The sequence below is a fragment of the Butyrivibrio sp. XB500-5 genome (assembly GCF_003625505.1).
In the GTDB taxonomy this organism is placed as follows: domain Bacteria; phylum Bacillota; class Clostridia; order Lachnospirales; family Lachnospiraceae; genus Butyrivibrio.
On record NZ_RAIS01000005.1, the window covers coordinates 1 to 57,671 of the forward strand.

General features: G+C 45.9%; 44 protein-coding genes, 2 tRNA genes, 2 rRNA genes and 1 riboswitch (1 of these 49 running past the window's edge). Of the genes, 1 reads left to right on the top strand and 47 read right to left on the bottom strand.

Annotated elements, in window-relative coordinates:
* From rrf to D6856_RS09655, 12 genes are all read right to left on the bottom strand, one after another.
* A 5S ribosomal RNA gene (rrf, locus tag D6856_RS15555) occupies positions 1 to 81 on the bottom strand; the annotation flags it as partial.
* Between the two features lie 67 nt (positions 82 to 148).
* Positions 149 to 1,693 (bottom strand): 16S ribosomal RNA (locus tag D6856_RS09605).
* A 160-nt stretch (positions 1,694 to 1,853) separates the two neighbouring features.
* Positions 1,854 to 1,942: transfer RNA gene (locus D6856_RS09610), tRNA-Ser, on the bottom strand.
* Between the two features lie 54 nt (positions 1,943 to 1,996).
* Positions 1,997 to 2,082 (bottom strand) — tRNA-Ser (locus D6856_RS09615).
* 144 nt (positions 2,083 to 2,226) lie between these two features.
* A complete protein-coding gene (ispD, locus tag D6856_RS09620; RefSeq protein ID WP_120686695.1) occupies positions 2,227 to 2,937 on the bottom strand; it encodes a 2-C-methyl-D-erythritol 4-phosphate cytidylyltransferase in 711 nt (236 codons plus the stop codon).
* Between the two features lie 4 nt (positions 2,938 to 2,941).
* Positions 2,942 to 4,042 carry a tRNA (adenosine(37)-N6)-threonylcarbamoyltransferase complex transferase subunit TsaD gene (tsaD, locus tag D6856_RS09625; RefSeq protein WP_120686923.1) on the bottom strand — a complete coding sequence of 367 codons (1,101 nt, stop codon included), beginning with the start codon at positions 4,040 to 4,042 and terminating at the stop codon, positions 2,942 to 2,944.
* Positions 4,043 to 4,138: 96 nt separating this feature from the next.
* Positions 4,139 to 5,029: a ChbG/HpnK family deacetylase gene (locus D6856_RS09630; protein WP_120686696.1), complete on the bottom strand. Its 891-nt coding sequence runs from the start codon at positions 5,027 to 5,029 to the stop codon at positions 4,139 to 4,141.
* A gap of 12 nt (positions 5,030 to 5,041) precedes the next feature.
* Complete coding sequence (locus D6856_RS09635) at positions 5,042 to 5,632, bottom strand: DUF6715 family protein (protein ID WP_092247933.1); 591 nt, start codon at positions 5,630 to 5,632, stop codon at positions 5,042 to 5,044.
* A 19-nt stretch (positions 5,633 to 5,651) separates the two neighbouring features.
* The gene (locus D6856_RS09640) at positions 5,652 to 6,572 is read right to left on the bottom strand and encodes a ribonuclease Z (RefSeq protein WP_120686697.1); all 921 of its coding nucleotides are present in this window, start codon (positions 6,570 to 6,572) and stop codon (positions 5,652 to 5,654) included.
* Positions 6,573 to 6,575: 3 nt separating this feature from the next.
* Entirely contained in the window at positions 6,576 to 7,796 is a 1,221-nt protein-coding gene (gene tsaB, locus D6856_RS09645) for a tRNA (adenosine(37)-N6)-threonylcarbamoyltransferase complex dimerization subunit type 1 TsaB (protein WP_120686698.1), read from the bottom strand.
* Positions 7,797 to 7,799: 3 nt separating this feature from the next.
* A complete protein-coding gene (tsaE, locus tag D6856_RS09650; RefSeq protein ID WP_120686699.1) occupies positions 7,800 to 8,237 on the bottom strand; it encodes a tRNA (adenosine(37)-N6)-threonylcarbamoyltransferase complex ATPase subunit type 1 TsaE in 438 nt (145 codons plus the stop codon).
* Between the two features lie 86 nt (positions 8,238 to 8,323).
* A complete protein-coding gene (locus D6856_RS09655) occupies positions 8,324 to 9,082 on the bottom strand; it encodes an ECF transporter S component (protein WP_243114068.1) in 759 nt (252 codons plus the stop codon).
* An 86-nt stretch (positions 9,083 to 9,168) separates the two neighbouring features.
* Positions 9,169 to 9,286: riboswitch (FMN riboswitch) on the bottom strand.
* A gap of 170 nt (positions 9,287 to 9,456) precedes the next feature.
* On the opposite strand from D6856_RS09655, the gene D6856_RS09660 reads away from it, so the two are divergent.
* Complete coding sequence (locus D6856_RS09660) at positions 9,457 to 10,542, top strand: HD-GYP domain-containing protein (protein WP_120686700.1); 1,086 nt, start codon at positions 9,457 to 9,459, stop codon at positions 10,540 to 10,542.
* Between the two features lie 71 nt (positions 10,543 to 10,613).
* Here the strand turns inward: D6856_RS09660 and D6856_RS09665 are convergent, their stop codons facing one another.
* The 35 genes from D6856_RS09665 to D6856_RS09835 all read right to left on the bottom strand — a co-directional run.
* Positions 10,614 to 11,906 carry a UDP-N-acetylglucosamine 1-carboxyvinyltransferase gene (locus D6856_RS09665; RefSeq protein ID WP_092247923.1) on the bottom strand — a complete coding sequence of 431 codons (1,293 nt, stop codon included), beginning with the start codon at positions 11,904 to 11,906 and terminating at the stop codon, positions 10,614 to 10,616.
* Between the two features lie 139 nt (positions 11,907 to 12,045).
* A complete protein-coding gene (locus tag D6856_RS09670; protein WP_092247920.1) occupies positions 12,046 to 13,635 on the bottom strand; it encodes a peptidoglycan DD-metalloendopeptidase family protein in 1,590 nt (529 codons plus the stop codon).
* A 28-nt stretch (positions 13,636 to 13,663) separates the two neighbouring features.
* Positions 13,664 to 14,140, bottom strand: a complete 477-nt coding sequence (locus D6856_RS09675) for a hypothetical protein (protein ID WP_092247917.1) — start codon at positions 14,138 to 14,140, stop codon at positions 13,664 to 13,666.
* Between the two features lie 318 nt (positions 14,141 to 14,458).
* Positions 14,459 to 15,121, bottom strand: a complete 663-nt coding sequence (locus D6856_RS09680; protein ID WP_092247914.1) for a GTP pyrophosphokinase — start codon at positions 15,119 to 15,121, stop codon at positions 14,459 to 14,461.
* A gap of 15 nt (positions 15,122 to 15,136) precedes the next feature.
* Positions 15,137 to 16,066, bottom strand: a complete 930-nt coding sequence (locus tag D6856_RS09685; protein ID WP_120686701.1) for a glycosyltransferase family 2 protein — start codon at positions 16,064 to 16,066, stop codon at positions 15,137 to 15,139.
* Between the two features lie 88 nt (positions 16,067 to 16,154).
* Positions 16,155 to 17,453, bottom strand: coding sequence for an LCP family protein (locus D6856_RS09690; RefSeq protein ID WP_120686702.1), 1,299 nt, complete (start codon positions 17,451 to 17,453; stop codon positions 16,155 to 16,157).
* A gap of 146 nt (positions 17,454 to 17,599) precedes the next feature.
* The gene (locus D6856_RS09695) at positions 17,600 to 19,000 is read right to left on the bottom strand and encodes an undecaprenyl-phosphate glucose phosphotransferase (RefSeq protein WP_120686703.1); all 1,401 of its coding nucleotides are present in this window, start codon (positions 18,998 to 19,000) and stop codon (positions 17,600 to 17,602) included.
* Entirely contained in the window at positions 18,997 to 19,974 is a 978-nt protein-coding gene (locus D6856_RS09700) for a glycosyltransferase family 2 protein (protein ID WP_120686704.1), read from the bottom strand. Before D6856_RS09700 ends, D6856_RS09695 begins: the two co-directional genes overlap by 4 nt.
* 49 nt (positions 19,975 to 20,023) lie before the next feature.
* Positions 20,024 to 21,433: a glycosyltransferase gene (locus D6856_RS09705; RefSeq protein ID WP_158588895.1), complete on the bottom strand. Its 1,410-nt coding sequence runs from the start codon at positions 21,431 to 21,433 to the stop codon at positions 20,024 to 20,026.
* A 67-nt stretch (positions 21,434 to 21,500) separates the two neighbouring features.
* Positions 21,501 to 23,240, bottom strand: coding sequence for a phospho-sugar mutase (locus D6856_RS09710; RefSeq protein WP_120686706.1), 1,740 nt, complete (start codon positions 23,238 to 23,240; stop codon positions 21,501 to 21,503).
* 121 nt (positions 23,241 to 23,361) lie between these two features.
* Positions 23,362 to 25,425 (bottom strand): glycosyltransferase family 2 protein, encoded by a 2,064-nt coding sequence (locus tag D6856_RS09715; protein WP_120686707.1) that lies wholly within the window; start codon positions 25,423 to 25,425, stop codon positions 23,362 to 23,364.
* Positions 25,426 to 25,437: 12 nt separating this feature from the next.
* Positions 25,438 to 27,549, bottom strand: coding sequence for a glycosyltransferase (locus D6856_RS09720; RefSeq protein WP_120686708.1), 2,112 nt, complete (start codon positions 27,547 to 27,549; stop codon positions 25,438 to 25,440).
* Positions 27,550 to 27,559: 10 nt separating this feature from the next.
* Positions 27,560 to 29,746 carry a class I SAM-dependent methyltransferase gene (locus D6856_RS09725; RefSeq protein WP_120686709.1) on the bottom strand — a complete coding sequence of 729 codons (2,187 nt, stop codon included), beginning with the start codon at positions 29,744 to 29,746 and terminating at the stop codon, positions 27,560 to 27,562.
* The gene (locus tag D6856_RS09730) at positions 29,730 to 31,115 is read right to left on the bottom strand and encodes an ABC transporter ATP-binding protein (protein WP_120686710.1); all 1,386 of its coding nucleotides are present in this window, start codon (positions 31,113 to 31,115) and stop codon (positions 29,730 to 29,732) included. The genes D6856_RS09725 and D6856_RS09730 overlap by 17 nt, the downstream gene beginning before the upstream one ends.
* 20 nt (positions 31,116 to 31,135) lie before the next feature.
* Positions 31,136 to 32,155, bottom strand: coding sequence for an ABC transporter permease (locus tag D6856_RS09735; protein WP_243114069.1), 1,020 nt, complete (start codon positions 32,153 to 32,155; stop codon positions 31,136 to 31,138).
* A complete protein-coding gene (gene rfbC / locus D6856_RS09740; RefSeq protein ID WP_120686712.1) occupies positions 32,152 to 32,697 on the bottom strand; it encodes a dTDP-4-dehydrorhamnose 3,5-epimerase in 546 nt (181 codons plus the stop codon). Before rfbC ends, D6856_RS09735 begins: the two co-directional genes overlap by 4 nt.
* 89 nt (positions 32,698 to 32,786) lie before the next feature.
* A complete protein-coding gene (locus tag D6856_RS09745) occupies positions 32,787 to 33,260 on the bottom strand; it encodes a hypothetical protein (RefSeq protein WP_120686713.1) in 474 nt (157 codons plus the stop codon).
* A 148-nt stretch (positions 33,261 to 33,408) separates the two neighbouring features.
* Positions 33,409 to 34,278: a glucose-1-phosphate thymidylyltransferase RfbA gene (gene rfbA, locus D6856_RS09750; RefSeq protein ID WP_120686714.1), complete on the bottom strand. Its 870-nt coding sequence runs from the start codon at positions 34,276 to 34,278 to the stop codon at positions 33,409 to 33,411.
* Positions 34,279 to 34,337: 59 nt separating this feature from the next.
* Positions 34,338 to 35,423 (bottom strand): dTDP-glucose 4,6-dehydratase, encoded by a 1,086-nt coding sequence (rfbB, locus tag D6856_RS09755; protein ID WP_120658503.1) that lies wholly within the window; start codon positions 35,421 to 35,423, stop codon positions 34,338 to 34,340.
* Between the two features lie 81 nt (positions 35,424 to 35,504).
* Positions 35,505 to 37,010 (bottom strand): hypothetical protein, encoded by a 1,506-nt coding sequence (locus D6856_RS09760; protein WP_120686715.1) that lies wholly within the window; start codon positions 37,008 to 37,010, stop codon positions 35,505 to 35,507.
* Between the two features lie 116 nt (positions 37,011 to 37,126).
* Complete coding sequence (locus tag D6856_RS09765) at positions 37,127 to 41,008, bottom strand: glycoside hydrolase family 25 protein (RefSeq protein WP_120686716.1); 3,882 nt, start codon at positions 41,006 to 41,008, stop codon at positions 37,127 to 37,129.
* A 1,023-nt stretch (positions 41,009 to 42,031) separates the two neighbouring features.
* A complete protein-coding gene (locus D6856_RS09770; protein WP_120686717.1) occupies positions 42,032 to 43,696 on the bottom strand; it encodes a hypothetical protein in 1,665 nt (554 codons plus the stop codon).
* Positions 43,697 to 43,699: 3 nt separating this feature from the next.
* Positions 43,700 to 44,053, bottom strand: a complete 354-nt coding sequence (locus tag D6856_RS09775) for a multidrug ABC transporter (RefSeq protein ID WP_120686718.1) — start codon at positions 44,051 to 44,053, stop codon at positions 43,700 to 43,702.
* Positions 44,043 to 44,414: a transporter gene (locus tag D6856_RS09780; RefSeq protein WP_120686719.1), complete on the bottom strand. Its 372-nt coding sequence runs from the start codon at positions 44,412 to 44,414 to the stop codon at positions 44,043 to 44,045. Before D6856_RS09780 ends, D6856_RS09775 begins: the two co-directional genes overlap by 11 nt.
* A 62-nt stretch (positions 44,415 to 44,476) precedes the next feature.
* Positions 44,477 to 45,676 (bottom strand): hypothetical protein, encoded by a 1,200-nt coding sequence (locus D6856_RS09785; RefSeq protein WP_120686720.1) that lies wholly within the window; start codon positions 45,674 to 45,676, stop codon positions 44,477 to 44,479.
* A 2-nt stretch (positions 45,677 to 45,678) separates the two neighbouring features.
* Positions 45,679 to 47,202 carry a DUF6056 family protein gene (locus tag D6856_RS09790; RefSeq protein WP_147367824.1) on the bottom strand — a complete coding sequence of 508 codons (1,524 nt, stop codon included), beginning with the start codon at positions 47,200 to 47,202 and terminating at the stop codon, positions 45,679 to 45,681.
* Between the two features lie 406 nt (positions 47,203 to 47,608).
* Complete coding sequence (locus tag D6856_RS09795; RefSeq protein ID WP_120686722.1) at positions 47,609 to 48,679, bottom strand: hypothetical protein; 1,071 nt, start codon at positions 48,677 to 48,679, stop codon at positions 47,609 to 47,611.
* 86 nt (positions 48,680 to 48,765) lie between these two features.
* Entirely contained in the window at positions 48,766 to 50,208 is a 1,443-nt protein-coding gene (locus tag D6856_RS09800; protein WP_207667276.1) for an MBOAT family O-acyltransferase, read from the bottom strand.
* Between the two features lie 37 nt (positions 50,209 to 50,245).
* The gene (locus D6856_RS09805; protein ID WP_092247845.1) at positions 50,246 to 50,959 is read right to left on the bottom strand and encodes an IspD/TarI family cytidylyltransferase; all 714 of its coding nucleotides are present in this window, start codon (positions 50,957 to 50,959) and stop codon (positions 50,246 to 50,248) included.
* Between the two features lie 46 nt (positions 50,960 to 51,005).
* Complete coding sequence (locus D6856_RS09810; protein WP_158588897.1) at positions 51,006 to 51,932, bottom strand: LicD family protein; 927 nt, start codon at positions 51,930 to 51,932, stop codon at positions 51,006 to 51,008.
* Positions 51,933 to 52,060: 128 nt separating this feature from the next.
* Positions 52,061 to 52,891 carry a hypothetical protein gene (locus D6856_RS09815; protein WP_120686725.1) on the bottom strand — a complete coding sequence of 277 codons (831 nt, stop codon included), beginning with the start codon at positions 52,889 to 52,891 and terminating at the stop codon, positions 52,061 to 52,063.
* A gap of 67 nt (positions 52,892 to 52,958) precedes the next feature.
* On the bottom strand, positions 52,959 to 54,155 hold the full coding sequence (locus D6856_RS09820) for a DUF6077 domain-containing protein (RefSeq protein ID WP_120686726.1): 1,197 nt from the start codon (positions 54,153 to 54,155) through the stop codon (positions 52,959 to 52,961).
* Between the two features lie 3 nt (positions 54,156 to 54,158).
* Positions 54,159 to 54,779 (bottom strand): uridine kinase, encoded by a 621-nt coding sequence (gene udk, locus D6856_RS09825; RefSeq protein WP_120686727.1) that lies wholly within the window; start codon positions 54,777 to 54,779, stop codon positions 54,159 to 54,161.
* Entirely contained in the window at positions 54,769 to 56,262 is a 1,494-nt protein-coding gene (locus D6856_RS09830) for a hypothetical protein (protein WP_120686728.1), read from the bottom strand. The genes udk and D6856_RS09830 overlap by 11 nt, the downstream gene beginning before the upstream one ends.
* A 7-nt stretch (positions 56,263 to 56,269) precedes the next feature.
* Positions 56,270 to 57,671 carry the 3' portion of an MBOAT family O-acyltransferase gene (locus tag D6856_RS09835; RefSeq protein WP_120686729.1) on the bottom strand. The gene runs 59 nt beyond the window's last position, so only the last 1,402 of its 1,461 coding nucleotides appear in the window; the start codon falls outside the window, past its right edge; the stop codon is at positions 56,270 to 56,272.

Genomic DNA, 57,671 nt, shown 5'->3' on the forward strand with positions numbered 1-57,671 from the left:
ATAGTACTTTCGGCCGCTATGGTCTTAACCGTCGTGTTCGGGATGGGTACGGGTGTTTCCCCATAGCGCATCGCCACCGGAAAGGTTCTGTTGTCTCTTTGACAACTAGACAGCAATGCAACTCCCTACTTCATTCCTATTTCCTTAGAAAGGAGGTGATCCAGCCGCAGGTTCTCCTACGGCTACCTTGTTACGACTTCACCCCAGTTATCCGACCTGCCTTCGACGGCTCTCTCCTTACGGTTGAGTCACCGGCTTCGGGCATTTCCGACTCCCATGGTGTGACGGGCGGTGTGTACAAGACCCGGGAACGTATTCACCGCAGCATGCTGATCTGCGATTACTAGCGATTCCAGCTTCGTGCAGGCGGGTTGCAGCCTACAGTCCGAACTGGGTCGTTATTTTTGAGATTTGCTCAGGATCGCTCCGTCGCTTCCCTTTGTTACGACATTGTAGCACGTGTGTGGCCCAGATCATAAGGGGCATGATGATTTGACGTCATCCCCACCTTCCTCCAGGTTATCCCTGGCAGTCTCCATAGAGTTCCCATCTTACTGCTGGCTACTATGGACAAGGGTTGCGCTCGTTGCGGGACTTAACCCAACATCTCACGACACGAGCTGACGACAACCATGCACCACCTGTCTCAGATGCTCCGAAGAGCTACAGGCATTACCCTGTATTCATCTGGATCTCAAGATCTGGTAAGGTTCTTCGCGTTGCTTCGAATTAAACCACATGCTCCACCGCTTGTGCGGGTCCCCGTCAATTCCTTTGAGTTTCATTCTTGCGAACGTACTCCCCAGGTGGAATACTTATTGCGTTAGCGACGGCACTGAATGTCTATGACACCCAACACCTAGTATTCATCGTTTACCGCGTGGACTACCAGGGTATCTAATCCTGTTTGCTCCCCACGCCTTCGAGCCTCAACGTCAGTTGCTGTCCAGTAAGCCGCCTTCGCCACCGATGTTCCTCCTAATATCTACGCATTTCACCGCTACACTAGGAATTCCGCTTACCTCTCCAGTACTCTAGCTAAACAGTTTCCAAAGCAAGCCCACGGTTGAGCCGTGGGGTTTCACTTCAGACTTGCTAAGCCGTCTGCGCTCCCTTTACACCCAGTAAATCCGGATAACGCTTGCCCCCTACGTATTACCGCGGCTGCTGGCACGTAGTTAGCCGGGGCTTCTTAGTCAGGTACCGTCATCTCTCTTACGAGTCTTTCTTCCCTGCTGATAGAGCTTTACATACCGAAATACTTCTTCACTCACGCGGCGTCGCTGCATCAGAGTTTCCTCCATTGTGCAATATCCCCCACTGCTGCCTCCCGTAGGAGTTTGGGCCGTGTCTCAGTCCCAATGTGGCCGTCCGCCCTCTCAGGCCGGCTACAGATCGTCGCTTTGGTAGGCCGTTACCCTGCCAACTGGCTAATCTGACGCGGGCCCATCTCATACCACCGGAGTTTTTCACACTGCATCATGCGATGCTGTGCGCTTATGCGGTATTATCAGTCGTTTCCAACTGCTATCCCCCAGTATGAGGCAGGTTGCCCACGCGTTACTCACCCGTCCGCCACTAAGAATTTACAAGATTTGACCGAAGTCTCGTCAGCGTAAATTCTCCGTTCGACTTGCATGTGTTAGGCACGCCGCCAGCGTTCATCCTGAGCCAGGATCGAACTCTCACGTTAAAATAAAAGTTGATCCGGTCAAAACTAAGCTTGGCTTTTGTTCTGTCCGTTAATTTACTAATTTGTTCTGAATTATTCTCTTGGAATTTTTCAGGGTTGCATTACTGTTTATTTGTCAAGGTACTTGTTAATTATGATCCTTACTGATTGCGTAAGGCAACGCAGAAGGAGGGATTTGAACCCTCGCGCCGCTATTAACGACCTGCACCCTTTCCAGGGGTGTCTCTTCAACCACTTGAGTACTTCTGCAAAATAGTTGATTACAACATAAGTATGTTATTAACAGCGTGTTCATAATTAAAGCGGAGCGAAAGGGATTCGAACCCTTGTGGCGTTGCCGCCAAACGGTTTTCAAGACCGCCTCGTTATGACCGCTTCGATATCGCTCCGAGTTAACTTATATCTTACCTCAGATGAGATAACGCTCTGTGCAAGTTGCTGTCGCATCTCGCGCAGCGCAAGAATTATATTAACAAAGCTTAGTACGCATGTCAAGCATGTTTTCAAACTTTTTTGAACTTTTTTTAAGGCTGTTAACTTTGTTCCCGTAATATCGTTTCCGCAACCGCAATATCCTCGGGCGTTGTGATCTTGATATTGTTGTACGAACCCTCTACCAGCCTTATCTTTTGGTCAGAATAATACTCGCAGACCATGGCATCGTCGGTTATGTTTATTCCCTTTGCCATGAGCTCTCCTTCTTCCCTGTCGAGACGTCTGTACAGCTCGAGTATCGTCTTATATGAAAAGACCTGAGGTGTCTGCACCATCCAAACCTTGTCCCTGTTGGGCGTTGACTCCGCAAAGCCTTTGTCGTCAGCGATCTTGATGGTATCTTTTGCGGGCATACCCACTACGCACGCGCCGAATTCCTTCACCGCATGAAGCGCCCTCATTATGATATCGTTGTCGATAAAAGGTCTTGCACCGTCGTGGATAAAAGCATAATCACAGTCGACATCCGCCGCTTCAAGTCCGAGACGCACGCTGTGATATCTGTAGAGTCCGCCCTCGACAACGGCTTTCACCTTGTCAAAGCCGTACTTTTCCACGATCTCTTTTTTCACATAATCAACATCGCCCCTTGAAACAACGAGCACGATGTCATCTATGATACTCTCTTCAAAAGCCTTTAACGAATAGAAGATGAGCGGCTTTCCGCCTATATCAAGGTATTGTTTTTTTACATCTGTTTTCATCCTGCTGCCGCTGCCGGCCGCAAGAACTATAGCTACAGTCTTCATATGATCACCTTCCCGCGTGATAACGCCTCTCCCTGTCTCCCAACGGAAGATTCGGAACAGCGTTGAGATCCAGCCCGAAGCGCTTTCCCTTTTTGTATTCGTAGTAAGCCGCAGCGCCTATCATCGCCGCATTGTCCGTGCAAAGAACGGGCGAAGGCTTGTAAAAGCTTATATTATTAGCCTTACACTCTTTTTCCATAAGCTCGCGAAGCGCCGTATTTGACGCAACACCTCCGGCAATGGCCAGAGAGTTTATCTTGTACTCCTTGCAGGCTCTGATGGCGTGACCTACCAGCACCTCGACAACAGCCTTCTGGAAAGAAGCCGCCACATCGTTTGCATCAAGCTCCTGCCCCTGCATCTTAGCCTGGTTTATATAATTAAGCACCGCCGACTTAAGTCCGCTAAAAGAAAAATCGTATTCCGCATCGGCTATCTTAGCCTGAGGGAAAGTGAACGCATCGGGGTTACCCTTCTTGGCCGCCGCATCAATCTTGGGGCCGCCGGGATATCCGAGTCCTATCGCCCTCGCAACCTTGTCAAAAGCTTCTCCCGCCGCATCGTCTCTGGTCTGTCCGACGATCTCATACTCGCCGTAGTCCTTAACGACCACAAGGTGAGAATGTCCGCCCGATACGACAAGGCACATGAACGGAGGCTTCAGCTCTTTATTCTCGATAAAATTGGCGCTGATATGACCTTCAATGTGATGCACGCCGATAAGAGGCTTTCCCGTGGCAAAAGAGATTGCTTTAGCCTCAGAAACGCCGACTAAAAGCGCACCTACGAGCCCGGGCCCGTAAGTTACGGCAACTGCATCTATATCATCCAAAGTAAGCTCCGCCTCAGAAAGCGCTGCGCGAATGCAGCCGTTCATCTTCTCAACATGCTTTCTGGACGCAATCTCAGGCACCACGCCGCCATACACCGTGTGAAGCGCAATCTGGGAAGAAATGATGTTAGACAAAACTTCCCTTCCGTTTCGCACGACCGCCGCCGCAGTCTCATCACATGAACTCTCGATGGCAAGGATCGTCACATCCTCATCGCCTACCGAATCGTTCACCTTAATATCTTCTTTTTTATCTTTATCTTTGATCGACATGAAGATGACGCCGTCATCCTCAACGTTCTTGTTTATTTCCATATCTATCCTTCATTCAAATACCAAAACGCCAAGCCTGATTCGCTAAAGCATCTCTCAGCGCTTCAAATTGCTTCCGAGCTTCTTAAGAGCCTTCGCCTCTTTTTCCCTATTGGCGGAAGTAAGGAACTCGTAGTCGTCCTTGCTCGTAAGGCACTTTATATCCTCGGGTACGGACACGTCTCCCGGATGGAATAAAAGCTCCACCTCACTCTCGCCCTTATCCGCAAGCACATCTCCAAGATAAGGAAGGCAAGCCATCACATTTTCATAGAACATGTGGCCCGAAAGCATAACTCCCATAAAGAGCTTACTCTTAACTCCCATACGCCTTAACTCTTCGCCGTATTTTCTCTCATTTCTCGCGCTCAGAACGTTTAAAATAAGAGACTTGACTACATTTATGGGCTTAATGTCTTTTACCTTGCCAAAGGCCTTTAAATAGACGCCAAGCACTTCCTTGGGGAATCTTATATAAGAAACCTTATAGTCTTCGGCGCCAAGCACATCCATAAGAGCGTCAAACACAACGGGGATCATGTGATAATGAACATGCCCGTCGATTCTGAACTCTCCGTTATTCATATATGGCTCACAAGCCTTAAGCTGTGCTTTTATCTCGGTCGCAAGCTGCTTTTTGTAAAAGAGCCTGATCACCGGAATATAACTTATTATAAGAAGCTTCAAAAATCCGATGTCAAAATTGCCGGCAGCATTGGTGAGTCTGCTCGCATTGCTGCCCGTGATCGGCTTTCCCTCCACGAAGTTCAGGTGCGCCGTGATAAGAAGCTTATCCTTAATGTCTTTTATCTCATCCATACAAGCGGATAAATAAGGGCTGTTAGGCATGATGCTGATGCCGTTAAGCGCGCCTGTATGATAGCAATCTATGATATGGCGACTCTGCTCGGGAAAAAGCCCGTAGTCGTCAGCATGATATTCTGTCATAAAATTCTCCCGTCAATTATCGTCTTCATCATTTGGTGCGAGATCCCATCCCATGATCTTCCAGTTTCCCGCATCGTCCTGTCTCATGACATAGCGATATTTTAAGATTGAAGTTCCCGAAGTGCCTTTTCTTAATGAATACATAAGATCGACATGGCACATCTTTCTGCCGTCTACCGTAGTCTCATCGATATCCTTGGTAAGCACGACATAATTTGAGATCGAGTAGTCTTCTTTTTTCCTCTCCTGAACCTCATTCCTCATGGACTGAGTGAAGTTGGCCTGATTGGCAAGAAGCTCATCGTCCATAAGCCCCGAAAGAACAGTGATCATCTTAAGCTCCTGATCTGCGGAATAAGTCTCTCTGTAGAGAATCTGCATGGTCTTGGCATAGAGCTCAACTACCTTCTTGGGATTGGCAGGATAGTTCTTATCAAGATTGGTCGTTGTTATCTCATCCACCGATGAAAGCGCATAACTCTCGTCATACTTAGGCTCTTTTTCCTTGTTCCTTGTTAAAAGAAGATACATTCCAAGAACGATAAGAGCTGCAAAAAAGATCAATACCACCGACTTGATAACTGCTGATTTTGTACCGTTCATCTCATTTCCCCCTCTAGCCTTAATCTTCAAATCTAAGTGTCACGCTGCGGCCGTCCTTAGCGGCAACCGTCTTATCAAATATCTTTTTGGTCTCAGGTAAAAACTCCTTAGGATTAACAAGCGACGGACTGTAGTGCGTAAGCCACAGCTCTTTTACGCCCGCTTTCCTTGCAAGATCCGCAGCCTCGTAAAATGTCATGTGCTTGTGCTCACGCGCCTTCGCGATCTTGTCCTTCTCGCCGTACATTCCCTCACATATGAAAAGATCTGAATCCTTGGCGTTATTAACTATGCTGTCCGTAGGTCTTGTATCTGTCGTATAAGTAAGTTTGATGCCCTTTCTCTCTTCGCCGAGCACCATGTCGGGCGTATAGATCGTGCCGTCATCAAGCGTTACCGTATCGCCCTTTTGAAGCGCGTTCCAATACTTCCTATCTATTCCGGCCTCAGTTGCGGCCTCAACATTGAACTTACCCTGTCTTCTAAGGCTCATAGTATAGCCGTAGCAAATAACGTTGTGGTTAACCTTAAACGCTTTTATCGTAAATTCTGGATTTCCTTCAAGTTCAAAAGAAACTTCGTCTCCCGTAAGTTCTTTGAATTTAATCTCAAACGGAAGCTCAGGAGCAATGACTCTGAGCGAATTTACAACCCTTTCAAGTCCCTTGGGTCCAACCATCAAAAGCGGCTCCGTTCTCTCGGCGTTTCCCATTGTTAAAAGAAGTCCCGGCAGGCCGCTGATGTGATCTGCGTGGTAATGAGTAAAGCAGATAACATCTATGGGTTTGGAGCTGATACCCTTCTTCTTCATCGCGATCTGGGTAGCCTCTCCGCTATCTATCAATATTCCTCGTCCGTTGTACTTAACAAAAAGCGAAGTAAGTAAACGGTTTGGAAGCGGCATCATTCCGCCGGTTCCAAGCAAACAAACATCTATCATAAATCAGTTCCTTTTCCAATATATTACAGCGTCTTCTTTTGGCTCGTCGTAGAATCCGGGTCTCACGCCCTCGCTGACGAATCCAAGCTTCTCATAAAGTCTTATGGCAGCGGCATTTCCTGCTCTTACTTCAAGAGTATAATTCTCGATGCCGATCCCTCTTCCTCTTTCAAGAAGCTGTTTGACCATCTTATAGCCGACGCCCTCTCTTCTGCAGTCGCCCGAAACGGACACATTGGTAACTTCACCGTCGCCCGACACATTTCGAACTCCGCACAGTCCCACAACTCTGCCGGCTTTCTTTGCAACAAGATATATCGTGTCATCAAGAGAAAGCGCTTCAAGAAGCTGCTTCTCCGACCAAGCCTCTTTTCCGAGGCACAGAGCTTCAAGCGCTGCGGCATCGGAAACATCTTCCGCCGTCATCTCGCTCACTCTTATGATACCCGGATTTTTGGGTGCTTTAGCGATCTTATCCGTAGGTACTGCGTTTGTACCTTTTTCACTCGCTTCTCTTTCAGCCTGCGAAAGTCTCAGATATTCCGGCGCAAAATCATCGCCGTCTATCATCCTGCCTTCCTGCGCGTACTGAACGGCAAGTGCTGCAAGAGCAGCGGCATTCTGCCTGTTCTGGTGAAAAGGAGCCAGCGAATACGGAACCTTTATAAGCTTATCCAGCTTGTCTCTGTAGACCGGAACCCCGTCTCCCAAAAGGACAACGGGCTTACCGATCGCGTTTATCTTCTCCGCAATATCTTCAACTGATGTCGCCATCTGCTCGTTAATAACCTGCATCTCAAAGGTCTGCTCCCGGCTTTCGCCCTCACCCTTGCAAGGCACAAAAGTATAAAGGCCGGTATACACCTGGCCCCTTCTGGCATCCATCATAGGACATATTATCTTTTCAACTCCGTAGAGATTATATGCTATGCCGTCAACGGTAGGTATCGGGATGATAGGCTTATCGAGCGCAAGTGCAAGTCCCTTGGCGGTTGCACTTCCTATGCGCAGTCCCGTAAAAGAGCCGGGGCCCATCGCTACAGCTATGGCATCGATGCTCTTAAGATCAAGATGTACCTTTTCCCTGATGTCATCAAGCATCGGCATAAGTATCTCTGAATGTGTAGTTTTATATTGTATCGAAAACTGTGAAAGCAATATGTCGCCGTCCGAAACTGCGACAGCACCCACAAGTCCCGATGTATCAATTGCAAGTATCTTCATTTTTCACCTGGAAGTCATTGTTATAAGGCGATAGTCGAAGCCTTTTTCAAGGTTCTTCTCTATCACGATCTCGGTGTAGTGCTCGGGAAGTATCTCTTCTATGAGATTAGCCCACTCTATGAAGCAGACTCCGTCTCCGTAAAAATAATCCTCATAGCCGATCTCATCCATCTCGCTGACGTCACCTATTCTGTATACATCAAAATGGTAAAAAGGAATTCTGCCCTCGTCGTACACCTGTAATATTGTAAAAGTAGGGCTGCTAACAGGTCCCTGTATCCCAAGTCCCGCCGCAACACCTTGCGTAAGAACCGTCTTGCCAACGCCAAGATCGCCTATCAAAGTATAGACCATTCCGGGAGTTGCATTCTCTCCGATTCTTTTACCTATATCAAAGGTTTCCTGCGCACTGAACGTCTCGTGCCTAGTAACTATCTCCATAATGTCCTCTCGCTTATCATAATACACCACTTTTAATATACCATTGTTAGTGGTGTATGGCAAAAACATGTAAAAAAAGAAGCCGCTTAGGCTTCTTTTTTGTTATTATTCTGTGCCGGCTTATTGAAACCGTGTTTAAGTATCGGGCTGAGTTTCTTGTATACCAAGAAAGTAACTATACTATCAACAACACCTTTTAACAGGTTAAAAGGAGCAACTGCGAAAAGACAGAACGTAAGCAGATTGTTGATGGCGGGATTGATCTCCGCACCCATTCCTATAAATGTATCAATACCGCTTCCCCACATAGCTGCAAATGTAGGAAGAAGGAAATATGCATTAAGCAAAGAACCGGTAACTGTTATACAAAGCGCACCGCAAAGACAACCAAGAAACGCTGTCTTACGTGTCTTTTTAAATCTGTAGATGATCGTTGCGGGAAGAACAAAAGCAGCACCGACAACAAAGTTTGCTATCTCTCCGACAAAAGCTGTATTGGTTCCCTGGAAGATCAAGTTCATAAGAACCTTGATGAATTCAATCATGACTGCCGCAAGAGGTCCTGCCGCAAATCCGCCGATAAGTGCGGGGATATCGCTAAAATCAAACTCATAGAACGAAGGTGCAAACGGAAGCGGGAATTCAAAAAGCATAAGTCCGAAAGCTATAGCCGAGAAAACACCTACGATCGCAAGCTTCCTTACATCAAGGACTCTTGTGTTATCGCCCTGTTTTATCTTTGCGATCTTTTCAAAAAGATAAGCAATGACAAAAGTCAAAAGAATAATGACCATAAGCGCACCAAAACGCGCGAAGTCGGTCATGATGTTGGTTATAAGTTTCATACATTCTCCTTTTTTCGGGGAAGGAAAAAGAAAAATCCCCAAAGCCAAAAAGACTTGGGGACAATAATCGAGCATAGCAAACATCTTGCATTCTTCTCTCATCCAGACTGTACTGTCGGTTTTGGAATCTCACCAAATCAGCCGCCTAAGCGGGTCGCGGACTTTACCGCCGGTTGGGAATCTCACCCTGCCCCGAAGAATTATTTTTTCTAGAGTTATGTTAGTCCCAATAGCCAAAAGTGTCAATCAAATTTTTCTTAATTTCGCAAGCTTTTTTGACAGTCGAAAAACCGCTAATTGTTTGACAAACACTATGTGCAAAACTATAATTTACTTATCACTATTTTGTAGAAACGTGCCGCTATGAGGATTATATGAAGAGAATTCTTACCAGGCAGCTCGCACCCGGAATGGTGCTGGCAAATGATGTTCATACTTTTGACTCCACTACTACACTTTTGGAAAAAGGAACCGTTCTTGACGAGAAAGAAATTGCAAGACTTGCGTTTCATTCCGTTATCGATGTTCTTGTTGAAGATGACCTTGTTGAAATTTCATCCGAAGACTCTACTCCAAACGCGGGGCTTTCTTATTCTGAGCGCATTAAACAATCCCCTGAATTTATTGAATTTAAACACGACTTTGAAGAGTGTGCCGCTAATTTTGAGCACACGATAAAAGATATTTTGGCCAACAACGAAGACCTCAACATAAGCGATATGACTGCTCCGATCTATGGTCTTCTTGAAAAAGAGCGCACGGCATCGGGCGTATTCGATATGCTCCACAACCTAAGGACCTACGATGACGCAACTTTTACTCACAGCATAAACGTTGCGCTTATCTCAAACATACTTGCACAGTGGCTAAGATGGAGCGATACAGAAATTGAGGTTGCCACTCAGGCAGGTCTTTTCCACGATATCGGAAAGATATTGATCCCGGAAGCGATCATAACAAAGCCCGCCAAGCTCACGCAGGATGAATACACTATAGTAAAGACTCATCCGATACAGGGCTATCAAAGCATAAAAGATCTGGATATCAGCGCTCATGTAAAGAACGCCTGCCTCATGCATCACGAAAGATGCGACGGCTCCGGATATCCTTATCATCTTCAGGGACCACAGATCGATAAGTTCGCAAAGCTCGTTGCCATCGCAGATGTCTATGATGCAATGACAAGCGCAAGATACTACCGCGGACCGCTGTGTCCGTTCATCGCTATATCAATGTTTGAAGACGAAGGCTTCCAGAAATATGATGCGGAAATGATACTTGCCTTCCTGACAAACATAGTAAATACTTATATCCTCAACACGGTAAAACTCAACACCGGCGAAGTCGGTGAGATCATCTTCATCAACAAGATGAAGCTCTCACGCCCGACGATCAAGGTGGGCGATGACTACATCGACCTTTCCAAATGCCCGGGAGTGTATATAAAAGAAATTATCTAAATACTTTCAAATTCAAAACCCCGACAGGAAATCCTGCCGGGGTATCTTTACGCCATTTTATTCTGACCTTATTAGGCATTTTTTAATTTAAACTTCTGTGTATCATACTCGCTGTCGACCTTCTCGATCTGAGCACCGAGTTCGCGGAGCTTAAGATCAAAGTCTTCATAGCCTCGCTCGATGTAATGAATATTCTCAACCGTTGAGATACCCTCAGCTGTAAGAGCCGCGATAACAAGTGCAGCACCTGCTCTAAGGTCGGGAGCCGAAATAGCTGCTCCTGTGTACTTATCCACGCCTTCTATGATAGCCGTGCTACCCTCAACCTTGATGCTTGCTCCCATACGTGTGAGTTCATCAACGTATTTAAATCTGTTCTCAAAAATGCTCTCGGTAACAATACTGATACCACTTGCAAGTCCGAGCGCAACCGCAATCTGTGGCTGCATATCCGTAGGAAATCCCGGATAAGGAAGCGTCTTAACATGAGTATTGTTAAGTCTCTTGGTCGCCACAACTCTGACCGCATCGTCAGACTCATGAATCTGGCATCCCATCTCAACAAGCTTGGCACTTATAGATTCCAAGTGCTTGGGAATTACGTTCTTTATAGTAATATCACCCTTTGTTGCAGCCGCAGCAAGCATAAATGTACCTGCCTCGATCTGATCGGGAATGATCGCATATTCCGTGCTGTGAAGCTTCTCAACACCCTTGATCCTGATAACATCAGTACCTGCGCCCTTGATATCGGCACCCATACTGTTGAGGAAGTTAGCCACATCAACTACGTGAGGCTCCTTAGCCGCATTCTCAAGGATGGTCTTACCCTCTGCCATACAAGCCGCCATCATGATATTGATAGTAGCTCCGACACTTACAACGTCGAGATAAATATGGCTTCCGACAAGCTTATCGGCATGAACATCAATTATTCCGTATTCGATATTAACCTCTGCACCAAGCGCTTTAAAGCCCTTGATATGCTGGTCCATAGGGCGAAGACCGATACTGCATCCTCCGGGAGGAACAACTCCGGCCTTTCTGCATTTACCAAGAAGCGCTCCAAGGAAATAATAAGAAGCTCTGATCTTCTTGATATATTCGTTATCGAAGGTATATCCCTTGATCTGTGAAGCATTGATCTTAACGGAATGTGCTCCGGTCCTATCAACAATGGCACCGGCGCTCTCTATGGCCTGAAGCATGACATTGGTATCAGCTTCATCAGGCATATTTTCTATAGTAACGGTCTCATCTGTCATAAGTGAAGCAGCGATGATAGGTAATGCAGCATTCTTAGCTCCGCCTATCTCCACCTCACCAACGAGAGAATTACCGCCTTTTATCACATATTTTTCCATATGCAGCCTCTCTGCTTGGTCTAAGTATTGTATGAGAAAAAACATACTCAACCAAAATATATTAATAGCACATTACCATACCCCTGTCAAAAAAGTCGGTATGAACAGCCATAAGACCGCCCATACCGATCAAATACCTTTAATTAAGAAGATTAAGCGGATTTACCTGTGATCCGCCGACCAAGATCTCAAAGTGAAGATGAGGTCCGGTCGATACACCGGTATTACCGGAAAGAGCTATCTTTTGTCCCTGATCGACACTCTGTCCTACCTTAACGAGTACCTTGGACAGATGGCCGTATCTGGTCTCTTTTCCGTCAGGGTGTCTGATATATACGCAGTATCCGTATCCGCTTCCCCATCCGGCTCTTGTAACCGTACCTGATGAAGATGCCATGACTGCTGTTCCGACAGGTGTTGCCCAGTCGACTCCCTTGTGGAAAGAGCTTGCTCCCTTGGTAGGTCTGTTTCTCTTACCGAATCCGGAAGTAAGTCGTCCGCCGGAAATAGGCTTAATATATGTAGGAGGCACAATTGTTCCTCTCTCAACGATCTTGGGAACTGCCTTATATGTAATCTCTTCTTTTTCTATCTCGGTACCCGTAACGTCGCTGTTAGTATAGCTTCTCTTAGCCACAACCTTACGGTGTCCTGCAGAAGGTTCCTGAAGGACCTTGGTCTCTGTCGTATACCAGGAATCGTTGTCGACATACTGAACTTCTGCCTCGTAGTCTTCCTCGTAGTACTCCTCGATAGTATAGTTGACGGAAAGCAAAGGCATAGGAACATTAACCTTAAGCTCATCGCCGTCTCGGATCATAGTATTCTCATCATTGAGAGTCTCGTTCATCTTAACGAGATCATCAACCGACAGATTAAACTTCTCCGCAATTGTTCCAAGGACATCACCTCTTTGAACCTCGTAGATCGTCGGTGTCTCTTTATCCCTGGTAACTTCTTCTATCGCTGTATTCAGATCGCTGATCTCTTCATCGGGAAGATAACTCTCAACGATCTCAACCTTGTCTCCAAAATCAATGTCAATAAGACCGAGCTTGTAATCAGAGAAATCCTTATCATACGCAAGAGGCGCAGCCTTGTTGAATTCCTCGGTAACAAAGGACGAAAAACCGGCCTCGGGCATTTGGTTCTCGGCACTTTCTTCTTCCTTCTGCGCTTCCTCTTTGTTGACAACCTGCGGAGTAAGGACATTAACTTCTCTGGTGGGATCCAAGATAAGCTTGACGTCAAACTTCTGCTCCTCGTCGTATTTGGTAATAGACGAATCAAGGAGCTGCATAACCTCTTCTATGCTTGAAAGATTGATCGCAAATTGATTGATTTTTATAGAATAAGCCCTGTTAAGGGTAGACTTCTTGTTCTTCTTAAGAATGTCCACCATCTTGTGAGCCATTGAATCCGTGGAATCCACTCCGCCCCAGGTGACGTTCTTGCCCTCGATAGTCATGTCGGAGTCTGAAAGAGTAAGCTCCTCTGTTCCGACCGCGAACAGTCTTCTCGCCTTTCTGTAAGCGGCATACGCATCACCTTTGGAGCCTGCGTGTCCTACAACAACGTCATTAAGCTTGACGGTAAAGTAGTTGTTGCCACCCTTGCGATAAGTCACCATGCTGGGCATGAACAATATCCACAGCACTATTACAAAAAGAGCACTGTGCAAAAACCATATTTTAATCTTATTGTGAAAAACTGTATTTCCAAACTTCATAACAGTAAAAAAATCTTTCCTAATTTAGTCAAATAATCCCCAGGAGTCTCAAAACATTAATAATGAGATCCGCTGCTGAAATAATAAGAGTGATAATAACAACGGGCATAAGACCGCCGTTCTTATTCTCCGAAATGGCGGTAACCGTTTCAACTCTTCTCTCTATTTCCTTAAGTTCTTCCATCGTCTTGTTGCCTGATTTCTCAACCACGGCCTGAACATTACGATAGGTCTGGACACCTATATCATGAATCTTCTGATCATTCTGCGAAATCTTGTCCTTGATATCTTCGAAATCCTCGGAATAATCCCTGTTCTGCTTCATATACTCATCAAGCTGCTGTCTGTAATCCTTGTCATTATTCCTGATCTCTTCAAGCTGACGTCTGTACTGCTCGGCTTCCTGCTTAATACGCGCTGCCTCTGCAGTCTCTGCCTGTGAATTGGCTCTGATAAGGTCCTGAGCACTGATCTTTTCTGCGATTTTGTCCATTATGCTATCCATGACTTTTCCTCCAAACACAAAGCACATCTCCCCTCATTAGCGTACAATATAGCTTAACATTTATTGTGCAATTTAGACAAGATGATATTAGAAAAAAGAGCTTCATTATGCACTTTTACCTTTTATTCATACCGCGTTCATACTTTGTTCACATTCTCCATGTATATTATTCTTACAGCCGATGAACAAGCGGCAAACCTAAAAACAAAAGATAGATTTTTTCATAATAGGGTAGGTGCGGAAACGTGTCTACCCACTCCTCATGTTATGGGGATTTTTTTATGCCCCATTTCGAGTCTTGACTCAAAAGAGTCCGTCTCACATTTCCTTTCTTCCCTCAGATATCGCCTGAATTTCATCATTAAGCGACAACATACGTGCATCGAGATCCGCTACCATTCTTGCGCACTCGTATAGCTCTGAATTGATGTGGGCCGGAGCCTTGGATTCGAACTTATACTGAATCTTGTGCTCGAGTGAAGCCCAGAAATCCATCGCTACGGTTCTGATCTGTATCTCAACTTTGACGTTGACTATCCTGTCCGAAAGATAAACAGGAATGGAAACTATCATATGATAGCTTCTGTATCCGCTCGCCTTGGGATTCATAATATAATCCTTGATGGTAAGCACCTGGATATCCTTCTGATTGCTGATCATCTCGGCAATCCTGTATATATCGGAAGTAAATGAACAGATAATACGAATACCCGCGATATCATTGACATAACGCACCATATTGGCTATGGTCGACTCATATCCGTTCCTTCTGAGTTTTTTAACTATGCTCTCAGGCTCTTTCAGCCTGAACTTAATGTGCTCTATGGGATTATATCTGTGAACCTCCTGAAACTCCTCATTGAGGATCTCAATCTTGGTCCTTATCTGCTTGAGCGCAGAATTATAGAGAAGATTAACTTCTTCCCAGGAGTTTATATCATCAGATATATTAATATTGCTTCCCGCAAGATCCAATTCCATCTTTTTCTCCAAGTACTACTTCCAGTACTCTTTATTCATTGAAAAACCAATTACCAGTTTCCGGGGAAGCTTCTTATAATTTCTTCCCAGTTTGTATCCAAGCCATCTGAAACCGCACATGATCACATAATCGGGTATAAGATACGGCTTACCGATGTTCTTGAAATGATCAATGGTCTGTCTGACCATTTTTTTACCCTCAGTCTCCGACTTGATCGCACCGAAGATCTCCGGATGATCCGTCTGAGAAACTCCGAGATCAAAGTTCCTGTGGAACTGCTGCATGTACGTATAGTTGTGAGAATGAATGACACCCGCCTCAGGAACATACATGATCGCATATCCCATCTGACAAGCCGTTCCGGCATACACCATATCCTCGTTAAAAATAGTCTTATGGGTAAATCCGCCTATCTTGTCATAGACTTCTCTTTTGTACATGGCACATACATTGGAACAAAAATATGTCTTGATCCCAAGCTTCCCAATATCCTTCTGAGTCTTCTTCATAGGCTCGTTCGGATAATTGAACTTCCTCGAATATCTCTCGGCAAGATTGCAATCCGACTTGGGATACTGTCTTGCATAAGCCGCAGCCGAATCACTGTCAAAAGACTTAACGAGACTCGATATAAGAACCTTGTCCCTTGGAAATGCATCCTGAGTCATCATGAGAAAGAACTCTGCATTTGAAAGAGAAACTCCGAGATTTCTCGTCTCGCCGTGATCAAACTCTTTTTTGGATACATGCCTCACTATGATGTTGTCAAATTTCGCAGTAATATCAACACCCGATTTTTCTTTTAACTCGTTCCAGTACTTCTCTTCCGTATTCACAATGATGATGTGCTCGGGAGAATGTGACTGCTTCTCGAGATCCTCGATCAGGGTAAAAAGAGATATATCAGGTTTGTAAGTAGGTATAATTACATCAACTGTTTGCATCGCTAACCTCGAACGCAAATGATATTGGATAAAAAAGGGGCGTGCTCATACAGAACCCGCCCCTCAATAACCATGAGTTTAATTATTCTCAGTTCACGTACGCACTTGTATCTGACTTAATCTTATCACTGTATTTCTGAACATCAGAAGATATCTCATAAGCAGAGTCTTCAAACAAGAACTCGTGGAGCCACTTAACGTTGCTGTCAAGGTCCTTGGGAACTACGCAGCTACCCTTCTTACCGATAGTACCTGTAGTACGCATGCTTTCCTCAGGGAATCCGTTGTTGTCTACAACATTGTACTTGGTAATATTCTTAAGAAGTGCAATGATATCAACAAGATCAAGTGAAGTATATGTCTCATTGAACGCCTTATTTGCTATTTCCTCAAGCTTGTCGGGGCTCATACCCTTAGCTTTCTCAAGGCAAGCCATAAGCACTGTTCTCTGTCTCTCGGCACGCTTAAAGTCATCACCCTTTGTATATCTGATACGGCAATAAGCTGTTGCCTGAAGACCGTTAAGTGTCTGCATACCTGCTGATTCTACGGGCTTGTAATCCATCTTGAGCTCTGTAGCCATTGATGCCTGATAGTTATTAAGGTGAGTGATCTCATCCTCTGTAATCTCAATCTCGACACCGCCGAGAGCATCAACTACATCAGTAAGTCCTCTGAATCCGATTGTAATAAAGTCCTTGATATCAAGGTCAAGGTTCATATTAAGCATTGAGATAGCCTGCATGGGGCCACCCTCTGCATATGCCGCATTACACTTGGTATATGAATCGTTACTTAGATTAAGATAAGTATCACGGTAAACAGAGCAAAGCTTGATATCGCCTGTCTCATTGTTGATTGAAGCGATAATGATCGTATCCGATCTAGTCTTCTTGGTAAGCTGTCCTTCACGTGAATCAACACCAAAGAGTGCGATATTGGTATAACCCTTCATCTGCTTATTGGTTGCAACATTCTCACTGATTGACTTGGAGATTGCTTCCTCATCGAGGTTAACCTTACCAACCTTGGTAGCACCCATCTTTACAAAGAAGCTGTAAGCAAAAACAACCAATAAAGCTGCTACAAGTACTTCAACTACAAGTAAGACAAGAGCCTTGTTGTTCTTCTTTTTACCTGAACCGTTTCTTGAGCCGCCTCTGTGAGCGCCTCCTCTTGATGCAGAACCGCCTGCTCTTGATGCACTTCTACGAGATGAAGCGTAATCATCACGCTCATCGTATGATCTTCTTCTAACGGGCCTATCCTCGTAATCATCATATCTGTCTGACGATCTTCTTACAGGTCTGTCATCTCTATATCTGTCATCTCTTCGAGTGGGTCTTCTGCCATCTCTGCCATAAAATTCATCGTCTCGATTTGACATTTTATTTTCTCCTATTCCCAACTTTCCTAATATTTGCGCCAAAAAGTGCAGCGCACACCCCATACATTTTGCCACAAAACCAAAAATAATACAAGTGCTGTAACAGAATTGGCTCCGAGGTCGCCCCCGAAGCCTTTGTTATTCCATCAATACGCATTCTTATTACCGTGCAAAAACGTACCTATTATTATCTTTATGTCGAAAGCCATCGACCAGTTTTCTATGTAATAAATATCGTAATCAATTCTCTTCCTGATAGAAGTATCTCCTCGGTATCCGTTGATCTGTGCCCAGCCCGTAAGTCCCGGACGAACCTGGTGTTTTACCATGTAGCGAGGAATCTGCTCCTTGAATTTCTCGACAAACTGCGGTCTCTCGGGTCTTGGTCCAACGAGGGACATCTGACCGAATAATATATTAAAGAGCTGAGGAAGCTCATCGATATTCGTTCTTCTGAGGAACCTTCCGACATTGGTAACTCTCGGATCACCCTTGGTCGTCCAGCCCTTCTTTTCCTCTTTTTCCGACTGAACCTCCATAGTCCTGAACTTATACATCATAAAGAGCTTTCCGCCAAGTCCGACTCTCTCCTGCTTGAAGATGACGGGCCCCTTGCTCGTAAGCCTGATCGCGATAGCCGCTGCGACCATAGGGATCGCAAATATGATTATCGCAACGATAGAACCTATGATATCGACAATTCTTTTACATAGTTTATTAAACGAATTGGTGAGCGGAACATATCTGATATTTACAACCGGAAGTCCCTGCACATCCTCTGTAAACGGGTTACTGGGGAAAAGAGATGAATAATCCGGGATAAACTTGGTATGAACGCCCGATTTCTCACACTGTGCGACGAGCTCTTCCAGTCTGTCGTAGTCATTCAGAGGAAGCGTTATCGTGATCTCATCGTAGCTGTGCTTTTCAAGATAATGCTCAAGCTGCTCTATCCCGCCGATAACTTCCACGCCGTGATAGCTCGTTCCAATGGGTACAAAATCATCGAGAATTCCCGAGATAACATAGCCCCACTGAGGATTATCCAAAATCCTGCTGATATAACCTTCCGCAGCCCTTGAATAGCCAACAAGAAGGATGTGCTTAAGATTATAGCCCTGCTTTCTGATAAATCTAAGGAATTTGCGCAGCATCATGTGCGCAAATGCAGTAGAAGTCGTATTGAGCACGAAGAAGATAGCCATCATTCCTCTGGAGAAGTGAACCTGCTTGAAGAAGAACAATACAAGCCAGAATGCGATCATTCCGAGGATATTGGCCTTACCGATATCCTTGAATTCATCCCACAGCCTCTTAGCTCTCTTCGAGGTGTACAGCTGAACCGTGTAGTACAGGAAGATATAACCGGGCACCAAAAAATACAGCGCCATAAAATATGTGCGCATCGACAAAATACCGGTCCTCGGTCTGTCGCCCCACAAAAGTACAAATCTTATAAAATATGCGGCAATGTAGGAAGCCGCCACCAAAAGGGCGTCGACTATAACATGCGCTCTGTTAAGATGAACCTGATTATCCTTTATCATGCACCAGTTGCTCCAAACCGCCTTGCGATATTGATCCACAGCTCAAGCTGCATCTTCACGCACCCCCGCAGTTCTTTCTTCCCGAAACTAACTTTCTTCTCTGTATTTTTAAATATCTTGGAAACGCCCTTACGTAATCCCTTAAGATGCGCTCTTCCAAGCCCTCTCTTCGTATAAAAAGCATGCTTGATCAAAATGCCTATGATAATAAGCGGCAGATTGATAAGTATCTGCAAAAACGGCATGTTCTTATACATTAAGTATAAGTTATTCGCGGCTGTAAGTTCAACCTTAAAAGAATTGTACCTCGAACCGCTGCTGCCGCTACCTTCATGATATACAATCGCACCGGGCTCGCAGATATTCTCATATCCCTTGAGCCTAGCCCTGTAGCCGATATCAACATCCTCAAGATAGCAAAAATGCGCTTCGTCAAAAAGCCCGACCTTATCTTCCGCAAAAAGCGATCTTCTGTATAAAGCCGCCCCTGCGCAAGCACTTGTCAAAAGAGCTTTCTTCTTAAATTTACTCTCATCCTTATCGCGCCCCGGTGAAAACGCCCATCCGAGCGCACAGTAATAATCACCGCTGTCATCGATAAGCTCCGGATGCTTCATCTGAAGCATCTTGGCCTGAACCGCAAAAGCTCTCTTATTCTTCTCCATGGAAGCCACCAAAGCCTCGATAGCGTGCTCATCACAGGCCGTGTCATCATTAAGAAGGAAAACATACTCCGAATCCGAAGCCTTGATTCCCGTATTTACCGCACACGAAAAACCTGTGTTTTTAGGTAGATCGATAAGCTTAACCTCAGGAAAATCTCTTCGAACATAGTCCGCGCTTCCGTCCGTCGAGCCGTTATTGACAATAATAACATCAAAATCCTTAAAAGTCTGCTTCCTAAGACTCTTAATACATGCTCCGATAAACTTTATGCTGTTGTAACACGGAATTACCACGCTGACTTTACTCATATGTCATCCTCAATCACGGAATATCCCGCAGATTCTGTGCATACGCCGTTTACACGCGCTTTATGATCTGCGGATCCCAAACAACTCGCTTGCCGCGCTTCTTAATTTCTTCGCAGAAGCGAACGCTCTTATCAATTATCTCATCTTCACTCATCCCTGTAAAAAGAGCTGTCGTATCAGCCTTGGGATCGGTGAATGTATCAACATAATCGATTCCCACAACATCCTTGTAGATATCCTTATATAAAGAATCTATCGCCATCGACCTTATGTCAACGGCGTAGCAGTCCTGCGTAAGGACAGCCCTATGCTGAAGTCCGCCGCTGTATGAAACAGGCATATTCTTAAAAGGTGCCGTCTTATCTTTTTTATAAATGCCGCCGGCAACTCTGCCCTTCTTATTAACAAGCTTACCGCCGACGCAGGCAACATCGTCACGCTCCTGCAAGATACCGCGCTCATAATTAACTCGGTAAAAGCCAAGATGCGGGAGCTGAACCACTTCGCCGTTTATATTGTTGCTCTTAAGAACATCGGCAATTGCCGCCTGTCCCGCCTCGTATGCATAAGTCTTGCTCGCGGGATTCGCCGCAGTCGAAGCCCTGTGACATCTCCAGTGATAGAGCACCTTATCGATGTGCACTATATGACCCGATGCCATATCCATCGAAAGAGCTGCTTCCGAACAGCATCTTAGGAATAAGTCAAAATCCTGCGCTCCGTCGAACTTTGCGCGCAGCTTGAGTCTTTTTATTATATCAGCTCTCATCACCGCAAAGTGACAGATATAATTATTGGACAAAAGAAGGTCCATATTAAACGAAGGTTTTTCGTGAAGTTCAAAGAACTTGCGAACGCCCTTTTCATCCTCAAACTTATCCTCATTGGAATAAATAAGCCTTATAGGGCAATCGATAAACCTTGAGAGCTTATTCTTTTGCATGCTCTTTTTAATAACTCTGGAAACCTCGTAAAGCGCATCGGGAGTTAAGATATCGTCATGATCTAAAAGACCGATATAATCGCCCGTCGCCTTTTCAAGCCCTCTGTTGGTGTTGTGCGAGATCCCTGCGTTCTTATCCAAGTGATAGTACTTGATCCTCGGATCATCATTAGCCGCAGAAATCGCGACATCAAGAGATTTCTCCGACGCATCGGCGAGCACCAGCTCCCAGTTTCCGTAGGACTGATTCACAACAGAATCAATCATCTGCTTAAGGTAAACTTCCGGAGTATTAAAAAGAGGCACAACTATGCTAAAACGCACAGCGTCCCCTGTTTCTGCCAAAAGTCTGTATTCCTGATTTTGTTCGCGTAAAACTTCCTCGGAAAGCTCGCGATACGAATACTTCTCCGAAGAATTGATCTTGATACGCTCCATTGCAGCGTAAAAAGCAGCCTTTATTCCATTGCGCTCAGCATATGCAATTGTTTTTGAGACTGCGTTCTTTATACCCATATGTGGATTGCTCCTCATATTTTTTTATATTATTCGGCTGTGGCCCGAGAGCCACAGCCTGTATTTCTTAGCCTATCGCCTTTTTTACAGCCTCTGTGAGCTCATCTTCAAGCTTAGCGGCATCTTCAAGGTTCTTGCCCTTTACACCCATGTAGAACTTGATCTTGGGCTCTGTTCCCGAAGGTCTTGCGCAGCACCAAGCATCGTTATCAAGTGCAAAGTAAAGAACGTTGGACTCGGGAAGTCCTGTTGTTCCCTCGGCTCCTGTAGCCATATCAAGAGTCTTGCCTGTCTTGTAATCTCTGAACTGCTCAACCTTGAATGAACCGAACTCCTTGGGAGGATTGCTTCTGAGTCTCTCCATAAGAGCTGCGATCTGACCTGCACCCTCTTTACCCTTCATGGTAATTGAGTACTGACCCTCTTTGTAATAGCCGTATTCTTCGTACATGTCGATCATTGCATCCCATACGCTCTTGCCCTGCTTCTTGTAGAAAGCGGCAAGCTCGCAAAGACACATAACTGCTACGATAGCATCCTTATCTCTTGCGTGTGTTCCGGCAAGACATCCGTAAGATTCCTCAAGACCGAATACATAGTTGTGAGACTGATTATTCTCTTCGTAGATCTTGATCTGCTCACCGATGTACTTAAAGCCTGTGAGAACCTCTGTGTAGTAAAGTCCGTATTTATCTGCGACTCTCTTAGCCATGTTGGTTGTAACGATAGTGGTTACGAACGCAGGGTTTGCGGGCATTGTGCCTGTAGCCTGACGCTCTCTTAAGATATACTCACCGATGAGCATACCTGACATGTTTCCTGTAAATCCAACATATTCGCCTGTCTTAAGGTCTTTTGCATAGATTCCGAGACGATCCGCATCGGGGTCTGTAGCAAGGACGATATCAGCATCCTTTTCTTTTGCCAGCTCAAGAGCAAGCTTGAATGCCTTGGGATCCTCGGGATTGGGATACTCAAGTGTAGTGAAATCAGGATCCGGAGCTTCCTGCTCGGGCACTACGAATACGTTCTTAAATCCAAGCTCCTTGAGAACACGTCTTACGGGAAGATTACCTGTTCCGTGGAAAGGAGTGTATACGATGGTGAACTTGTCAGCCATCTCGTCAATAACGTCCTGATGAATGATCTGCTTCTTGAGCTCAACCATGTACTTGTCGTCAATCTCTGTTCCGAAAGATACATAGAGTCCCTGAGCGATAGCATCCTCTTTGGACATTGTCTTGACTTCGTGATAATCGGTAATAGACATTACCTCTTTGATGATTCCTGTGTCATGAGGAGGTGTTACCTGCGCGCCGTCCTCCCAGTATACCTTGTATCCGTTGTACTCAGGTGGATTGTGCGAAGCTGTTACCATAACTCCCGCGATACATCCAAACTCTCTGAGTGCAAAAGAAAGCTCGGGTGTGGGACGAAGAATATCGCTGACATAAGCCTTGATGCCGTTAGCTGCAAGGCAAAGCGCAGTCTCATCCGCAAACTCGGGAGAAAATCTTCTGCAGTCAAAAGAAATAGCTACACCCTTCTTGCAAGCATCGGGACCGCCGTTCTTCTTGATATAGTTGGCAAGACCCTGTGTAGCCTTTCTTACCACATACTTGTTCATTCTGTTTGTGCCCGCTCCGATAACTCCGCGAAGTCCGCCTGTACCGAACTCAAGCTCTCTATAAAATCGATCCTCAACCTCAGCCTCGTTGTTACGAATGGCCATAAGTTCCTCTTTGGTTGCGTCGTCAAAATACGAATCATTCAGCCAATAATTAAGCTGTTCTGTTGCTGTGCTCATAATAACACTCCTCTCTGTATAATCGTAAGAATTATACCATAATTCTAAGTTCGAAAGTACCTCACTAAGAATTACGGTAGCCTTATCGCTAAGCTCGAAAACACCTCGCTAAGCGAAACAGTCACTGCACTCTCAAACTCGAATAACCTTCGACATTTAAGCTGTAATCACTTCTGTCGAGCGAGAAATTCGGGTTATAGTACGGATCTCCTTTCTCGAGAACTTTTTTCCATTTCTCTTTAAAGTGGTCGGACTCTGCATCGTAGCGTTTAGCGTTCTCTCCCTCAAGATCGAGACCTCTTGAAAGCGACTCATAGTGGAAGAGCTCCGCAAACGGTGTAAATACATTAAGATATCCTTTTTCTCTGAGCTTCAGGCAGAAATCCACGTCGTTGAGACTTACGGCAAAAGACTCATCGAAGCCGCCTACCTCATCGTACTTCGCCCTTGAAACCATGAGACAAGCGCCTGTAACCGCGCTCACATCCTGCGCATAGCACAATCTTCCCATGTATCCGAGGTTCATTCCGGCCTGACCGTAATGAGAATGTCCCGCAGTTCTGTGAGCTCCGAGCCCAAGAACAACGCCCGCGTGCTGGATCTTTCTGTCAGGGAAGTAGAGCTTTCCGCCAACCGCTCCGACATCACTTCTCTGTGCGTACATAAGAAGCTCTTCCATCCAGTTTACGGTAATAACCTGCGTGTCGTTATTAAGAAGGATGATGTAGTCACCCGTAGATTGTGACACGCCGTAGTTTACAACCTTTGAATAGTTAAAAGATCTCTTTTCTCCCGCAGCAGGCTGATTAGCCGGATCCGCGTAGAAATCAACGACCTTAACAATGTCTTTTAACGAGCCGTTTCTAAGCTCCTCGTAATAGCCCAAAGTCTCTGAAGCCTTGCTTCCGTTCTCGACAACAATGATCTCGTAATTGTCGTAAACAGACTTCTCATAAATCGAATCAATGCATCTTCTAAGGTCCTCCGCATGCTCGCAGGTAGGGATGACGATGCTGATCTTGGGCGTTCCCTTAACTTCGTAAGTAATCTTAAATATAGTCTCGAAAGCTCTCGTGCTTGTGATCTTGAAGTGATCGTAACCGTGACGCTTTAAGTGGTCCGCAACCGCGCCCTTCGCTGCTTCGATCGCATAAGGCTTAGCACTTATATCCGACGCAACGGAAGCTGCGTGAGATCTCCAATAATACAAGAGCTTAGGTATATGCACGATATGCTGCGCACTGTCGGTGAGCCTTAAGATCATATCGTGATCCTGGCTTCCGTCAAACTTCGTTCTAAAGAGCTCTGTTCCTTCAAGCAGAGTTCTCTTGAATACGCTGAAATGACAGATATAATTATTGGCACGTAAGTTATCGATCGCATAATCGGGCTTAAAGTGCATGGTTATCATCTTGTTGATGTCATCACCCTTGAAGGTAGTCTCATCACAATAGATGTAATCCGCATTTTCTTCATTGATAGCCTTCACATACCAGTATAGGACCTCAGGATGAAGGATATCATCGTGATCAAAAAGACCGATGTATTCTCCTGTTGCAAGCTCGAGGCAGTGGTTTGTGTTACCTGCAATTCCCTCATTCTTTTCAAGCTTCATGTACGAGATCTTGCACTCACCGTTTTTATCAAGTGCACGTGCATCCTTCATGTACTCCGAAACTATTCTTGAAACCTCTTCGATATGCGCTTCATCGGAGCCGTCCGCAAGGCACAGCTGCCAATTTGCATAGGTCTGGTCAAGCACAGACTCAATCATATCGCGAAGGAATTTCTCGGGTGTATTATACAAAGGCACGAGGATCGAGATCTTTACCATATTGGCAAAAACAGCATTCTCCTGCTCTTTTCTTGTGTTCTCATCGGGAAAACTCTCCGTTCCGTAATGAGTCATCGCCTTTTTCTCGATCTGCTTGTACTTGATCTTGGCGATGACACCGCGAAGAGATCCCTGATTTCTTATACGGTCGCGCTGTCTGATGACCCAGTGCATAGTGTTACGCATGGGTGTACTAGCCTTCCAGATCGGATTATTCTTGATTCGATTGAGCTTAAACTCAAGCTCCGAATTCTTATCCTCAAGCTCCGCTATCCTCTCAGCAAGGTCTGCGCTCTTTAATTTTTCCCGCTCGTATGCGGCTTTAAAATCAAAATCTTTTTGCTCTGACATAATCAAAATCCATTAATTCTTAATATGTAAAATATTGGGAACCCAGTTGATAAGCTTATTTCTGCCCGTCTTATCAACAGCAAGCATTCCTATCTGATAAAAGCCGGGCGTAAGGTCGCCCTTTCTTATCCTTAGCTTATATCCCGTAAGATCGACGTTCACCTGATCCTGAAGTCTTACTCTGATATCCGGTCTGTACCAAACGTAGATCGGGAAGCTGTAGACCTTGGAATCAACAGGGCCTGCGCCGTCTTCATATCTTTCTACCAGGCGAAGGAGCAATCTTTTTTCATAAAGAGCATTGTCCGAACCGATAACAAAGCTGTAGCCCTTAAGGAAATAACCTTCCTCATTGCCCGTCGCATTCACGCCGTAGAGCCAGTTATCCATGGTTCCGTTGTACTCACAGCCGACTCTCAGACACTGATCTTCTCTCGCGCCCTTGATGCCCTTGTCGTGAACCGACACAGCCGCATAGTGAATATCCTCAACCGGTGTGTAATCCTCTCTCGGGATGATCGCAGATATCGTCTCATCCTCGGTAAGGTGCGGGCTGTAGAACGGATCTACATTGTAGAGATACGAATGTCTCCTCATCAGCGTATCGCCCTCAACCGCAAGTCTCTCCATCTTCTTGGGATCAAGATTGTCGAGACCTCTTGTGAGCGACTCGTGGTGATAAAGATATATGTGATTACAGCAAACGTTGTAATAACCTTTTTCAAAAACGCTGTAGCAAAAATCAACGTCGTTAAAGGCAACCTTAAGCTCCTCAGGGAAGCCGCCTACATCATTAAATTTCTTTCTGCTGATGAGAAGGCAGGCAGCCGTCACACCGATGCAGTTGTGGATACCTCTGTTATATCCGAAATAATGGCTCTTTCCGTCGTGCATCTTCTGAAGCTTGTGCACCGGACCGCGGCGCACGTTCGCTATTCCCGCATGCTGGATAAGATCCGTATCGGGGTAAATGAGCTTGGCTCCGACAGCGCCCACATGACGAAGCTGCGCCTGTGAAACCATCTCCGTCAGCCATCCGTCTGAAGTGGCCTCAATATCGTCATTAAGGAAAAGTAGATACTCGCCGTTTGAATTTCTCACGCCCTGATTGCACATAGCGGAGAAATTAAATTCTTGATTTTTGTATATGTAATTGATCTTGGTAAGACCGTTCTTTCGCTCTGCTCTTGAAGCATACACGCCGTATTTAACTCTGTTTGCCGCGCTGCTTCCGTTATCAATAACAACGATATCGTAGGTGATACCCGCATCCTTCGTTGTCTCGATTATCGAATTGAGGCACTGCCTGAAGATCTCAGGGTGATCCATCGACGGAATGATGATGCTGACCGTCGTAGGTTTAAGCAGCATATGCTTGGAATTATGAAATGGTCTTCCGTAAAAGACATCCTGTCCCGCGTTTCTGTGATACAAGATTTCTTTTATATGTCCGATCGGAAGCTCGGTTCCCGTTCTCTTTGCGAAAGCTCTTTCGCTTATTGCAAGCATACAGAAAAGAACATCCGCAGATAAAAGAGAAGCCTCAAGCCCCACCTGTTCGGGAGAATTCTTTTTGTTGGCTGTTCCTCCGAGCATCTTTACAGCATTGTCGTATTCAGGAGTAGCCGCATGAAGTGCGCTCGCTCTGCAGGCAAAAAAGCTGCCGATATAAAAAGCATTGAGATAAGCATCGGGTGACCAATCGGGCTTAAAATACGGATGAATGTATTTTCCACCGCTTCCCTGCTCATCCTCATCTCCGTAAACAACATTGTGCTCGGGATGAGCGATAAAATACTGCTTCACAACCTCGGAAGCCCTCTTTGTAAGCTTTCCTTTGGGACTTACAAAAAGATAGACCACATTCTCATCTTTTTTGGCATCCGTCATCTCCCAGACCTTGGCATAAGGAACAACCTTGACCTTGGGTGTAGGAAGCTTATGCGGTACAAGCTCGCCGTTCTCATCCTCTTCGTAGGACACGGGAGCTTCGGCGGTTATGACAGGCTGTTTCTCAACTTCTTTTTGCCACTTGTCATATGCGCCTGATTTCTTGTTTAAAACCTTATTGTATTTAGTTGTCCTCTTCAGAATAAGAGATTTCTTAACTAAATCTTTAAGCATCTGTCAGGGATTACTCCTCGTCTAAATAGTCGTCAAGCTCATCGTAATCGGCGTCTTCGCGGCGCTCTTTACGTTTATTCTTAATCTTTCTTCCGATCTTGCGGATGATACTGATCTTTTCCTTATCGTTATCTTCATTGGACTTAACCGACGCTGCGACTGCATCTGCGGCGTTCTTGGGGACAAGCGTCGTAAGAAGCTTAATCACCAGCATATTGTTTTCCTTAACGGAAAGTCTGCTGCTTGTAAGATCAAACTCGATATTCGGATCGTCTGAGTTAAAGACAAAAGAATCATCGCTCAGCCACTCGCCGTTGCCGGGATTAACCGAAATATCAGCCGTTCCGTCCTCAATCGAATCATCATTCCAAGTCGCATCAAGTATAGTCACAAGACAAGGTGAAAAAGCCGGATCCACACGAAGCGTCTTGCATGAAGAAGGCACCTCGATATTAAGTGTCACGATATTTTTCTCATCGTACTGCTCCTCGGGGAAGAACGAATCATCCTCGGAGTAGCCCGTTCCCTCGTCCATATAGATCTGTATGCAATCCGCAGCTCTTGCTGCCTCAGGGTTCATCGCAAGCTCTTTTGGCACGATGACCTTGCGTCCTATATCTTTCCAGATCTCTACCATGGACTTGCGATTGCCGGTCACATACTTCTGGAAAGCATACTCCTCTTCAAGGAGCACCTTCATCTCTTTGTCAGAAAGACCGAGCTTTTTAAAGATAGGCTTGGGATCGAACTTCTCTCTTTTCCTGTCTTCAAGTCTGTAGCAGTAAAGTGCTCTCCACACCTGCTCTTTTGCAGGGATACACTTACCGTAAGTCCACTCATAATCTATTATAGTCCAGATCGGACCGTTAACCATAATATTGCTGAAGATAAGGTCGTAGTCGGATACCGGATAATCCTCCTTATACCTGATCCTCTTTATATACTCGGAGATAAGAGCGTTGAAGCCCTCCATATCGTCCTTATCAATGCACTCATCAAGAACGGAAGCAAGCGGTACACCGTTGACAAAAGAAAATACGGCACAGCCCTCGTTCTCGTCTATCTGGCAGTCATTGATCTCCAGATCGCCGCCGTGGTACTTTTCTTTCAGTCCCGCGTAAGCGTCTCTGATGCTGTATACATGCTCTCTTGCGGCTTCCGTAAGAGGGAATTTCTTAATTACCTTGCGACCGTTTCTGCCGATAGCGATATCCGTACGGATCTTGAATTCATCAACTCTGTCGTTGCTGTACTTACTGTAGATCGTATCAAATCCGGGTCCGATTATTACTTCAAAAGAGTTTGCAAACTCAGGATACAAGCCGTCTTTAACGAGATCCTCGTATGCGTGCTTTTCATTGAACAAAACAAGCCTGTCTCTGTCGAAGTTCCTTACATTGTCCTGAAGCTCTCCGAACTTCGGAAGATATGAATCCGAGTGAAGAAGCGTCATAAGCTTGTAATCGGGATAAGGATAATAGAAATGATAATCGTTTATCCTGCATCTTTTGAATATATTGATAAGACCGCCCCTTGTGAAGGTCTTAGCCACGCTGTCTGCGGTATAGCCCTCGATCCCGGAAAAATACGTTCCGAGGTGATCCTCAGTACAGCCCGCAAAATACTTAAGACCGAGACGATTCTCGATCGCGATTACGATACGTCCGTCCTTTTTGAGATGTCTTTTAAGCATCAAAAGAAACTTCTCGTAAGGGTTCTCAGTGCCGATGTAGCCCTGTCCGTACTCAAACACACCGATCAAAAAGATAAAGTCAAAATCCTTATCAAGGTCGGGCTCAATGTCTCGGAAATTGCCGACGTGGATCGTAACGTTGTCGCAGTCCTTGTTCCTTGTCGCATTGATCTCGGATCTTCTTCTTGAAAGATCGCAGGATACAACCTGTCCCGCCTTACTTGAGAGCATGCCCGTGATGGCACCGCAGCCCGATCCGACTTCAAGAACCTTGGCGTCCTTGCTCATCGGGATCCACTCTACGATGTTCGCTCTCTGATCCGAAAGATGATAGAGAATAGGCCAGCTTGCGCGCTCCTCGATTATCTTCTGATACTCGTCTTTTGTATGATTTTTTACAATCTCAAGAAGGTCGTTCTCTATAGCACCGTCGCTATAAAGATCAACCCCTGAGTAATGTTTGAAGTTCAGCGTAACGCTTCCGATCTTAATCTGTTCCTGCATCTGCGTCTTTCACCTTACATGTTGTGTTCATGTCATAGTAGCCTACCGTGTTCTTGTCGGAAACTACCGTGATATTTAGTGCATCATATAACCTGTGATATACAGTAAAATCATTCTGTTCAAAGCCCGTAACACCAAAGCTTAGAAGATATTCGCCGCCCTGGAGAGTCATATTCTGGGTAAAAGAGATTTCTTTAACGTCGCCCTTCTTGACGGGATCAAGGAATGCCTTCTCCACCATGGAGTTGGTACCTGTAATCTCGATACCCATTATATTCTTGAAAGTAAGAGCAAAGATGGGCGCCGCAACGTCCTCATTGAACTTTACCTTCATGTGAACTGTAAAGTCTGTGCCCTTTATGATTGATGATGTCACTGTTCCGTTGGAATCGGTGACATAGAAATCTGTGATCTCTGCCTTGCCGTCGCCGTATTCGAGAGCGTTGGGGTTTGCCGCTGCATCTTTTGCCTTATTGGAAGCTGCGCCGGCATTGTCGCCAGCCTTGGCATCTGTCGCGCCCTTGTCGCTCTTGCCGAGCTTCGCATTGGCGCGCTCATCAGCTTCTCCTGCGGCCTTGCGGATATCGTCGTCGTCCAGAAGGTTCTCTCCTTCGCTTGAAGGAAGCTCGTACTGTCCCACAAGTACCTGTTTGTAGATATCGATCATCTTCTTGGGAGCTCCCTCTCCGATGAGAACACCCTGATTGAGAAGCACAGCTCTGTCGCAGTATTTGCTGATACTGGACAGATCGTGTGATACGAATAATATGGTCTTGCCCTGCTTCTTGAACTCCTCAAACTTGTGGTAGCACTTTGCCTGGAAGAACACGTCTCCTACGGAAAGTGCCTCATCGACGATGAGGATCTCAGGGTCGATGTTGATGGCAACCGCAAAAGCAAGTCGCACAAACATACCGCTGGAGTAAGTCTTAACGGGCTGATATACGTAATCTCCGATGTCCGCAAACTCAAGGATCGCGTCCATCTTCTTATCTATCTCTTCTTCGGAAAAACCGATCATCATACCGTTTAAGTATATATTGTCGATTCCGTTATATTCCATGTTAAAGCCTGCTCCCAGTTCCAAAAGAGCTGAGATATGGCCGTCTACGTTGACTTCACCTGCAGTAGGTGTCAGGACACCTGTGATGATCTTGAGGATTGTGGACTTACCTGAGCCGTTGGTTCCGATGATACCAACCGTCTCGCCCTTCTTGACCGTGAGGCTGACATTGTTCAGCGCAAGGTGTTCCTTGAACTGCTTTTTCCCTGCAAGCCCCAGAGAATCCGCAAGTCTGTCGATAGGCTTATCGTACAACTTATATAATTTGCTGAGGTTCTTGACCTCTATAGCTACATCACTGTTCATGTATTTCTCCGTGTCATTTATCACAATACGTCTGCAAAATGAGGCTTAGTGCGCTTAAATACAAGCGTGCCGATGCAGAATAATATTACAACGCATATCCAGAAATAAGTGGATGAATAGAAATGCTCAAAGAACCACGTCTCACCATAGATAGAGTTTCTGTAGCCCTCTACAATATAAGTCACGGGAATAAGCTTAACGATCCATCTGTATTTGTCCGGAAGCATCTCGATGTTCCAGAGAATGGGCGTAGCCCACTGAAGCACCTGCATAAAGATACCGATGAAATGAATGATATCTCTCAGGAACACTGCAACTGAACAGGTTAAAAAGCTAAGTGAAAGAATAAGAATGAACTCACAACCCATGTAATAGATTATCTGAATCCAATAAATACTCGGACCATGTCCGTTAATTACAGCCACAACAAACAGCAGCAGTATAAAGAAAACATGGATAAACATGGCCGCAATGACCTTGATGACAGGAAGAATGCTTATCTTAAAGAGCACCTTCTTAACAAGATAATTATATTCGAGAAGTGACGTGGTACCGTTGGTAAGACCCTCCATAAAGAAGAACCAAGGAACGAGTCCCGCTGTAAGGAACAACACCTGAGGAACCTGCATTGCAGCCTGCGCTTCTGCCAACTCTTCGGTTCTTCCGCCCTCGAAAATAACACCGAATACAATGTAATACAAAATAACTGTGACAATAGGCTGAACCAATGCCCAGATAATACCCCAGTTGGAACCTGCGTATCTCTTTTTGAAATCATTGATGGCAAGCTTCTTGATGAGCTTCCTATTCTGAAAAAGTTCTCCCGGGAGAACCGTAAGTTTGTCATACCCAAAAGAGACCCCTATACAGCTCATTGCTATCAAAAGACTTCCGCAAATCTTTTTCAGCATCTCTGTATGTTGGTCTGCAAGAGGATTCTTATGGAGCACAAGCAACAGAAAAAGTGCAAGTGCCAATACATAGAAAACGCCCAAGAATGCCTTCTTGGGGGGTCTTCTGATTTCTAATCCCTTATTCAATATTCCTTGATTCCTCCCCACTTGGTGTCTTTGTCGGAAAGATTGAGCTCTACGCCTTCAATGAGAGGCCACTCTACTCCAATATCGGGATCGTTCCAAATAAGTCCACCCTCGTCATTAGGATGATAAAAATCCGAGCACTTGTAAGCAAACTCGGCATATTCCGATAAAACATAAAATCCATGAGCAAAACCCTTGGGAATAAAAAACTGCTTTTTGTTCTCTGCCGAAAGAGTTACACCAAACCACTTACCGAAAGTCTTGGAACCCTTTCTGAGGTCAACGGCAACATCGAATACCTCACCGTTGATGCAGCGTACAAGCTTATCCTGAGGAAATTCTTTCTGGAAGTGAAGTCCTCTTAAAACTCCCTGCTTGCTTGCTGACTGATTATCCTGAACAAACTCTACATCTATTCCTGCTTCTACGAAATCGTTCTTATTGTAAGTCTCTACAAAATAACCTCTGGCATCTCCGAAAACCTGCGGAGTGATCACCTTCAGCCCTTCGATTTCGCATGTTTCTACTGTTATCTTGCCCATTTTACATCTCCGATTGATATGTTATTTATTTGATCGGTTCACGCCGCACAGCAGCTGTGTTATCCGAATTCTACCGGTTTCCCGATTTTTCAATTTCCCGCTGCAGATCCAACAGGTGTTCCCTCAACGGGAGGTAATGTACTTCCTGTCATAGGAAGCTCATCTTCATCTATAGGATTGGGATTTTCAAGCTCACCGCCCTTGACCTTGCCCATGCCGACACGCTTTTTATCGGAACCGTCATCTTCCGAAGAAGCTCCCGATGATGCGCTGTTTGCGGCATCGGACTCGTTTTCTTTTATCACGACGATGGCAGGAACCTGGTCGTTCTCGTCAAAAAACTCGTCATCATAAATGAAAGCGTCGAGATTGTCACCTATCTGATCACCCTCAAGCATTCCGTTCTCGGACACAAAAGACGCTGCGCTGTCCGCATCATCATTGTTTCCATTGCCCGTAAGCTTGTTTATTTTATCCGCATTAGTGGCGTATACGATCACCAGTACAAGGATAAAGGCACTTATGATCGTGAGGATCGCCATGGTGAATACACGTTTGTCCACTATTGTGCCCCCTTCACAAGGAACTTCCGCTCTACGCTTCGCTGTATGACATCTCACCAAGCTCGAAATAACCTCGCTAGGTGATCTGCACATCGCTTCGCTCGCCGGAAGACGTTCGAACTATCTTCGAAAAAACCTCAGCAAGTTCTCACAGCCCGTTAGCTACCTCTACAAGGTATTTTCCGTAGTCGGTCTTCATGAGTGGTTCTGCGAGCTTAAGGAGCTGCTCCTTATCTATAAATCCGCGCTTATACGCAATCTCTTCGATACAAGAAACGTAAAGTCCCTGTCTCTTCTGGAATGCGCACACGAAATCAGCTGCATCAAGAAGAGCATCGTGATTACCTGTATCAAGCCATGCAAAGCCGCGTCCCATTGTCTCAACGTGAAGTGTTCCTCTTCTGAGGTACTCATTGTTGATACTTGTGATCTCAATCTCACCGCGAGCTGAAGGCTTAACGTTCTTGGCTATCTCTACAACATCGTTATCATAGAAATAAAGTCCGGGTACCGCGTAGTTACTCTTGGGCTTCTCAGGCTTTTCTTCAATACTGATGGCCTTTCCGTTCTCATCAAACTCAACAACACCATACTCTCTGGGATCACGAACATAGTAACCAAAGATTGTTGCGCCCTTATCTCTTGAAGCAACATCTCTAAGGAGCTTACTAAAGCTCTGTCCGTAGAAGATATTGTCGCCAAGAACAAGTGCAACCGAATCACTTCCTATGAACTTCTCACCGATAATAAACGCATCGGCAAGGCCTCTTGGCTGATCCTGAACAGCATACTCAAAGTGCATGCCAAGCTGCTCGCCGGTTCCGAAAAGATCTTCAAAGATAGGAAGGTCTCTGGGAGTTGAGATGATAAGTACATCTCTGATACCTGCAAGCATAAGTGTTGAAAGAGGATAGTAGATCATAGGCTTGTCATAGACAGGCATGATCTGCTTGGAAATCGCTCTTGTAAGGGGGTAAAGCCTTGTTCCTGAGCCACCCGCCAATATAATACCCTTCATTTGTGTAATCTCCTATAATTCTACAGTTGGCGCATCACTGCGTCACCGCAATTCATACATTATCTATTGCTATACATTTTTGTATAATACTTCTCATAGTCACCACTTGTAACGTGCTCCATCCACTCATGATTCTCGAAGTACCACTTGATTGTCTTTCTGATGCCTTCCTTGAACATTGTCTCAGGCTCCCAGCCAATCTCGCTCTTGATCTTGTCGGGCGCGATCGCATATCTTCTGTCATGGCCCTTTCTGTCTGTTACGTACTTGATAAGGTCGTAAGAAAGGTGTGCCTTTCTGGGATCTGAATCGTCAAGCTCTTCCTTAAGAACGTCGATGATAGTCTTAACGATCTCGATGTTCTGCTTCTCATTATGTCCGCCGACATTGTATGTCTCGAAAAGTCTGCCCTGTTCCTGAACCATGTCGATAGCCTTAGCGTGATCCTCAACATAGAGCCAGTCACGAACGTTCTTACCGTCGCCGTATACGGGAAGATCTTTTCCTGCGAGTGCATTGTTGATAACAAGAGGAATAAGCTTCTCAGGGAACTGGTAGGGTCCGTAGTTATTAGAGCAGTTTGTTATATTTGCAGGGAACTTGTATGTGTCCATGTATGCCTTAACGAGCATATCGGATCCTGCCTTACTTGCTGAGTAAGGGCTGTGAGGATCGTAAGGAGTTGTCTCATAGAAATAAGCATTCGGATCGTCATCAAGTGTTCCGTAAACTTCATCAGTTGAAACGTGAAGGAACTTCTTTCCCTCCTTGAAAGATCCGTCGGGAAGCTCCCACGCCTTCTTGGCAGCATTGAGCATTGTAGCTGTACCAAGAACGTTGGTCTGAACGAAAATCTCGGGATTAACGATAGATCTGTCAACGTGGCTCTCTGCAGCGAAATGAACAACTCTGTCGATGTCGTTCTCTGCAAAGATCTTGTCGATTGCCTCTCTGTCTGTGATGTCGGCTCTTACGAATGTGTAGTTATCGCGATTCTCGACATCTCTGAGGTTCTCGAGATTGCCCGCATATGTGAGTACATCCACGTTAATGATGCGGATGTCGTTGTCATACTTCTTAAACATGTAATGGATGTAGTTAGAACCGATGAATCCGGCTCCACCTGTCACAAGATAAGTTCTCATTTCTTTTTCCTTCTTATTGTCCTTTCAAAAAAGATAAAATCACAATGAAACTGTCATGAAAGCATAATTTTGACAATTACACTAGCACAGTATACCACAAGTCAGAGTCAAGTAGAAGAGTCCCATTGTGTAACACATATATCTTGGCTGCGGAAATATCATAGAGCCCGTAACCACGCAGTTTACAGCGACTGCCGCAAAAGTTATAAACGATAAAAGCAAAAAAGTTCTTCGGCCGTTCGTCACATTTGTGCCCGCACCCTGCGCAGCCTTCAAAGCCAACATGATAAATATCGCAAGGTAAAAGAAATAGATCAAAAACGAAGCTTTTATAAGTGCCGCGGGTCTCATGTTTGCCGCCGATATTACAAAGGCCTTCAGTACATTTGCGGTAAATACGTATTTTACCGCGCCGCCTTTTTTATGGAAAACATCACTGATGTCTTTTTTCAAAAGAGTCTTAAAAAGAACTCCCTCTACCGCATTTTCTTTTAACTGAGCCTTGGTACCTTCCAGCTCAGGGAAGTTCTCCGCCACGTATTCATCGCACTTAACCTGCACGATGTCAAAACCGATCACATCGTAGCTGTCCGCATAGTGCGAAGCCATCGCCGCCCAGTCGCTGTTAAAGATTGTCGATTCTTCTTTTTTCTCATATCCGGGTGCAAAATCTATCGTCAGCTCTTTTTCCTGCAAAGTATTGTAGATCTCCTCATAGAGCCCAGAAAGATTCGGATAATCCTCGGATTCATCGTACTTGGTAAAAAGATCTTTATCCTCGGCGGACGCTGTGTAAAGAACCGTATCAAGCCCGCCCTTGCTGTTTCCGATGTGCTCCGCGAACTCGCCGCGCACACAATAATTGTAGATCCTGTCCGAACCGCTGATGCAAACATACGCCGCAAATATCATAAGGATCGTGGTAAAAAGCTTGTGAAGTCCGTTGTTTTTGACCTGCATAAGATAGACCACAAGCGCCGTTCCGCCCCAAACGATAAGCAGGATCAGCATCTGCTTTCTTATGCTCGCAGCAAGGATCGCAAGCAAAAATGTTTTGATGAGATTGGCGTTACTGAAATTCCTAAGAAGCTTCCACAGATATATGACGAACATCACTAGGATCGGCATTGCAAGCGCCTCCGTCATGATGCACTCCGAGTACATCGAGCCTCTGTTTGCCATTAATCTGTTGAGCGCAGAAACCGCGAGCTGCGTCGCGATCGCAGTGTAGCCCAGGAACAATGCCTTTTTTTCAGGAAGAAATCTTCCGGCTTCCTCATAAATTTCTTTTCCGAGTCTGGCTGTGACGTGCACCCAGAGCATAGTCTGGACCAGGATCACCGGGAAAAGATATGAATCAAGACCGTACATTTTTCCGGACCAATCGAATAATTCAAATATCTTTCTAAACAGCAAAAGGAACAACGGATAAACCGGTTCCCTTGAAAAATCCATACTCGTATAACTGGGAGAATCGACGCACCAAACCGGCCCGTCGAACAATGCAAATCCCGTATAAAAAATAAATGGCAAAACAAAGGACAACGTCTCGAAAGACGCATATCTTTGCATACTACGTCTGCTCATATTTTCCTCCGGAAAATAGATTCGGGGCGATAATGAAATTGCTTCGCAAAATCGCCCCTCACTCCTGTTTCATTTTCTCACGCCCGGCGCAGCGGAGTGCGCAGGGCTGTATCGCATTACCTGTACCAAGTGTTCATGTCTACGTTTCCTGAAATTCCGGATACTTTACCCTTGGATGTGTACTGCCACATATCGTATCTTGTGGCGTTGTATGTCGGAGTTGCCGCATACTGTGCAAGCCAGATTTTGTAGCCTGTAAGCTGACTTGTATTAATCTTACTTGTAAACCAAGTCTTGTTGGCATATACACCTGCCTTGTAGCCTGCGTTCTGAATTGTTCCGCAGAACGCCTTGATGTTGGCTGTACGCTGAGCCGTGCTGATTCCGTCGCCTCGTCCGTTAGAGCCCTCAACATCAAGATATACGGGATATGACAATCCGTATCCCTTGCAAAGGTTGATAACCATTGATGCTTCCTCAACCGCCTCAACTTCGTTGACAGCCTGAGTGAAGAAGTATACTCCAACCTTGATTCCTGCTGCCTGCGCACCCTTCATGTTGGCCCTGAAAGTAGGATCCTCAATAAGCGCACCCGCAGATGAACCTCTGTATCCACATCTTATTATAGCAAAATCGATTCCTTCGTTCTTAACTTTCTTCCAATCGATCGAACCGTTCCACTTACTTACGTCGATTCCTCTCGATCCCGAACCGCTTGAAAGAACACCGTCAGCGCCGAACGTATACTTCGCGCCCTGAATTACCTGCTCTCCCGTAACGTACTCATGATCCTTCTTGAAGAAGTATGTCTTTCCGTCAATCGTCTGCCATCCGGTGTATTTGTACTCTTTTGCCTTAGCTTTTCTGTAGAACTTTCTGTTAGGATCAGCCTGGTAGTCTGCGTATGTTGCTTCTACATACTTTCCGTCGGAATTCTTAATGTAAAGAATATTTCCTTCTTTATCCTTAAGAGGTTCATTGTCAGCTACGGTAATCTCTATTGTTGCCGTGTCATATCCGTCTGAAGAAATAGTTATCTTAGCTTTACCTGTTCCCTTAGCTATCAGAGTCTTACCATCTATATCCACAATCTTGGTATTATCGGATTTGATGTTTACTTTGAGGTCCTTGTTAAGTCCTGCATCAGTAAGATTATATTTCTGATCTTTCTTGAGGGTTATCTTATCGGTATTTATAAGTTTGCCCTTACCAACTACTGATATGGCTATCGTCTCAGTATTATATCCGGATGCTTTTACAAGAATCTCAACTTTACCATCCTTCGCTTTCAGACCTTTTATATTCTTTCCACTTAGTTCAACAAACTCTGAATCCTTAGAGTTCTTAAGTTCCAATGAATAATCTTTAGGATCTGAAACATTAATATTCATTGTCTGACCAACAGTAAGTTTATCTTTATAGCTTAATGCCATATTCTTTAATTTGGCATCTTCAATACTGATGGCAATAGTTTCTGTATCGTATCCATCTGCTTTAACTAAAATCTCAACGCTAGCCTTCGCTTTAAGTCCCTTTATATTTTTACCACTGATTTCAACATAGCTCTTATCATTGGCATCTTTTAATTCCAGCGAATATGATTTAGGATCAGTGACATTTACTGACATTGTCTGTCCGACAGTCAACTTTTTATTCCAGCTAAGCGCCATTTTCTTGGGTTTATTGGCTTCTTGTTTTTTCTTCTCTTCCTCTAATCGCTTCTGTTCTTCTTGCTTCTTTTTCTCCTCTTCTAAGCGCTTTTGCTCTTCCTGCTTCTGTTTTTCTTCTTCCAGGCGTTTTTGTTCTTCCTGTTTCTGTTTCTCTTCTTCTAAGCGTTTTTGTTCTTCCTGTTTCTGTTTCTCTTCTTCTAAGCGTTTTTGCTCCTCTTGTTGTTCTTTCTCTTTCTGTTCCTGAGCAAGTCTCTCCGCCTCTTTCTGCTTTTCTATCTCTTTTTGCTTCTCAGCTTCTTCAGCTGTCTTCTCTTCGTCTGTTTTCTCATTTTGATTATCGGTAGTGCCGGTTGAAGCACCTGAGTCCGTAGGATTATTTTTGTTTTCCGGAAGTGATGAATCATCTCCAACTGCTGCGAACAGCGCTGTTTTTACAAAAGTTCCGGGGGCAAATAAAGCATCATTCTTGCTATACTTTTTAAGATCAATTTCATCATTATCAATCTTTTCGTATTCACCGTCGCCTTCACCGTCACCGATGGGAGTTTTTGTGCTCTCTACCCACTCAACCGTATCTTTTAAAACAGATTCAACCTGTGTCTGAACAGCAGTATCCTCTTTTGCAGCATTGACTTGAGACTCTTTCTTGATCTCGTTGCTGACATCGACTGCCTTCATCTCCACAGTGTCTTTTACATTAAGAGTTTTGGATGTGGTGTCGAGATCGTACTTGGCGTAGTCGCCTGTGAGCGCAATGGGAGTAACTTTGTACTTGCCGGCCTTGAGCTCTTTTTTATAAATGATTCCGTCTTTGTCATCATCCTCGAAGGTTGTGCTTGAACCGTCGGGAGTTACAACGTCAACCTTGAAAGGTACGCTGGCAACAAGCTTGTTGGTCTTGGAATTTACAAACTTGATCTTCATGTCGCTCTTGATGGTAGTAAGGCTCATGTTGATCTTAACGCCTGCTGCGTCGTCTTCCTCTTCTTCCTCTTCTTCCTCGTCGCCTTCCACCATCTCGGCTGTCATGCTCTTAGCCTTCTCAGCGTCTGCCATAGCAATAAGTCCGCTCTGACCGACCACCTGTGAATCGCCCATGTTTGAACCAATCTCGGCAAAAGAGCCTATCTCTTTATTTCTGCCGACCACTGTGCTAAAGAAAGATACAGCTGCAATGATACCTGCCAAAATAACAACTCCGACAGCCGCAGCAGTTCTTTCAACCGCACTCGTTCCTTTTACAAATGAAAGGAAACGCGCAAAAGCGTTGTCTCTGTCATCTCTGTCTTTTCTATTTTTCTTTCTTGAATCTTTGCGAGACTTCGCAGATTTCTTGGAACTCTTTAAACTCTTGCTCTTAGACGATCTGCCCGCAAATGCAGCGCCCTTATTTCTGCGCGCAGAAGCAGAGGCATAACGGTCATCCTCGTCATACCTGTCATAATCGTAATCATCTTCATATTCATCATCCGCATAGCGGTCATAGTCGTAGTCATCGTCCGCGTAACGATCGTCGTCTTCATATTGCTCGTCATCCTCGTAGTGATCGTCGGCGCGGTAATCCTCATCGTCAGCGTAGCGGTCGTCTTCGTCATCGCGGTAATCTTCATCATCGGCGTAGCGGCCGTCTTCATCATCGCGGTAATCTTCATCATCGGCGTAGCGGCCGTCCTCGTCATCGCGGTAATCTTCATCATCGGCGTAGCGGCCGTCCTCGTCATCGCGGTAATCTTCATCATCGGCGTAGTGATCGTCGGCGTCACGATAGTCAGCGTCGTCATCGTAGCGGTCGTCCTCGGCGCGATAATCTTCGTCATCAACGTAGCGGTCGTCTTCGGCGCGATAATCTTCGTCATCCGCGTAACGGTCATCTTCCTCGTCCGCATAGTGATCGTCTTCGGCATCCTCGTAACGATTATCTTCATCACGATAATCCGCATCGTCATCATAGCGATAATCGCCGTCTTCATCCTCATAACTGTCTTCATCCGCGTAGCGGTCATCTTCGCGGTAATCTACGTCGTCTTCGTAGCGGTCGTCACGGCGTCTGTCATCTTCATAGTAACGATCATCGTCACGATAATCACGCTCGTCATCATAACGAGCGTCGTCTTTATTGTAATTGCGATCTACATCGTCATAGTCATCGCTGTAGTAATCATCATCTTCAGCGTAGTCTCTGTCGTCGTAGTCGTCTCTGTCATAGTCGTCTTCAAAGTCTTCATCTTCGTAATATGAGTCTCTGTAATCCTTGAAGTCGGTTACTTTCTCTCTACGTCTTGCACCGGCTTTTTTACCGGCGAACAGCCCAAATTTCTTCTTTTTCATACTCTCTACCTAACCCTGCCCGCCATATATTGACGAAGCATATTCTCCTCATTTACCCAAGTGCCATTACAAAAAGGCTTGAAACCTATATTTTTGTCGTGATCAGTTTCACTGTATTAGTCCTAGTAATACACTATATATTGTGATTGTATCATCAGTGTACTGAATAGACAAGCCCTTCACAAAAGAATCACAAAACATGTGTTGCACAACGTCCTGAAGGCTTGCTACGGGTTCTGGGCGCAACTTTCTTCTTCCCCCGTAAGTCTCAGGCAATTTTTACGGGTGCATGGCGCAATTATCTTATTCCCCCGTAAGCTCCCAACAATTTTTACGGGTGCTCAGTGCAACTCTCTCCTCCACCCGTAAGCCCCCGGTTATTTTTACGGGTGCTCAGCGCAATTCTTTCATCCACCCGTAAGGCCCCGGCAAGAAGTACCGCCCACAAAGCAAAATCTCTTCACAGGCGGTGCGCCTCAGCAGAAAAGCACCGCTCACACGACGAAATCTCTTCACAGGCGGTACGCCTCAGCAAAAAGGCACCGCCTACACAGCAAAATTTCTTCACAGGCGGTGCGCCTCAGCATAAAAGTACCGCCCACAAAGCGAAATCTCTTCACAGGCGGTACTCCTCAGCACAAAAGCACCGCTCACACGACGAAATCTCTTCACAGGCGGTGCGCCTCAGCACAAAAGCACCGCTCACACGACGAAATCTCTTCACAAGCGGTACGCCTCAGCAGAAAAACACCGCCTACACAGCAAAATCTCTTCACAGGCGGTGTGCCTCAGCATAAAAGCACCTCCCACAAAGCAAAATCTCTTCACAGGCGGTGCGCCTTCGCAAAAAAGTACCGCCGCAAGGGCTCAACCCCTCTCGCAGGCGGTACATACTACCAAAATTCCACATATATTAGATTTGTCGCGTCACTACACAATTCCTCATCGCTCCCGCAACGCACGGAACTCGGCCTGTAGCCGCATGAATAGCGAAAGTGCCGGGCCTGGCTTCCTCGCCCATTCTCAATCCACCCACACTGTGTAATCGTGGTCAAGGACGTAGATCGCATAGCCTTCGACATCATCCTCTTCGATAATCGTGGGCTGCTGCGCAGCCAGGAATTCTGCGAAGTCCTCATCGCCTGAATCGCTGACAATATAGCAGGTCGGGCCTTCGCTTGATCTGTACGGCGGATACCAAGTCTTGTCGGAAAGCCACTTGGCGCCCTGCATCTCTTTCATAGAATTAACAGCACGAACCTTAACCTTGTTATTGCTCATGACCGTTATCGGATTGGCATGATTGAAAGTGGAATAGCCATACTCATAACCATGGTCTTCCATCCAGCGGGCAACCTTGGCGGTAGCCCAATCAGAAGAATTGTCGTTCACGATAAGATCTTTGTTGAAAATATATGCCTTATCCGTTCCGTAGACTATAACAAGCGCAGCCACCGCAAGCACAACATAGCCTGCAATCGCCATAACGCCTTTGCCACTTCGGTTTCCGGCTTTCGATTCCGCAAGCTTGCAATTCCTCTTTTCAAGCAACTCTTTCAAGAAATGCATAAACAGCGCGACTCCGACGCCGACAACAAACAAGATCATGACATAGTAGCGAGGCGCGGCCTCGGCCGTAGTGAATGTCGAAGAAAGCATACACACGATAACTCCGAACGGAAACGCAAGCATGCTCCAAAACGGAGAACTTGCGGGCGCTCCCGCGCCGGCCAAGCTTTCTTTTCCGCCCGTCAAAAGCTCTTTTATCATGAAGAAATATCCGACCGCGGCGAGCACGCAGAACAAAGCAACAAGCACAGGCATATTTTCAAAGCTGATTACATCAAGGAAAAACGGCCACACGTACTCTACAAACTTCTCGCCGGCGTGCCTGATATTGCGGCTTGCACCGAGCGTGTACGAGCCGACGATCTTGGTCGCAAATACCGACAAAAACGCCGTAGACAAGAGCCATCCAAGTATCTTGAAATTGCTCTGCTTTTCTTTTTTTATGAAAGAAACAAATCTTCTTACAATCTCGACTCCGAGAAGCGGCATGTAGCAAAACAGCGCGGCATGCATGCCCTGCAGTCCGTTAAGGAACGACAACAAAAGCGTGAGCCCAAAGACCCACAGCGACACTTTGTCTTTTTTGATTGCCCTGTTATAGAGGATCAGCAAAAGAAACAGCGTAATGAAATGCACAACATAGTACGCCGCGTACAGAAAGATCATTTGCTGGATGTCGTCGCTCGTTCGCATAAGCGAAAACGACAGGATCATCGCAGAAATCACGCCGACATGCGACAATCCGACCTCATTCAGGCATACGTACATAAGCCATGCCATCAGAAGAAACAAGATAACTATCGCAAGTCCCATGGCAAGATTCATGTTTTTTCCGACAATAGGATAAATAAACGAAGCCAGATTCGGCGCCATAATGACATAGTTATGCGTCGAGACAACCCACGTATCGGGCTGTCTGAAGCCATTTTCAAAAATCCTGACTCCAAGAAGCGTCTCAGATGCGATATCCGCGTCCATCCTCGCCGTGTAGTGCCCAAGATCTGCGGTTGCGTAAGTCCACAAGATCAGCACCAACACCGTGTCCAGAAGCAGCAGCGCCACGTGACGAGCCACGCTCTGTATTCTGTTTTTTTTCGCATCTATATTAGTATTTACCATAACTCACCCAAGTACATTAAATACCGCGATTCCGCTGAGTATCAGCACAACGCCCACGAGCTTGCGCGCACTGATCTTTTCCTTAAAAAAGATTCTCGACATGATCATGACGATGATATAACCGACAGGCTCCATGACAACAACGCCCATGTAGCCGAGCGCTTTTTTTTCGTCGTAGCAAAAAATCGAGATCACCATAGACAGCACAAGCAACATGTAACCGCCGATGACAAGCGCGTTCAGATACTCTCTTACAATATTCGGATAATTTTTCTCCGCACTCTTTTTTAACAAAACCTGAGACGTTGAGGCAATCAGCTCTGCAAGCAGCATCAGGAAAAAGAACTTATTTATCATTTTCTTTTTCCTCCTCACTGCTCAGATTCATGACCATAACGCCGATCACGACAAGCACGACTCCCACAACCTTCCAAGGCGTGATACCTTGACTGAAGATCACGAAGTTCCAAAGCATAGACCACATGAGGGTCAGCGCCTTATTCGCATATGCGATCGAAAGCTGGAATTTCTTGATCATCTGCTGCCAGACGATGGCGTAAACGCCCAGAATAAAGAACTCCAGACCAAAAAACAAAATATATTTCCAAGACAAAAAAGCATGCTTGGATGCAAGATTTGCAGCAACTGTCGAGAGCGAGTAAATCACAACCGCGCTCTGGATCTGCAGTATGTCTACAATTCCGATCTTCTTTTTCATAACACTTCCTCCCGGCTAAAAGAGCCGGCTCTTTTTCCAAAATAATTCTTATACAAGTAAGATTACTCAGCTTCGTCAGCTGTGTCCGCAGGATAGATTGCTTCAACAAAATGCTGAGCCATGTGCTCATTGCAGGCCGCATTTACATGAACGTTGTCAAGAAGCCACTCAGAGCTGTTGTCCTCGTGGATCGTTCCATAATAATTGTCGATAAAAGAAACACCGGTGTCGCCGGACACATCGATCATAAACTGAAGGTATGTCGTGAGCTTACCGTTACCGAAATCAACTCTGTCGCCGCTTACAAGCGCTCCCGTCGAATCATACGCATAGCACATCGGGAATGACATGCACACGATCCTGATGTAAGGGTACTTCTCCTGGATCATCTTAATTCCCTCATAAAGCGCACCACTGTAAGTGATAACGTCGCTCTTGTCATCGGGGTTAAGACCGATCCTGCCGTTCAGATAATCCTGCGCGTTGTAGAAAACAACAAGCGTATCAACCTTGTCAAAATCAAGCGCCGCAAGTGCCTCCGCGCTCTTATCGTACGTCGAATCCTCAAACTTCTCGGCAGAAGAGAGAAGATTGGAATAATCTCCGTCCGCTATCGCCTTGGCAACATTGTAAAAGCTGAAAGCATCAAGCGGATATTCTTCGCTGTATTCTTTGTTTTTATTTGCGATCGTCGTTCCCGGGAAGCCTGCATTTATGCATGTTGCACCAAGTTTCTGCTGAACCTGTCCCACTACTCCAGACTCTTTCATATCGTAAGTGATCGCATCGTTACCAAGGAAAAGAATCGTCTCCTCGTCGTCAAATGTATGTCCGGCTTTCTTCTCATCGGGCAAAAGAAAAATCTGATCGAGGATCTCTACCTCATAGCTCTCGCCTGTGTTTCCCTCGATGATCGCCGTTCCCTGATTCCACTTCCAAAGCGCAATTGCTGAACCTGCAAGCACAGCTACGATAACACCTATTGCAATAAGGTGCGCCCAGATCGGAATCTTTCTTGTAGGACGCTCCGCGGGCTCAACGTAGTCTTCCTCGTCGTTGTAGTCCTCGTCGTTGTAGTCCTCGTCGTCATAATCATCCTCGGCGTAGCCCTCATCGTCGTAGTCTGCGTCATAGCCTGCGTCGTAATTCTCGTCGTCAACGACATCTCTGCTCTTTCTTACTTCAACGTCGTAATTCTCGTTTATCTCGTTCTCTTCGATCTCAGGATTGATATTCCCCTTATTCATTTCGTTCTCTCCCATGATCAGTCCTCCTTCCTAGTATTAACGATGGATTTAAGGCCATAGGCCTTGGCAATGTCTTTATTAAAATTGCTTGTCGGATCTTCCGTCAGGTAAAAACAATAGAAATTCCTGATCTCTTCCGGATGCGTCGGCACGTCAAGTTCAACGTCCTCGCCTTCCATATCCGCAAAGCTGTCGATCATCGCTTTTGTTTTATCGTAGTTTTCTTGGAACTCTCCCAAGTAGAGCTGCTTGTCCATCTTTAAAAAGATGTACTCTCTTATGTTATACGGTGTTGTGACAAATAGTGCAAGTAATACTGCGGCCAATGCGATAAGTACAGGCTTCTGAGCTTTCTCTTTTAACAAGTCAGACAAAAGAGCTCCGACCGCAAGCGCAAGGTTTCCAAGCGCGATGTCCATGACCACGATCAGGATGTAGAAGCATCTGTTCGGCATCCAGCCCACGCCGTAGCCCATAAGCACAGGGAAAACGGTCACGAACGGCGTAAACAAAAGCATCGCGGAAAGAATAGCGTAGGCGCGGGTGAAGCGCTTGCTCTCCTCCGGCGCCTGGGCGTCGTCATGCGGCTGCTCGTCTTTAGCTGCTGCTGTGGTTCTGCTTCGCCCGAAGATCACGAAACCCGTGATGATCAGTGCAAGAAATACGCAGCCGTAGTTCTTGTTTAAAAAGAGCCATTTAAGCGCGTAGATGAAATAGCCCCATGTATTGATGATTCCGTCGACAAGCGTGAATGACTCGCCGCTTTCAAGATCCAAGCGAATGAAATTGCCCGGCGCCGCCGCATTTATTAGCGCTCCGCCAAAGCACGCAAGAAATACCCATATATTCTTCTTATCAAGTTTCTTGTCTTTTACCGCGTAGAACACAACTATACTCAGCACAAGCCAGCACACGGTTCCCGTGATCGCAAGCGATGCTCCGACCGCGCAGAAACCAAGGATCGCGGATAAGACGCAGAAGGGCTTTGTGCTGTTTTCGCGGCCGTTTGCAAGAAGCAGGAGCGTCACCGCAAACATCCCAAGTGACATCGGGAAGCCGTAAACGCACGCGCCAACGAACCAGTAGAATATCTCCTGAAAGGCGTCAAAGCCTGTAATTACGAAGGTTGCAGCCGCAAGGATGAACACCCTTGCGGTGGCCGACTTTACTTTTAACTTGCCAAGAGCAACATATACAAATGATAAAATCGATGCAAAAGCCATCACAGCATTGATGAACATGACCACTCTCAGCTTCGGGAAACCGCCGTGAATAAGCGGGTTAAACAGCGAGCCGATGAACGACGTGAAGTATGTTCCCTGGTGATGGACATATATCTCATATGAAAATTGCACCGCAACGATAAACCTGTGCCACAGCCCCTTTGCGCCTATGCCGGTCCTTGCATACCAGTAATCATCCGATATCGGCACCGTGTACAGCGAAGTCACCAGCACCGTGCCAATCATGACAATCAGCGCCAGTACTGATAATATCAGCAATGCCCTTGATGCAATTTTCTTTGCCTTTTCTAAATTCATATGTTTCATACCTATTATTACTGCTAGATTTTGCAAATCGTATTTCCGGCAGATGTTTTTCCGGGGTTTATCTGCCTATATTTGCAATTCTTCGAAAGTAGCAGTTGTTTTTCACTGTGATTATCTGCCTATATCCGCAAATCTTCAATAGTAGCAGTCTCTCACTTCAGAAATCAACTGCCTATATCTGCAAATCCTCAAAAGTAGCAGTTATTTTCCACTGTGGTTTTCTGCCTATATCCACAAATCTCCAAAAGTAGCAGTCTCCTGCCACAAATCGAGCAGCCTCAGCCGTTCCGGCAGCCATGCCACCGCATCAGCCACAGCACCCGCAACCGCGGTCGCCTCGCCAACCGATTTCACCCGGAGCCATCCCGGAGCCGCAGCCTCAGCCGCACCGCGGCGCTCACCACTCCTTCGAGAAGAGCGCCTCGAAATCAAAGTCGCGCACCATCTCGTCCATCTTCGACAGCTCTTTTGCCATCTCATCTTCTGAGTGGATCTCGTGCTCGCCGCTCTTAAAGCATTCTACCATAAATCTGTTGATCTCGGGCTTGTAATGCGAGTAATCCGCGTAGTTGTTGAGGTCCAGCACCTCGTCAATATTCTGAAAATAAAACAGGCGCACATTGTCATATTCCAAAAGCCGCTTCGCAACGTACCTGTACTGGTTCATCGTCGCGTCGTACGTGTTCTCGCACAGCACATTGTTCCAATAAAGAATGCTGTAGGGCGGGAAAAAGAAATAGAACTCCGTGTCGGGATTGGCCTCAACAAACGGCAAGATATTTGCCTCAAGATTGCGCTCCGTTGCCGGGATAAAAGAGTCCTCGGATGCATTCTCAGCCACGGTTTCCGGCTTTTCGTAGTTGTGCATGACCCACTGAATATTGTAATAATCGGGCGTCCACCAGCTAAAGTAGATCTCGGAAAGGTCGGAGCCCTTGCCCTGGATCACGGGCTTCAAAATATATTCAAACAAAACATCCTTGTTGAGCACGTACTCAACATCGTTCAGGTAATTGTCGTCGTAAAGATACTCGGGGAGCGGATACTTGATCTCGTCCACGTCCGCCGTCATAGTCGGAATGTCCGCTGCAATGAACACCGCCTTCATGTCGCGGTTCCTGCGCGCATAAGTATTCCTATCAAAAACAATTGATAAAATATTGTTGTCGTCTTTGGGATAAGCCCCGCTGTAGCTAAGCTTGACCGTATCCCTTCCAAGCAGCTCCTTGAAATCATCCGTGTCAAAATTCACCGTCATCGAAGACCCTATAATGCATGAGTCGTAGAGCATGTTCTTTGCCATGCCCGGATTTTGGCTCAGCTGATTGTCGACAATGTAAGGGAAGCCCTGAATCGGCGCATGATAGTGGAAAAACGGATCCACGTAAACAACAAGCGCAGCCACTGCCACCGTCGCCGCCAGCAAAATCGCTATTAAACTGATGAAAAGATTCCTATACTTCTTCATCCATAACCTCTGTAAAAAGATTCCATGTATCGCCTAAGCACGCTCGGCTGCCGCACCGTCACAACATTCGCAACGCGCCGGCACGCTCAGAAATTCATATACAAATAAGTCGCCACGCCGCCGAAGCTCAGCACGCACCAGAACAGCAGGAACGCCGTAAGGAGCGTCGTGCGAATTCCGATCTTGCATTTCCTCGTATATTCAATAGCATTTGGGCAAAAGAAAATGATAATGACCGCAAACGCCGTGAACAGCCACAAACAAATGTCCCAAGAAAAGCTTAGCTTCATAAGCGGTGTCACTTTGATGAAATACCAGATCTCATCAAGATTAAAGCCGTCCGCAAAAGTGCTGTAGAAAGGTCTGATTCCGCCGAAGATCATACGGCCGAAAATGCTGATCGCATCCTTCACGCTCTCCGCCCTGAAGAACACCCACGCAGCCGTCACATACAGGAAGTTCGCAAGAACCGCAGCCGCATGGCCTATGCGAGTCTTCGGCACCTTATTCACCGCGCGTGTGATCACACTCATCACGCCGTGCATGAGGCCCCAGACGACGAACGTCCAGCCGGTTCCGTGCCAAATTCCGCTCACAAGGAACACGATCAGAATGTTGACGTACGTGCGAACCGCGCCCTTTCTGTTACCGCCGAGCGGAATATAAATGTACTTGGTAAAAAAGTCCGTGAGCGTGATGTGCCATCTTTTCCAGAAATCCATGATGTTCACTGACTTATAAGGCGAATTGAAATTCACGACAAGTCCAAAGCCCATCAGCATGCAGACCGCCGTCGCAACGTCGCAGTAGCCGCTGAAATCAAAGTAAAGCTGGAATGAATAAAAGAATGCAGAAAGAATAGCTTCCAATCGCCCAAGCACCGCAATATTAGAAAAGCTGTAGTTTACCGCCTTTCCGAAAGTATCCGCAAGAATCACTTTCTTAAACAGACCCATGGACAAAAGAAGCATCGCACGCATCACGTTTTCCCAATCAACCTTAGCTTCGAAGGATTTCTTTTGCTCTGCTACGAAGTCCTTGTAAGACATGAGCGGACCCTGAAGAATCTTAGGGAAAAAGAGGATGTACGAAAGATTCGTAAGAAAGTCGCGGCCATAGAAACCGCCACACGCTGCGTCGTCAGCCGCGTTACATCCGAGCACTGCCTCGCCCCTGTACACATCGACTATGAATGAAATCTGATTGAAAGTGTAAAAGCTTATCGCGATAGGCAGAATCAGCCCCGAAAATTTGAATACCAAAAGAAGAAGGACGTCCGCAACGATTCCGATCGCCAGGATAATCTTGGCCGGGCCGGAATTGCCGCAATCTCTTTTAACCGTGAGTCCACGCACGATCGCGGCGTTCCAAAGAATACTCGCGGCAAGAATCGCAAGATTCCTAAGCCCGAACAGGCCGTAGAAAACCAGCGATCCCGCGATAATCCATATATTAAGAGCAAGCTCTTTTGAATTAGAATCAGAAAGAGCCCGCCTGAGCAAACAAAAACCAAGTATGAAAATTGGCAAAAAAAGCATCACAAATCCATACGAATTAAACAACATGTTATTTTAACCATTCACTTCTCTTGCTGATAAGAAGCGCCTTGAAAATATCGATATCATCAACCGTTGTGAGTTTGATGTTCTTTTCCGAGCCTTGAGAGAAAAAGACCTTGCGGCCGAGCTCAATCATGAGCGTGCAGGAAGCAACTGAGCTTGTGATGCCCTTTTCGAGCGCTTCTCTGTGAAGGTCGCAGATCTCGCCAAGTTTAAAGCCTTGCGGAGTCTGGGTTCTCTTGAGGTTATCCCTGGGATAAGTCTCCTCGCTGTCTTCGCCGTTTGACGTTGTGAGCATGGCTTCCGCGCAGGGAATCGATGTGATCGCATTTCCGAACTGCTTGGTCTTCAAAAGACAATCCGAAATGATCTCAGCAGAGACCATAGGGCGGATCGCATCGTGAATAAGCACGATATCATCTTTGTCGAAATGTTTTTCCAGCTCATAAACACCGTTTCTGATAGAGCCCTGGCCGTTTTCGCCGCCGGGCACAACAATGTCGAGCTTGTCTATATTGAACTGTCTCGCGTAGGCTCTAAGCATCTGCTCCCAGCCATCAACGCAAACAACCGCAATCGAATCGATCTCGGGATGGTTTTGGAACGCCTCGAGCGTGTACACGATAACGGGCTTTTCGTTAACCGTAAGAAATTGTTTTGGGATGTCCTGGTGCATTCTTTCGCCGGTGCCACCCGCAATAATAAGTGCTACTGTTTTCATAAATTACTCCTTGTCGCCGCTGCTGCGAAGCGCAGCACGCGCCGTATTACTCCTTTATCACGTTCACATGCATCGGAACGCGTTTGTCTTCCGGAGGAAGACTCATGTAGTCGCCGTAAGTCTTCTTAAGCCACCTGTCGTGGTGCTTGGGAATCGGGAATTCCCTGCCGCGAATCTTCGCGGTGTCGGGCCCGTAGATCAAGTGCTCCGCGTCGAAGTCGAGGCCCCAATATCTGGGATCCGGCTGCTCATTACTGATGAAAAGAGTCGTCTCATCCGCGCCGGGCGCGCTGCTCATCCCTGATGAAACCGCCTCGCCCTGAGCCTCGCCCGCCTGCCGGCTGCCCTGCGCTGCGCTTGCCGCACGCTGCGCGACGCCTCCCAGCCTCTGCAGCTTCATGTACTTGCGCGCAATCACTTTAAACGGCACGAGCTTACCAATCGTTGTGAGGACGAAGGAAACAACCTTCATCGCGCCACTGAATTTGCTGTAATCAACGTACGGTCTGTGGCCCATCGCAAGCGCGTATAACAGCTTCATCCTGACAAGCTGCCACTTGTGATTGTCTGCCTCTTTATCAAACACGAAAAGATCCAGTGTCGGGTGCGAATATCTGTGATCATAGAAATCCTCCGCACCGAACGTCGTCTCCTCGTAGGTAAGTTCGCTGTCAGCTATCTTTGTAATAAAGTCAAAGAACTGCGGATACTGCTCAAATCTAAGGAGCTTAAAGCGAGGATCCGCCTCTTTTTCATAAACTTCCAAAAACTTCTCATAGTCTTCTCGGAGGAAGAGAATGTCCACATCGTCATCCCACGGGATAAAGTCCTCGTGCCTCACGGCGCCAAGCATTGTGCCGCCGTGAAGGTAATACTGAATATTATATTTCTTACAAATTCTGTCAACCTCGCAGAGCATCGCAAAGTCCGATTCATGCACTCTGTCGAGGTACTGCTGTACTTCTGGTTTCATATATTTTACTTCCATATAGTTTTTAAATGATGTTCTGCTCTCGCTAAGGATGTCACACTTCATTTCACTCAGTGTGACACGTTCGAACCAGATTCGACAATACCTCATCAGGTTCTCTCAGCTGCTGATTACTTATCTTCATAAATATTATACTCATCCACCGTCGCAACGAGCTTCAAGCCCAGCGTCGTGAGGTCGGCATCGATCTTGCGACCTTCTTTGAGGACGATGTATTTGCAGCGGACATCCGCATTGCCGTTGCCCTCAGGGTCACGCGTTGCTGCGACGAGCTCCTTGGCGTTTATAACTTCAGGCTTCTCCATCGCATCGTAAACCGGGTGGAAATAATCCTTATCCGTCCAATCCGTATAATCCCTGCCGTACGGCATCTTGATGTCAGTCGTGTACTGCCTTACAAAATAAACAAGCTCTGTCGGGAAAGCGACCACGACCTGGCCTTCGCCGTTTGCATCCTTTATCGCATCGCAAATATTGACGGCATACTGCGGGATGTGGTACATGTTCTCGGCTTTGGTCATATACCTATTCGTATAGATAAGCGAGCCCGAAAGCGCGATCACCAGCACCGTAGCAACCGCAACCACTGTCTTCACCGTATACCTCTTGGCGCGCGATATCAACAGGCACACCGCGTAAGCGATAACAACATATACCGGCACCAGCCATAAGATTCTGTAATAAGTCTCACCGACCGGCGGATCGATCTTGCTGACGTACGCCCACTTCGTCAAGGGAAAAAGAAATCCCGCAATAATCACAAGCGGCGTAAATCCCAAAAGAACTCTTCTTGCCACATTGCGCTCACGAACTGCGATGTAGATCGCCGCAGCAAGAAAAAGAACTATATACAAATACGCTCTGAAATTGTCTAAAGGTTCGCCGTAGCCGCCAAAATACTGGCGAAGCGTCACCCAACATTCTCTGAATATTCCGTACATATCAACCTCAATCTATACCGGCATCATCACAATGCCAATCATGCACACGCACATTTGACACCCATGCCTACCGGTTAAAAATCGTGTGCAACAAGCCGTGCGCCAGCAACTTATAGATTCCGACATACACAATGCTTGGAATCACCGAAACAGCCGCTCCCAAAACAACAGTCTTTCTCTTAGATACGATCAAAAGAATCAGCGTAAGGAGTGCTATGAACACCGGCCCCAGCCCTGCCCCAAGCGACGTACACATACCGGCAAACATATTTACCAAAGTCAGCATGATCCACCAAGGCGCCGTAACTTTCGCAGTTTCTTTAAGACCGCCCTGCACTTCTCTCACCTTTTCCACATCTTCAAACATAAGTAAAAAGATCCAGAGTATCATCGGAAGTACCAGGCTGCAGAACAGCGTCTTGCCCTGCCACGTCCTCATAAGTAGGAACGTCGCCGGCGTGTTTATCGACACATTTCCGAACATCATAAGGAGCGTTATGAAAATCATAAACACAGGTACAAGCTCTTTTTTCCCCGATTCACCATTCATATCTTTAAAAAGAACTTTCGCAATCTGATAGTAAACGAAGTAAACAAGCGGAATCACAAAGAGCGGCATAACACTGTGCGCAACGATCGTCGCATGCACTCCCGAAGCCTTCGCGATAAATGCGATCCACATCGTGATCACGGCAAGCGCATGTCTGTACTCATGACTTAGAAGATTCGACCTTCCAAGATACGGATTCACCGTGTTCATCACATCAAGCTGCTGCGCTTGAAGCGACTGCACTACATAATACGCATCGTCCCCGTCAAACGGCGCATAGACAAGAGTCATCACCATCTGCAAAAGAACCAGTGCGATAAATATACCAAAATAGATCTTGGTATCAATTTTCATACTCTTAAGATCACTTACATAATCAAGCGAAGTCTTGATATCGCGATCCGCCGAATCATCTTTTCCTGTAAAAAGAAATCCGAAATACTTGCACGCACCAAGAAGCGCGAGCACCACAGAAATCACTCCGTATATCCAAATGCAGTACTTAAACGCGCTGTATTTTATAAGTACCATGCATGGAATCGAAATAACTTCGAACACGGCGAAGTAGATCAAAAGCCCCAAAAGATACGTGATACCAAAGGTTCTGTGCTTTTTATCACTTGGCAATATGAAGTTAAATAGCTGTCCGATAAAAAAGGGAACTGCCAGCATCCAAAAGATGAGGCGTACCACGGACCACCCGATCTGCACCATGCTTTACTCTCCAAGCATCAACTTAAGATGCTGCTGCAAAATTCCGATACCCGTAAGGTTCTCGCCGCCGCGCGGGATAATTATGTCCGCGTACTTTTTACTCGGCTCGATGAACTGCTCATGCATCGGCTTAACGGTATCTCTGTACTGAGTAAGGATCGACTCGATACTCCTTGCACGCTCTGCCATATCACGAATAATTCTGCGCATAAGTCTTTCGTCTGCGTCGGTGTCGACAAAGACCTTGATATCCATAAGGTCGCGCAGCTCCTTGTTTTCAAGCACAAGGATACCCTCAAGAATTATAACATTCTTAGGGATGATATGAACCGTCGCATCAACCCTGTTATGAATCGAAAAATCATAAACGGGGATATCTACTTCCTCATTGTTCTTTAACTTTTTTACATCCTCGATCATTCTCTCGGTATCAAACGCATCGGGGTGATCGTAGTTAAGCCTCGTCCTGTCCTCATAGGAAAGGTCGTTGTGCGCTTTATAATATGAATCATGGTTGATGACAACAATATCGTCGCCAAAACTCTCCTTTATCTTCCTAACGATAGTAGTCTTGCCGGATGCGGTACCTCCCGCGATTCCCACTATACAGACCTTATTTGCCATAATTACCTCCTTTGGAAGTATAGTACTCGTGATCTATCACTTCACCGGTATTCTTATCAAAGATCAAAAGCTGAACATCCTCAGCCACATGATCCTCATCGTATAAATAGTTCGTTTCCTCGTCGTCCGTCTCATAGAAAAGCCTGAAATTCTTCTCGACAGGCCGGTAATTCATAAAGCCCATCGCCGTCTCGACATTATCAAGCGCCGCATCTCCCGAAGCCTCATAAACCTTGTTAAAGCCGGGATCGCATATCATGATATACGGCCCATCGGGTGTTTCATAGATCACATTTGAACCCGCGATCTCTTTTATCAGATGCTTCATGACTTCATCGGTAAACACCTGCGAATCCTCGTTGCAATAAAGCACAAATCCGTACTCGCCGATGGACAAAGCCTTTAACTTGGTAAAAAGACTATCCTCTGAAAGTATCTTTTCTCTGATCTCATCATAATACTTGTTGCTCAGCTTCTCCCAATATGCGTAAGCCTCATCGTCTCTGTGATCTACAAGACCTGCATTGGCCTTGAGCCAGTCGCCGATCGCTCTCGTCGTCTTATCAGCGCCCGTGACATTTAAGTGACCTCTGTCATTAAGGTCCGAATATATGTCGATCACATCACCATCAAGCATATTAAGATACGGCACTCCGTATGTGTTACATATCGCACCGGCTGTATTCGCCGCAACAATATCTTTTGTCTCCGGATTAAAAGGATTGAATGTCACAAGTATCCCGATCTCTCTGTCCTGACACTCCTCAATAATCTTGGAAAGATACTGCATTCCAACCGTTTCATCCGCAAAAACCTCTCCATCCTCGGGTCTTTGGCAGATATACGGCGCCGTCTCAACATCGTAGCGCATCTCCGCGCCAAAGAGCTCATTCCTTGACTCATTACCCACTATCGACTTGAAATCATCCTCCGTGATATACTCCCACCTGTTGTGATACACGATGAAATCAAAAAGAAATTCCCTCTTTAAGTCTTTATCCTGGACAAGGTCGTTCATCGCCTCGACTTTGAGCTTATTAAGCGGCCAGACATCCATGTTCAGATGCAGCTGCTCAATCGAAGTATTGATCTCGCTCGCGTCGGGATTGTTCTCCCTGTCATCAAGATAGCGATAGTTCTTTTCCAGCATGTAGGCATCTACAACCACCCACTCCGGCGTCTCGTACTGCAGCGCCTCCATAAGCTCCCAGTAAGTCGCCTGAAGGAGCGAGCCGTGACCGCCCATATTGTAGGAAGTATAGCCGTAGTTATTATATAGAACCGCCGGATTCACCGCATTTATCGTATGCGACGAACCAAGAAAAAGAACATCTATCTGATCTTTTTTTGCCAGCTCAAAAAAGTCCGCGTACTTATACAAGCTGTCTTTTCTCCTGAGCGCAATTGTAGCGCCGTACAAGATGGCAAACACGGTTATTATAAAAAATATGCACTTTAAAGCTATTATAATCTTTCTCTTCATAATTCCCTTAGAACTGCTTGTAAATAAAATCAGCCACGTTGTAGCCCTGGCCCCAGATTCCCAAAATAACAGTCAGCACGATGCCCGTGATCATGATGATCCATCTAAGCCAAAGCCCCTGCTTTAGGATGTTTTCCCTGATCACAACTCCTCTGTGGTTATACAGATCCACGATGATCACAAGCACGATTCCTGCAACAGCGATCAAGAAATTTCCTCTCGAAAGCCCATAACCGTACATACTTTTATCAACCAGTTTCCACGGTGTGAAGTAAAAAGAGCTTCCGGCAATCCTCACCGCATCGCCGATGCTGTCCGCTCTAAAGAACACCCACGCATAGTTTACAAGGAAAAAAGTGACTGCAGTCTTTACCACTCTGTGAGAAAAACTGTATCTTCCGATATTGAACAATTCTATGATCTTATCTCTTGCCGGAGTTAATGCCTTTCCGATCACCTGATACAATCCGTGCAGCAGTCCCCAGACAACAAACGTAAAGTTCGCGCCGTGCCACAATCCGCTCACCGCAAAGACTATCATGATATTTATGTACTTCCGGATTGTTCCTTTCCGGTTTCCGCCAAGCGGAATGTAGAGATAATCTCTGAGCCAAGATGAAAGCGAAATATGCCACCTTCTCCAGAACTCCGCGATCGACATCGCAAGATACGGAGATTCAAAGTTCTTCATAACATCGATTCCAAGAATCCTAGCAACACCTATCGATATATGCGAATAAGCCGCGAAATCGGTATATATCTGAAATGTGTAAAAAAGAATCGCAACAAGCGCCGGAGCACCGTTTATGCCAAGCTCCGTCTCCGTGTCAAAAACGGTATTAACAAATATCGCAAGCCTCTCGGCCACAACAAGCTTTAAGAAATATCCCCAGAGAATCTGAAGAAATCCGTTTCTGAATCTGTCGAAATCAACAGGCGTAGGATCTTTAAACTGAGGCAGCATATTGCCCGCTCTCTCGATGGGTCCCGCAACTATCTGAGGGAAGAATGAGATAAAAAGAGCCAGCATAACCGGATCTTTCTCGGCTTCAATGTCACCTCTGTATACGTCGATAAGATATCCTGCGGACTTAAGAATGTAAAAAGAAAGTCCGATCGGAAGTATCAGATTAAAGCGTATGTCATCAATAGCACCGAACGACACCAGCCCCACAATTCTCATAAAGAAATTAAGATATTTAAATACAAAAAGAATTCCAAGATTAAATACAAGGCATGAGATAAAGATCTGCTTGGCCTTGTCTCTATACTTACCAAGCAAAAGACCCGCCGCATAAACGGAAGCCATAGAGATAACCAAAATAATCGCAGCCCCTATCCCCGCCGTTGCATAAAACGCAAGGCTCACGATAAGAAGCCAGATGTAGCGGTATTTTCTTGGAACTATG

Bases quoted from the DNA above. Each gene is read 5' to 3' on its own strand.
- ispD (WP_120686695.1), bottom strand. From the start codon at position 2,937: ATGAAGACTGTAGCTATAGTTCTTGCGGCCGGCAGCGGCAGCAGGATG.
- tsaD (WP_120686923.1), bottom strand. From the start codon at position 4,042: ATGTCGATCAAAGATAAAGATAAAAAAGAAGATATTAAGGTGAACGAT.
- D6856_RS09630 (WP_120686696.1), bottom strand. From the start codon at position 5,029: ATGACAGAATATCATGCTGACGACTACGGGCTTTTTCCCGAGCAGAGT.
- D6856_RS09635 (WP_092247933.1), bottom strand. From the start codon at position 5,632: ATGAACGGTACAAAATCAGCAGTTATCAAGTCGGTGGTATTGATCTTT.
- D6856_RS09640 (WP_120686697.1), bottom strand. From the start codon at position 6,572: ATGATAGATGTTTGTTTGCTTGGAACCGGCGGAATGATGCCGCTTCCA.
- tsaB (WP_120686698.1), bottom strand. From the start codon at position 7,796: ATGAAGATACTTGCAATTGATACATCGGGACTTGTGGGTGCTGTCGCA.
- tsaE (WP_120686699.1), bottom strand. From the start codon at position 8,237: ATGGAGATAGTTACTAGGCACGAGACGTTCAGTGCGCAGGAAACCTTT.
- D6856_RS09655 (WP_243114068.1), bottom strand. From the start codon at position 9,082: ATGAAACTTATAACCAACATCATGACCGACTTCGCGCGTTTTGGTGCG.
- D6856_RS09660 (WP_120686700.1), top strand. From the start codon at position 9,457: ATGAAGAGAATTCTTACCAGGCAGCTCGCACCCGGAATGGTGCTGGCA.
- D6856_RS09665 (WP_092247923.1), bottom strand. From the start codon at position 11,906: ATGGAAAAATATGTGATAAAAGGCGGTAATTCTCTCGTTGGTGAGGTG.
- D6856_RS09670 (WP_092247920.1), bottom strand. From the start codon at position 13,635: ATGAAGTTTGGAAATACAGTTTTTCACAATAAGATTAAAATATGGTTT.
- D6856_RS09675 (WP_092247917.1), bottom strand. From the start codon at position 14,140: ATGGATAGCATAATGGACAAAATCGCAGAAAAGATCAGTGCTCAGGAC.
- D6856_RS09680 (WP_092247914.1), bottom strand. From the start codon at position 15,121: ATGGAATTGGATCTTGCGGGAAGCAATATTAATATATCTGATGATATA.
- D6856_RS09685 (WP_120686701.1), bottom strand. From the start codon at position 16,066: ATGCAAACAGTTGATGTAATTATACCTACTTACAAACCTGATATATCT.
- D6856_RS09690 (WP_120686702.1), bottom strand. From the start codon at position 17,453: ATGTCAAATCGAGACGATGAATTTTATGGCAGAGATGGCAGAAGACCC.
- D6856_RS09695 (WP_120686703.1), bottom strand. From the start codon at position 19,000: ATGATAAAGGATAATCAGGTTCATCTTAACAGAGCGCATGTTATAGTC.
- D6856_RS09700 (WP_120686704.1), bottom strand. From the start codon at position 19,974: ATGAGTAAAGTCAGCGTGGTAATTCCGTGTTACAACAGCATAAAGTTT.
- D6856_RS09705 (WP_158588895.1), bottom strand. From the start codon at position 21,433: ATGGGTATAAAGAACGCAGTCTCAAAAACAATTGCATATGCTGAGCGC.
- D6856_RS09710 (WP_120686706.1), bottom strand. From the start codon at position 23,240: ATGAGCACAGCAACAGAACAGCTTAATTATTGGCTGAATGATTCGTAT.
- D6856_RS09715 (WP_120686707.1), bottom strand. From the start codon at position 25,425: ATGTCAGAGCAAAAAGATTTTGATTTTAAAGCCGCATACGAGCGGGAA.
- D6856_RS09720 (WP_120686708.1), bottom strand. From the start codon at position 27,549: ATGCTTAAAGATTTAGTTAAGAAATCTCTTATTCTGAAGAGGACAACT.
- D6856_RS09725 (WP_120686709.1), bottom strand. From the start codon at position 29,746: ATGCAGGAACAGATTAAGATCGGAAGCGTTACGCTGAACTTCAAACAT.
- D6856_RS09730 (WP_120686710.1), bottom strand. From the start codon at position 31,115: ATGAACAGTGATGTAGCTATAGAGGTCAAGAACCTCAGCAAATTATAT.
- rfbC (WP_120686712.1), bottom strand. From the start codon at position 32,697: ATGGGCAAGATAACAGTAGAAACATGCGAAATCGAAGGGCTGAAGGTG.
- rfbA (WP_120686714.1), bottom strand. From the start codon at position 34,278: ATGAAGGGTATTATATTGGCGGGTGGCTCAGGAACAAGGCTTTACCCC.
- rfbB (WP_120658503.1), bottom strand. From the start codon at position 35,423: ATGAGAACTTATCTTGTGACAGGTGGAGCCGGATTCATCGGTTCTAAC.
- D6856_RS09760 (WP_120686715.1), bottom strand. From the start codon at position 37,010: ATGAGCAGACGTAGTATGCAAAGATATGCGTCTTTCGAGACGTTGTCC.
- D6856_RS09765 (WP_120686716.1), bottom strand. From the start codon at position 41,008: ATGAAAAAGAAGAAATTTGGGCTGTTCGCCGGTAAAAAAGCCGGTGCA.
- D6856_RS09770 (WP_120686717.1), bottom strand. From the start codon at position 43,696: ATGGTAAATACTAATATAGATGCGAAAAAAAACAGAATACAGAGCGTG.
- D6856_RS09775 (WP_120686718.1), bottom strand. From the start codon at position 44,053: ATGATAAATAAGTTCTTTTTCCTGATGCTGCTTGCAGAGCTGATTGCC.
- D6856_RS09780 (WP_120686719.1), bottom strand. From the start codon at position 44,414: ATGAAAAAGAAGATCGGAATTGTAGACATACTGCAGATCCAGAGCGCG.
- D6856_RS09785 (WP_120686720.1), bottom strand. From the start codon at position 45,676: ATGGGAGAGAACGAAATGAATAAGGGGAATATCAATCCTGAGATCGAA.
- D6856_RS09790 (WP_147367824.1), bottom strand. From the start codon at position 47,202: ATGAATTTAGAAAAGGCAAAGAAAATTGCATCAAGGGCATTGCTGATA.
- D6856_RS09795 (WP_120686722.1), bottom strand. From the start codon at position 48,679: ATGAAGAAGTATAGGAATCTTTTCATCAGTTTAATAGCGATTTTGCTG.
- D6856_RS09805 (WP_092247845.1), bottom strand. From the start codon at position 50,959: ATGAAAACAGTAGCACTTATTATTGCGGGTGGCACCGGCGAAAGAATG.
- D6856_RS09810 (WP_158588897.1), bottom strand. From the start codon at position 51,932: ATGAAACCAGAAGTACAGCAGTACCTCGACAGAGTGCATGAATCGGAC.
- D6856_RS09815 (WP_120686725.1), bottom strand. From the start codon at position 52,891: ATGTACGGAATATTCAGAGAATGTTGGGTGACGCTTCGCCAGTATTTT.
- D6856_RS09820 (WP_120686726.1), bottom strand. From the start codon at position 54,155: ATGGTGCAGATCGGGTGGTCCGTGGTACGCCTCATCTTTTGGATGCTG.
- udk (WP_120686727.1), bottom strand. From the start codon at position 54,779: ATGGCAAATAAGGTCTGTATAGTGGGAATCGCGGGAGGTACCGCATCC.
- D6856_RS09830 (WP_120686728.1), bottom strand. From the start codon at position 56,262: ATGAAGAGAAAGATTATAATAGCTTTAAAGTGCATATTTTTTATAATA.